59 protein-coding genes, 2 tRNA genes and 2 pseudogenes (2 of these 63 cut by a window edge) are annotated in these 57,671 nt (G+C 29.6%); 31 read left to right on the forward strand and 32 right to left on the reverse strand.

Annotation, left to right across the window (positions count from 1 at the left end; all coding sequences use genetic code 11):
- Both mutY and CLLT_RS00670 read left to right on the forward strand, forming a co-directional pair.
- A protein-coding gene (gene mutY / locus CLLT_RS00665) for an A/G-specific adenine glycosylase (protein WP_234944979.1) crosses the window boundary here: on the forward strand, window positions 1–700 show its 3' portion. The gene continues 344 nt to the left of window position 1, outside the view; 700 of the gene's 1,044 nt are visible here — the last part of the coding sequence; its start codon lies off the left edge, out of view; the stop codon is at window positions 698–700.
- A complete protein-coding gene (locus tag CLLT_RS00670) occupies window positions 690–1,547 on the forward strand; it encodes a radical SAM/SPASM domain-containing protein (RefSeq protein ID WP_074692157.1) in 858 nt (285 codons plus the stop codon). Before mutY ends, CLLT_RS00670 begins: the two co-directional genes overlap by 11 nt.
- On the opposite strand, the gene CLLT_RS00675 is transcribed toward CLLT_RS00670, so the two are convergent.
- Entirely contained in the window at window positions 1,531–2,400 is an 870-nt protein-coding gene (locus CLLT_RS00675; protein ID WP_074692154.1) for a hypothetical protein, read from the reverse strand. The two genes, CLLT_RS00670 and CLLT_RS00675, sit on opposite strands and share 17 nt — an antisense overlap.
- Window positions 2,401–2,564: 164 nt before the next feature.
- On the opposite strand from CLLT_RS00675, the gene CLLT_RS00680 reads away from it, so the two are divergent.
- Window positions 2,565–2,652: transfer RNA gene (locus CLLT_RS00680), tRNA-Ser, on the forward strand.
- Here CLLT_RS00680 and CLLT_RS00685 read toward each other — a convergent pair.
- Window positions 2,653–3,303, reverse strand: a complete 651-nt coding sequence (locus tag CLLT_RS00685; protein ID WP_070255608.1) for a putative metalloprotease CJM1_0395 family protein — start codon at window positions 3,301–3,303, stop codon at window positions 2,653–2,655.
- A gap of 116 nt (window positions 3,304–3,419) precedes the next feature.
- Here CLLT_RS00685 and CLLT_RS00690 point away from each other — a divergent pair.
- Window positions 3,420–3,496: transfer RNA gene (locus tag CLLT_RS00690), tRNA-Met, on the forward strand.
- Here CLLT_RS00690 and CLLT_RS00695 read toward each other — a convergent pair.
- The 11 genes and pseudogenes from CLLT_RS00695 to moaC all read right to left on the reverse strand — a co-directional run bounded on the left by CLLT_RS00695 (window position 3,497) and on the right by moaC (window position 14,760).
- Window positions 3,497–4,138: a potassium channel family protein gene (locus tag CLLT_RS00695; protein ID WP_012660886.1), complete on the reverse strand. Its 642-nt coding sequence runs from the start codon at window positions 4,136–4,138 to the stop codon at window positions 3,497–3,499.
- Window positions 4,135–5,478 carry a TrkH family potassium uptake protein gene (locus CLLT_RS00700; RefSeq protein ID WP_012660887.1) on the reverse strand — a complete coding sequence of 448 codons (1,344 nt, stop codon included), beginning with the start codon at window positions 5,476–5,478 and terminating at the stop codon, window positions 4,135–4,137. The genes CLLT_RS00695 and CLLT_RS00700 overlap by 4 nt, the downstream gene beginning before the upstream one ends.
- Window positions 5,479–5,566: 88 nt before the next feature.
- Window positions 5,567–6,901 (reverse strand): anaerobic C4-dicarboxylate transporter, encoded by a 1,335-nt coding sequence (locus CLLT_RS00705; RefSeq protein WP_012660888.1) that lies wholly within the window; start codon window positions 6,899–6,901, stop codon window positions 5,567–5,569.
- A 19-nt stretch (window positions 6,902–6,920) separates the two neighbouring features.
- On the reverse strand, window positions 6,921–8,333 hold the full coding sequence (locus CLLT_RS00710) for an aspartate ammonia-lyase (RefSeq protein ID WP_012660889.1): 1,413 nt from the start codon (window positions 8,331–8,333) through the stop codon (window positions 6,921–6,923).
- Window positions 8,334–8,723: 390 nt separating this feature from the next.
- Window positions 8,724–10,079 (reverse strand): methyl-accepting chemotaxis protein, encoded by a 1,356-nt coding sequence (locus CLLT_RS00715; RefSeq protein WP_393920786.1) that lies wholly within the window; start codon window positions 10,077–10,079, stop codon window positions 8,724–8,726.
- A gap of 108 nt (window positions 10,080–10,187) precedes the next feature.
- Window positions 10,188–10,700 (reverse strand): annotated as a pseudogene (locus CLLT_RS08025) (PDC sensor domain-containing protein); the annotation flags it as partial.
- Between the two features lie 174 nt (window positions 10,701–10,874).
- Entirely contained in the window at window positions 10,875–12,002 is a 1,128-nt protein-coding gene (locus CLLT_RS08030) for a methyl-accepting chemotaxis protein (RefSeq protein WP_153801302.1), read from the reverse strand.
- A gap of 30 nt (window positions 12,003–12,032) precedes the next feature.
- Window positions 12,033–12,848, reverse strand: a pseudogene (locus tag CLLT_RS08035) (cache domain-containing protein); the annotation flags it as partial.
- Between the two features lie 63 nt (window positions 12,849–12,911).
- The gene (locus tag CLLT_RS00725) at window positions 12,912–14,033 is read right to left on the reverse strand and encodes a hypothetical protein (RefSeq protein WP_012660891.1); all 1,122 of its coding nucleotides are present in this window, start codon (window positions 14,031–14,033) and stop codon (window positions 12,912–12,914) included.
- Window positions 14,034–14,045: 12 nt separating this feature from the next.
- Window positions 14,046–14,309 carry an HP0495 family protein gene (locus tag CLLT_RS00730; protein ID WP_012660892.1) on the reverse strand — a complete coding sequence of 88 codons (264 nt, stop codon included), beginning with the start codon at window positions 14,307–14,309 and terminating at the stop codon, window positions 14,046–14,048.
- Entirely contained in the window at window positions 14,287–14,760 is a 474-nt protein-coding gene (gene moaC / locus CLLT_RS00735; protein WP_012660893.1) for a cyclic pyranopterin monophosphate synthase MoaC, read from the reverse strand. The genes CLLT_RS00730 and moaC overlap by 23 nt, the downstream gene beginning before the upstream one ends.
- Before the next feature lie 87 nt (window positions 14,761–14,847).
- Between moaC and CLLT_RS00740 the strand changes: the two genes are divergently transcribed.
- Window positions 14,848–15,009, forward strand: a complete 162-nt coding sequence (locus tag CLLT_RS00740) for a highly acidic protein (RefSeq protein WP_012660894.1) — start codon at window positions 14,848–14,850, stop codon at window positions 15,007–15,009.
- A gap of 2 nt (window positions 15,010–15,011) precedes the next feature.
- Window positions 15,012–16,322 carry an MFS transporter gene (locus CLLT_RS00745; protein ID WP_074693045.1) on the forward strand — a complete coding sequence of 437 codons (1,311 nt, stop codon included), beginning with the start codon at window positions 15,012–15,014 and terminating at the stop codon, window positions 16,320–16,322.
- On the opposite strand, the gene cheQ is transcribed toward CLLT_RS00745, so the two are convergent.
- On the reverse strand, window positions 16,291–16,767 hold the full coding sequence (gene cheQ, locus CLLT_RS00750; RefSeq protein WP_074693047.1) for a cheVAW transcriptional regulator CheQ: 477 nt from the start codon (window positions 16,765–16,767) through the stop codon (window positions 16,291–16,293). The genes CLLT_RS00745 and cheQ overlap by 32 nt on opposite strands.
- A gap of 108 nt (window positions 16,768–16,875) precedes the next feature.
- Between cheQ and CLLT_RS00755 the strand changes: the two genes are divergently transcribed.
- Complete coding sequence (locus CLLT_RS00755) at window positions 16,876–17,259, forward strand: group III truncated hemoglobin (RefSeq protein WP_074693048.1); 384 nt, start codon at window positions 16,876–16,878, stop codon at window positions 17,257–17,259.
- A 14-nt stretch (window positions 17,260–17,273) separates the two neighbouring features.
- Here CLLT_RS00755 and CLLT_RS00760 read toward each other — a convergent pair whose 3' ends face one another.
- The 4 genes from CLLT_RS00760 to recA form a co-directional block, all read right to left on the reverse strand.
- Entirely contained in the window at window positions 17,274–17,957 is a 684-nt protein-coding gene (locus tag CLLT_RS00760; protein WP_012660898.1) for an AMIN domain-containing protein, read from the reverse strand.
- Window positions 17,947–18,108: a hypothetical protein gene (locus tag CLLT_RS00765; RefSeq protein WP_163197158.1), complete on the reverse strand. Its 162-nt coding sequence runs from the start codon at window positions 18,106–18,108 to the stop codon at window positions 17,947–17,949. Before CLLT_RS00765 ends, CLLT_RS00760 begins: the two co-directional genes overlap by 11 nt.
- A 116-nt stretch (window positions 18,109–18,224) precedes the next feature.
- Window positions 18,225–19,469, reverse strand: coding sequence for a phosphopyruvate hydratase (gene eno / locus CLLT_RS00770; protein WP_074693050.1), 1,245 nt, complete (start codon window positions 19,467–19,469; stop codon window positions 18,225–18,227).
- The gene (gene recA, locus CLLT_RS00775; protein ID WP_012660901.1) at window positions 19,469–20,503 is read right to left on the reverse strand and encodes a recombinase RecA; all 1,035 of its coding nucleotides are present in this window, start codon (window positions 20,501–20,503) and stop codon (window positions 19,469–19,471) included. The genes eno and recA overlap by 1 nt, the downstream gene beginning before the upstream one ends.
- A 110-nt stretch (window positions 20,504–20,613) precedes the next feature.
- On the opposite strand from recA, the gene CLLT_RS00780 reads away from it, so the two are divergent.
- Genes CLLT_RS00780 through CLLT_RS00790 form a run of 3 tightly spaced genes read left to right on the forward strand, consistent with a single transcriptional unit; the run spans window position 20,614 to window position 22,543 of the window.
- Window positions 20,614–21,477: a menaquinone biosynthesis family protein gene (locus CLLT_RS00780; protein WP_012660902.1), complete on the forward strand. Its 864-nt coding sequence runs from the start codon at window positions 20,614–20,616 to the stop codon at window positions 21,475–21,477.
- A 26-nt stretch (window positions 21,478–21,503) separates the two neighbouring features.
- Window positions 21,504–21,770, forward strand: coding sequence for a flagellar biosynthesis protein FliQ (fliQ, locus tag CLLT_RS00785; protein ID WP_012660903.1), 267 nt, complete (start codon window positions 21,504–21,506; stop codon window positions 21,768–21,770).
- Entirely contained in the window at window positions 21,767–22,543 is a 777-nt protein-coding gene (locus CLLT_RS00790) for a UDP-N-acetylmuramate dehydrogenase (protein WP_012660904.1), read from the forward strand. The genes fliQ and CLLT_RS00790 overlap by 4 nt, the downstream gene beginning before the upstream one ends.
- Here CLLT_RS00790 and CLLT_RS00795 read toward each other — a convergent pair.
- From CLLT_RS00795 to topA, 5 genes are read right to left on the reverse strand one after another with little or no spacing between them, the layout of a single operon-like run.
- Complete coding sequence (locus tag CLLT_RS00795; RefSeq protein ID WP_070255483.1) at window positions 22,536–23,186, reverse strand: hypothetical protein; 651 nt, start codon at window positions 23,184–23,186, stop codon at window positions 22,536–22,538. The genes CLLT_RS00790 and CLLT_RS00795 overlap by 8 nt on opposite strands.
- Complete coding sequence (locus tag CLLT_RS00800) at window positions 23,186–23,944, reverse strand: 3'(2'),5'-bisphosphate nucleotidase CysQ family protein (RefSeq protein WP_074693052.1); 759 nt, start codon at window positions 23,942–23,944, stop codon at window positions 23,186–23,188. Before CLLT_RS00800 ends, CLLT_RS00795 begins: the two co-directional genes overlap by 1 nt.
- A 39-nt stretch (window positions 23,945–23,983) precedes the next feature.
- A complete protein-coding gene (locus CLLT_RS00805) occupies window positions 23,984–25,162 on the reverse strand; it encodes a cation:proton antiporter (protein WP_074693053.1) in 1,179 nt (392 codons plus the stop codon).
- Window positions 25,143–25,979 (reverse strand): biotin synthase, encoded by an 837-nt coding sequence (locus CLLT_RS00810; RefSeq protein ID WP_012660908.1) that lies wholly within the window; start codon window positions 25,977–25,979, stop codon window positions 25,143–25,145. Before CLLT_RS00810 ends, CLLT_RS00805 begins: the two co-directional genes overlap by 20 nt.
- Entirely contained in the window at window positions 25,979–28,066 is a 2,088-nt protein-coding gene (topA, locus tag CLLT_RS00815; protein WP_074693055.1) for a type I DNA topoisomerase, read from the reverse strand. The genes CLLT_RS00810 and topA overlap by 1 nt, the downstream gene beginning before the upstream one ends.
- A 130-nt stretch (window positions 28,067–28,196) precedes the next feature.
- On the opposite strand from topA, the gene CLLT_RS00820 reads away from it, so the two are divergent.
- The 3 genes from CLLT_RS00820 to CLLT_RS00830 all read left to right on the forward strand — a co-directional run bounded on the left by CLLT_RS00820 (window position 28,197) and on the right by CLLT_RS00830 (window position 33,509).
- Window positions 28,197–29,906, forward strand: a complete 1,710-nt coding sequence (locus tag CLLT_RS00820; RefSeq protein ID WP_074693056.1) for a motility associated factor glycosyltransferase family protein — start codon at window positions 28,197–28,199, stop codon at window positions 29,904–29,906.
- A 75-nt stretch (window positions 29,907–29,981) separates the two neighbouring features.
- Entirely contained in the window at window positions 29,982–31,694 is a 1,713-nt protein-coding gene (locus CLLT_RS00825) for a flagellin A (protein WP_115613971.1), read from the forward strand.
- A 102-nt stretch (window positions 31,695–31,796) separates the two neighbouring features.
- Complete coding sequence (locus tag CLLT_RS00830; RefSeq protein WP_115613972.1) at window positions 31,797–33,509, forward strand: flagellin A; 1,713 nt, start codon at window positions 31,797–31,799, stop codon at window positions 33,507–33,509.
- 27 nt (window positions 33,510–33,536) lie between these two features.
- On the opposite strand, the gene CLLT_RS00835 is transcribed toward CLLT_RS00830, so the two are convergent.
- From CLLT_RS00835 to pseI, 4 genes are read right to left on the reverse strand one after another with little or no spacing between them, the layout of a single operon-like run.
- Window positions 33,537–35,411, reverse strand: coding sequence for a motility associated factor glycosyltransferase family protein (locus CLLT_RS00835; RefSeq protein WP_074692558.1), 1,875 nt, complete (start codon window positions 35,409–35,411; stop codon window positions 33,537–33,539).
- Window positions 35,408–37,159, reverse strand: a complete 1,752-nt coding sequence (locus CLLT_RS00840) for a motility associated factor glycosyltransferase family protein (RefSeq protein ID WP_074692556.1) — start codon at window positions 37,157–37,159, stop codon at window positions 35,408–35,410. Before CLLT_RS00840 ends, CLLT_RS00835 begins: the two co-directional genes overlap by 4 nt.
- A gap of 16 nt (window positions 37,160–37,175) precedes the next feature.
- Complete coding sequence (locus tag CLLT_RS00845; protein WP_074692555.1) at window positions 37,176–39,092, reverse strand: motility associated factor glycosyltransferase family protein; 1,917 nt, start codon at window positions 39,090–39,092, stop codon at window positions 37,176–37,178.
- Between the two features lie 3 nt (window positions 39,093–39,095).
- Window positions 39,096–40,130, reverse strand: coding sequence for a pseudaminic acid synthase (gene pseI / locus CLLT_RS00850; RefSeq protein ID WP_074692552.1), 1,035 nt, complete (start codon window positions 40,128–40,130; stop codon window positions 39,096–39,098).
- A gap of 110 nt (window positions 40,131–40,240) precedes the next feature.
- Between pseI and CLLT_RS00855 the strand changes: the two genes are divergently transcribed.
- Genes CLLT_RS00855 through CLLT_RS00865 form a run of 3 tightly spaced genes read left to right on the forward strand, consistent with a single transcriptional unit; the run spans window position 40,241 to window position 41,711 of the window.
- The gene (locus CLLT_RS00855; RefSeq protein WP_074692551.1) at window positions 40,241–40,663 is read left to right on the forward strand and encodes a chemotaxis protein CheX; all 423 of its coding nucleotides are present in this window, start codon (window positions 40,241–40,243) and stop codon (window positions 40,661–40,663) included.
- Window positions 40,660–40,956: a flagellar motor switch protein FliN gene (gene fliN, locus CLLT_RS00860; RefSeq protein ID WP_012660919.1), complete on the forward strand. Its 297-nt coding sequence runs from the start codon at window positions 40,660–40,662 to the stop codon at window positions 40,954–40,956. Before CLLT_RS00855 ends, fliN begins: the two co-directional genes overlap by 4 nt.
- Window positions 40,953–41,711: a hypothetical protein gene (locus tag CLLT_RS00865; RefSeq protein WP_074692549.1), complete on the forward strand. Its 759-nt coding sequence runs from the start codon at window positions 40,953–40,955 to the stop codon at window positions 41,709–41,711. The genes fliN and CLLT_RS00865 overlap by 4 nt, the downstream gene beginning before the upstream one ends.
- On the opposite strand, the gene CLLT_RS00870 is transcribed toward CLLT_RS00865, so the two are convergent.
- The 5 genes from CLLT_RS00870 to plsY form a co-directional block, all read right to left on the reverse strand.
- Complete coding sequence (locus CLLT_RS00870) at window positions 41,708–43,204, reverse strand: Ppx/GppA phosphatase family protein (RefSeq protein ID WP_012660921.1); 1,497 nt, start codon at window positions 43,202–43,204, stop codon at window positions 41,708–41,710. The genes CLLT_RS00865 and CLLT_RS00870 overlap by 4 nt on opposite strands.
- Entirely contained in the window at window positions 43,204–43,449 is a 246-nt protein-coding gene (locus tag CLLT_RS00875; protein ID WP_012660922.1) for a YfhL family 4Fe-4S dicluster ferredoxin, read from the reverse strand. Before CLLT_RS00875 ends, CLLT_RS00870 begins: the two co-directional genes overlap by 1 nt.
- Window positions 43,450–43,563: 114 nt before the next feature.
- Entirely contained in the window at window positions 43,564–44,238 is a 675-nt protein-coding gene (hsrA, locus tag CLLT_RS00880; protein WP_074692547.1) for a homeostatic response regulator transcription factor HsrA, read from the reverse strand.
- Between the two features lie 77 nt (window positions 44,239–44,315).
- Window positions 44,316–44,633 carry a dihydroneopterin aldolase gene (locus tag CLLT_RS00885; RefSeq protein WP_074692546.1) on the reverse strand — a complete coding sequence of 106 codons (318 nt, stop codon included), beginning with the start codon at window positions 44,631–44,633 and terminating at the stop codon, window positions 44,316–44,318.
- Window positions 44,618–45,229 carry a glycerol-3-phosphate 1-O-acyltransferase PlsY gene (gene plsY / locus CLLT_RS00890; protein ID WP_074692544.1) on the reverse strand — a complete coding sequence of 204 codons (612 nt, stop codon included), beginning with the start codon at window positions 45,227–45,229 and terminating at the stop codon, window positions 44,618–44,620. The genes CLLT_RS00885 and plsY overlap by 16 nt, the downstream gene beginning before the upstream one ends.
- A gap of 200 nt (window positions 45,230–45,429) precedes the next feature.
- Here plsY and CLLT_RS00895 point away from each other — a divergent pair, with 200 nt between their 5' ends.
- From CLLT_RS00895 to CLLT_RS00965, 15 genes are all read left to right on the forward strand, one after another.
- The gene (locus CLLT_RS00895) at window positions 45,430–46,464 is read left to right on the forward strand and encodes a cytochrome-c peroxidase (RefSeq protein WP_074692543.1); all 1,035 of its coding nucleotides are present in this window, start codon (window positions 45,430–45,432) and stop codon (window positions 46,462–46,464) included.
- Between the two features lie 92 nt (window positions 46,465–46,556).
- On the forward strand, window positions 46,557–47,903 hold the full coding sequence (locus tag CLLT_RS00900) for a COG3014 family protein (protein WP_074692542.1): 1,347 nt from the start codon (window positions 46,557–46,559) through the stop codon (window positions 47,901–47,903).
- A gap of 17 nt (window positions 47,904–47,920) precedes the next feature.
- Window positions 47,921–48,550, forward strand: a complete 630-nt coding sequence (gene lpoB / locus CLLT_RS00905) for a penicillin-binding protein activator LpoB (protein WP_012660928.1) — start codon at window positions 47,921–47,923, stop codon at window positions 48,548–48,550.
- A gap of 24 nt (window positions 48,551–48,574) precedes the next feature.
- Window positions 48,575–49,918, forward strand: a complete 1,344-nt coding sequence (locus CLLT_RS00910) for a DUF6844 domain-containing protein (protein WP_074692564.1) — start codon at window positions 48,575–48,577, stop codon at window positions 49,916–49,918.
- 9 nt (window positions 49,919–49,927) lie between these two features.
- Entirely contained in the window at window positions 49,928–51,085 is a 1,158-nt protein-coding gene (locus CLLT_RS00915; protein WP_074692540.1) for a hypothetical protein, read from the forward strand.
- A 125-nt stretch (window positions 51,086–51,210) separates the two neighbouring features.
- A complete protein-coding gene (rplU, locus tag CLLT_RS00920) occupies window positions 51,211–51,519 on the forward strand; it encodes a 50S ribosomal protein L21 (RefSeq protein ID WP_012660931.1) in 309 nt (102 codons plus the stop codon).
- 10 nt (window positions 51,520–51,529) lie between these two features.
- The gene (gene rpmA / locus CLLT_RS00925; RefSeq protein WP_039649045.1) at window positions 51,530–51,784 is read left to right on the forward strand and encodes a 50S ribosomal protein L27; all 255 of its coding nucleotides are present in this window, start codon (window positions 51,530–51,532) and stop codon (window positions 51,782–51,784) included.
- Between the two features lie 96 nt (window positions 51,785–51,880).
- Window positions 51,881–52,924 (forward strand): GTPase ObgE, encoded by a 1,044-nt coding sequence (gene obgE / locus CLLT_RS00930; RefSeq protein WP_074692539.1) that lies wholly within the window; start codon window positions 51,881–51,883, stop codon window positions 52,922–52,924.
- A 142-nt stretch (window positions 52,925–53,066) separates the two neighbouring features.
- Complete coding sequence (gene fmt / locus CLLT_RS00935) at window positions 53,067–53,978, forward strand: methionyl-tRNA formyltransferase (protein ID WP_074692537.1); 912 nt, start codon at window positions 53,067–53,069, stop codon at window positions 53,976–53,978.
- The gene (locus tag CLLT_RS00940; protein ID WP_012660934.1) at window positions 53,959–54,594 is read left to right on the forward strand and encodes a biotin--[acetyl-CoA-carboxylase] ligase; all 636 of its coding nucleotides are present in this window, start codon (window positions 53,959–53,961) and stop codon (window positions 54,592–54,594) included. Before fmt ends, CLLT_RS00940 begins: the two co-directional genes overlap by 20 nt.
- On the forward strand, window positions 54,591–55,373 hold the full coding sequence (locus tag CLLT_RS00945) for a ParA family protein (RefSeq protein WP_012660935.1): 783 nt from the start codon (window positions 54,591–54,593) through the stop codon (window positions 55,371–55,373). Before CLLT_RS00940 ends, CLLT_RS00945 begins: the two co-directional genes overlap by 4 nt.
- A 3-nt stretch (window positions 55,374–55,376) precedes the next feature.
- Window positions 55,377–56,228, forward strand: a complete 852-nt coding sequence (locus CLLT_RS00950) for a ParB/RepB/Spo0J family partition protein (RefSeq protein WP_074692536.1) — start codon at window positions 55,377–55,379, stop codon at window positions 56,226–56,228.
- A gap of 63 nt (window positions 56,229–56,291) precedes the next feature.
- Window positions 56,292–56,717, forward strand: a complete 426-nt coding sequence (locus tag CLLT_RS00955) for a FoF1 ATP synthase subunit B' (protein ID WP_012660937.1) — start codon at window positions 56,292–56,294, stop codon at window positions 56,715–56,717.
- Between the two features lie 9 nt (window positions 56,718–56,726).
- On the forward strand, window positions 56,727–57,239 hold the full coding sequence (locus tag CLLT_RS00960) for a F0F1 ATP synthase subunit B (protein WP_074692534.1): 513 nt from the start codon (window positions 56,727–56,729) through the stop codon (window positions 57,237–57,239).
- On the forward strand, window positions 57,239–57,671 hold the 5' portion of the coding sequence (locus CLLT_RS00965; RefSeq protein WP_074692533.1) for a F0F1 ATP synthase subunit delta. Its footprint extends 89 nt past the window's final position; 433 of the gene's 522 nt are visible here — the first part of the coding sequence; it begins with the start codon at window positions 57,239–57,241; its stop codon lies off the right edge, out of view. Before CLLT_RS00960 ends, CLLT_RS00965 begins: the two co-directional genes overlap by 1 nt.

Genomic DNA, 57,671 nt, shown 5'->3' on the forward strand with positions numbered 1-57,671 from the left:
TGCAAAAATTTGCGTGCAAGAATTTGATGCAAGATTACCACTTGAGATTAAAGAGCTTCAAAAACTTCCTGGCATTGGAGAATATACCGCTGGAGCTATAGCATGTTTTGGTTTTTTGCAAGCTAAGTCTTTTGTGGATGCAAATATTAAAAGAGTTTTGAGTAGATTTTATGGCTTGCAAAATCCAAACTCTAAAATTTTAGTGCAAAAAGCAAAAGAATTTTTAAACTATGATAATGCATTTGAGCATAATCAAGCTTTGCTAGATATAGGAGCTTTGGTTTGTTTGCCCAAAAATGCAAAATGTGAAATTTGTCCTTTAAAGTGTTTTTGTGCTGGAAAAGATGAATATGAAAAATTTCATGTATCTAAAAAAACTCAATATAAAAACATTGTTTTAAAAATACTTATAGTGCAAAAAAATGAGCAATTCTTACTTGTTAAAAGCAAGGAAAAATTGTATTTTAATATGTATAATTTTTTAGAATATAAAAATCAAAAAAAAGCAAAATTTATAGGAGAATTTAAACATTCTTATACCAAATACAAAATCAATGCTAAGGTGTATTTTTTAAAAGATGATGATTTTGATGATTTAAAAGCAAAAGCATTTTCTTATAAAGACTTAGAATATCTTGCTCTTTCAAAATTTGCCCTAAAAACACTTGAACTTTTTAAAAAGAGTGATTGTGCATTTTGAGAAAATTTATATAGAATTAAGTGATATTTGTGGATTAAAATGTGATTTTTGTCCTAGCCAAAAAGCCCAAAGAAAACAAATGAGCCTTGAAAACTTTGAAAAAATTTGCAAAAGCGTGCATAATCATGCCAAGCTTTTTACTTTTCATGTGCTTGGAGATCCTTTAAGAGTTTTAAATTTAAAAGAGTATCTAGAAATAGCTTTAAAATATGATATGCAAATAGAGCTTACTACAAGTGGATTTTATTTTGATAATGAGAAGATAAAACTCATTTTAGACTCTAAAAACATACGACAAATCAATATTTCCTTAGCTGCTTTTTTATCTCAAAACAAAATGAGTTTGAAAGAATATTTTGAACCTATTTTAAAGCTTATTATTTTACACTTAGAAAATAAAAATAATTCTTTTATTAATCTAAGACTTTGGAATTTGGATAAAAATTTCAACCCACCTTTAGAAAATGATAAAATTTATGATTTTTTAGAGCAAAATTTTAAAGTAAAAATTCAAAAGAAAAAAACAAAAAATCGCTTAGAAAGACATATTATCTTACACCAAGCTAGATTTTTTAAATGGCCTTCTTTAAAAGATGAGGTTGTTAGAGAGAATGGATATTGTCATGCTTTAAATGGGCAAATTGCTATTTTGAGCGATGGGACTTTAGTGCCTTGTTGTTTGGATACTAAAGGAGATATAAAACTTGGAAATTGTTTTGAAAGAGATTTTAATGAGCTTTTAAATTCGTCTTTATATGTAGAATTAAAAGAAGGCTTTAAGCAAGGAATTTTAAAAGCCAAGCTTTGTAAAAGGTGTGAGTTTTTAGAGGCTAAAAACCTAAACTAATTTCATCTTCATCGTTAATTTGATAATTTACATCTAAATCTTGCTTCACTTCTTTTTGATCGTCTTTGGAATGTTTAAAAATATCTTCTGCGATTTTTGTGGCAATACCTCTAAGAGCTTTTTGTCTACTTGAACTGCTTGTAGAGCTCATTTTAAACTCTAAAGTATTAGAAGATTTACTTTCGCTTGTAGCAAATTCTATTAAGCGATAATCAATGATAATATCATAAGATTGAGTGTTGTTTTCATTTTGTATTTGTTTTATTTTTGGGTTTAAAATGAGCAAAAAATCAGCTTCTAAAGTCTTATAAAGCTTTATAAGTTCTTCATCGCTTGAATTTTTGGAAAGTAATAATTTTTCCTGATTATAAAGATCAAGACTTGTTTTATCTAAGATTTTAAATTTTTTATTCTGAAGTAAAACGCTCAAAAATTCTTGTTCAAATTTAGCTGAAAGTCCGGTTTTGATTTTATTGACAATAATTAGAGAGTTTTTGTTTTCAAGACTTTTGTCACCATAGAGTTTTTTATAGATTAAAACTTTTGCGTGAAATTCACTTTGATTTGTTTGAGTTAGAGATTTTATGTCATAGCTATTAAAAACCCCATTGCTCACAAAATCAATTTCTTCATTATAACCTATATTAAAATTTCCATTAAAATTAAGTTCAAATTTTTTCAATTTGACTTGTTTTAAATCTTCTGTTTTTTCCAAAGCATCATTAATAGCATTTTTAATCGCTTCGCTTCTTGTATTTCCAAAGCCCTCCCCAAGGCTTTCTTTGTTTAAAGCAGCCTGTGCTTGATAAACACAAATAAGACTTAAAAAAAGTATAAGTAGTTTTTTTATCATAACTATTCTCTTTTTGTTTTTGAATAATAAAATAAATATTTTATTTTAACACTATAAGTTTAATCATATCTTGACTGTAAATTTTATACTTAAGGTTAAATACCCAGAAAGTCTATGAAATTTTTATTATAAATTTAAAAAAATAAGTTATAATTTTTAATTTTAGAGAGGTGTCCGAGTGGTCGAAGGAGCACGCCTGGAACGCGTGTGTGGGGCAACTCACCGAGGGTTCGAATCCCTTTCTCTCTGCCACTATGCGCTTTTGTTATACTGACTTCCAATATAGTCTTGTGATGCATTTTGTGTGTATGATTTTATAGCTTTGGAATTTGAATTTGTCTTTTTCTCATTCTCATTTTCGTTTTTTTCATTTTGTGCTTTTAGCTCTTCTGCCTTTATTTTAGCTTGTTCGGCGCGCGCGTCATTTTGCATTTGCATAGCATTAGCTGCTACTTTGTAATCTTGCGGACTAGGATCAGCTGGTGCCATAGCAGCGGCAATCACCTGCATAGCATTAGCTATAGTTTCTTCGGGAGTATTGCCTTTTTGCATTCTTATAGGCACTTCGCCCTCAACAGCATACATTCTATTATCAGGGCCTCTTGTATATCCAAAGCTCGCAGCACCGGCTAAAGCTCCACCAGCTGCTTGATGAGCTGCTTCGTGCGCTCTTACTTCTCTATCAATTTTTTCAAGTTCTCTTACTTGTCTAACTTCACTCTCACTTAGATCTTTACCATTTACTTTTTGAGTTTTTTCTTCTTTTTCTTGATCGTTTTTATCTTCTTTTGTTTGCTGTGGATTTTCTTTTTCAGTAATATTTTCTTTGGTTTCTTCTTTGTCTTTGTTTTGATAAGGATTTTGTGTATAAAAAGCATTGCTATAACTTGAGCTTATTTGCATAAAAATCCTTTCAAATATAATTTTATATTTTTATCACAAAAAAGTTGAAAAATTTATAAAATAAATGTTTTATAAAATGTTAAGCAAAATAAAGTATAATTTTAACTTCTTTTTATGTCAGGGTAGCTCAGCTGGCTAGAGCGCTGGTCTCATAAGCCGGAGGTCGGGAGTTCAAGTCTCCCCCTTGACACCATCAATACTCATACCGATTCAATTCCTCTTGAGTACCAAGTAACATTAGTATATCATTTAAGTAAGCAGTGGTTTCTAAATTTGGCATAATGCTCCAAGTATCATGCTGTTTATGTGCAATGACTTTTAAGTTTTGACTAATAGATTGCAAAGTTTTTCCTGCTAAATTTTCATCTATTAAAAGTTTTGCTACTTTGATGGTATTAGCTGAAAGATCTATGATTTCAAAATTTGGATTAGTGATAAGAATTTTAGCCAAACGCTTTGCGGATTCTTTTTCAGGGTAGATAACTTTATTAACCCCGAGTTTTGAAAGAATTTGCCCATGTGTAGAAGAATTTGCTTTGGCAATGATATTTTTTACGCCAATTTCTTTTAAAGCCATAAAAGTAAGTATGCTTGATTCTAAATTTTCACCTATACTAAGTATAACAACATCTGCATTTGCATAACCTGCTTCTTTTAAGGCTATGGTATGAGTAGAATCTAAAATATAAGCAAAGTCCGCATGATCTTGTAATTCCTTAACCGCTTCTTCATTAATGTCTGAAACAATAACTCTTTTACCTTGATCAATAAGCTCTTTTGCTAAAACCGAGCCAAATCTTCCAAGTCCTATAATACCATAAGTTTCTTTTTTCATAATATTATCTTTCCTTTTGGATAATTTAAATATTTTTCTTTTTCTTTAAAAAATATACTAAATAAAAATGCAAGCACTCCCACTCTACCGCTAAGCATTAACAATATAATAAGTAATTTGCTTTCGGAATTAAAAAGTGCGCTAAACGATAAAGTCCCACCATCTCCTACTGAAACCCCTACTGTAGCAAATGCTGAACTTGTTTCAAAAAGCAAGGGTAAAAAACTTTTATCATCTTCGATTAAGGATAAAATTAATACACAAGTGATGATATACACAATAGAACTTACTGCTATAATGAAAGCTTTGTTGATAGTTTCTGTAGGAATTTCAAAGTTGAAAATTCTTGCATTGCTATCTTTGATACTCCAATAAGCATAGATTAATAATACAGCAACCGTAGTGACTTTAATACCTCCCGCAGTTCCACCAGGTGCACCACCTACAATCATAAACAAAGATCCAAAAAACAAGCTTGCATCTTTAAAAGTGCTAAGATCAAGAGTGTTAAACCCTGCTGTTCGATAATTTACTGCTGTAAAATATGCACTCATAATTTTATCAAAGAGAGAAAATTCTCCTATGCTTTTTGGGTTATGATATTCAAATAAAAACACAATCAAACTCGCAAAAATGATTAGTATAATAGTAGAAATTAAAACAAGCTTTGTGTGCAGACTCAAACTAGCAAAGCGCTTTTTGGAAAAAAAATATAATTCTAACAATACAAAATATCCCAAACCTCCAACGATAATCAAAGAGGTGATGATAAAGTTAATCCAAAAATCATCTCTATAGGGCATCATTCCGCTTTCAAATATACTAAATCCTGCATTATTAAAAGCAGAAATAGAGTGAAAAACACTAGCCCATAGAGCTTCAGTTAAATTCATGTCTAGTTTAAATCTTAAAAATAATAAAATAGCTCCTGTAAATTCAATGGCAAATACAAAAAATAAAACCTTTTTTAAAAATCCTACAAGGCCATCAGATTCAGGATAAATTAAAGATTCTCTTAAAAGATTTTTTTCTCCAAAGCTCATTTTTTTACGCACTAAAATATATAAAGCCATAGCTATGCTCATGTATCCCAAGCCACCTATTTGAATAAGCAATAAAATAACAAGTTGACCATAAAAACTAAAATCTAGCGAGGTATTTAACACAATAAGACCTGTCATGCTTACAGCTGAGGCGCTAGTAAAAAATGCATCTAAAAAAGATATAGGCTTGGTATGCATAATAGGAAGCATTAGAATAAAGGTGCCAAAAAGTGCAACTAGAATGTAGCCTATGAATAAAATTCTTATATTTTTTCTATCTAAGGATAATTTTGCCATATTAATTCTTTGAAATAAAAAATTTTACTTAAAATTGGTTAATAAATAAAAAGAGAACTTTCCACCTTAAAAGTGGAAAGTAAAAGTATTAAAGCATTCCTACCGCTAAAAAGCCTAAAGCAACAGCTATAGCTATAGCTAACACACCAGGGATAAAGAATGCGTGGTTAAATATGAATTTTCCAATTCTTGTTGTGCCTGTATCATCCATTTGAACTGCACCTAATAAAGTAGGGTAGGTTGGAAGAACGAAAAGCGCTGAAACGGCAGCAAAACAAGCAACTAACATATAAGAATCGCTTGGGTTTGTAGCTGAAATTCCTAATGCAGCAATGATAACTGGAACAATAGCTTTTGCAGTAGCTGCTTGAGAGTATAAAAGCATACTGGCAAAGAAGAATGCAACTGCAAGCATAGCTGGAGTTTGTTTAACCCATTCACCTGCAACTTCTTTAATACCTGCTTCATGACCTGCAACGAAAGTATTTCCAAGCCAAGCAACACCAAATACGCACACACAAGCAGTCATGCCTGATTTAAATACACTTGTATTTAGAATTTTTGCAGGCTCAACTTTACATAAGAATGTAATTAAAGTTGCAGCAGTTAATAAGAAACTCATAATTGCAGCATCTCTTGGGATAACTACTGGATCAATCCATTTAATATTATTTGAAATCGCTGTAGCATAAAGAACAACACATAAAACCGTGATTAAAAAGATTGCAACTGAAAGTTTTGCACCTGGTTTGTCTTCACTTTGTAAAACATCAGAAGCACTTTTTACAAGTCCAGCTTTTAAGCGTTCTTGATATACAGGATCTTTGCTTAAATCCATAGGAGTGATTAAACTTACTATGAAAGCTGTAGCCATACAAGCAATAAAAGTAGTAACTATCCAAATTCCAATTAATGCAGGATAGCTCCAACCAAGTGGTTCTAATACACCTGTCATATAAACAACAGCAGCACTAACTGGAGAAGCTGTAATACCAATTTGTGAGGCAACAACCATTAATGAAAGTGGAGCCGATGGTTTGATGTTTTGAGACTTTGCAACATCAATAACAACAGGCATTAATGAAAATACCGCATTACCAGTACCTGCTAAAATGGTAAGCAGCCAACCGCATGCTGGAGCAAGATAATTGATAAATTTTGGATGTTTGCGTAAAACTCTTTCGGTAATTTTAACCATATAATCTAAACCACCAGCTTGCTGCATAGCAGAAATCGCTGCAATTGCCGCAGCAATGATTAAGATAACATCCCATGGAATATTACCTGGCTTCATTCCTAAAACAAGACCTAAAACAACAACGCCCAAACCTCCAGCATAGCCTATCGCTATGCCACCAAGGCGGATACCTATGAATATTGCCCCAAGAAAGACAATAAGTTGTAAAATAATCATTAAATCCATAAGAACCTCCTTTAGCTAATTAAGCTTTTCTTTCTTTGGTCATGTGAGGATTTAACATTCTCTCAGGTGATAAAATTTCATCAATTTCTGCTTTTGATAAATATCCTCTTTCTAGACAAATATCACCAACAGCTTTGCCGGTTTCTAAAGCTTCTTTAGCAATACTTGCTGATTTTTCATATCCCAAAATAGGATTAAATGCTGTAACAATGCCTATTGAATTTAATACAGATTGTTTGCAAGCTTCTGGATTTGCTGTTAGATGTTTGATAGCTTTTTGAGCTAAAGTTTTCATGGCATTTTCAAGCAATACTATAGAGTTAAACAAACCATAAGCAATGCCTGGCTCAAAAGCATTGAGTTCAAATTCTCCTCTTTCAGAACAAAGCATGATGGTTACATCATTTCCTATAACTTCATAGCAAGCTTCACCTACAACTTCGCAAATTACAGGATTTACTTTACCTGGCATTATAGAACTACCTGGTTGCATTTTTGGTAGATTGATTTCACCTAAACCGCATCTTGGGCCTGAGTTCATTAATCTTAAATCGTTTGCAATCTTAGAAAGTCTTACTGCAGCAGTTTTTAAAGCTCCACTTACATGAACAAAATCAGCTGTATCTTGAGTAGCAGCGATAAAGTCTTCAGCTGGTTTAAAATCAACACCCGTAATCTCTTTTAATTTTTTCTCAACCACAAATTTGTAATCAGGGTGGCAGTTAATTCCTGTACCAATAGCTGTTGCACCAAGATTTAAATAACTCATTGACTCACGAGCTGCTGTGATTTTAGCAATATCACTTTTAATATAGCTAGCAAAAGCGTTAAAAGTATTTCCTAAAGTAGTAGGAACTGCATCTTCAAGCTCTGTTCTACCCATTTTAATGATATCTTTGTATTCTTTAGCTTTTGCTTCTAACTCAGCTTTTAGCTCTTCCATTGCTTTTAAAAGATCACTAAGTTTTGCATAAGCAGCAACTTTAATGGAGCTTGGATAAGTGTCATTTGTAGATTGACCTAGGTTTGTGTGATCATTTGGATGAAGATATTGGTATTCACCTTTTTTGTGCCCCATGCTCTCAAGTGCAATATTAGTGATAACTTCATTTGTATTCATATTTGTACTAGTACCAGCACCACCTTGGATCATATCAACAACGAACTGATCTAAAAATTCACCAGCAATCAATCTATCGCAAGCTTTAGCAATTGCATCAGCTTTGTCAGCATCAAGAACTCCAACTTCTTTGTTGGCAAGAGCAGCTGCTTTTTTAACTTGGGCAAAGGCTTTTACAAAATAAGGATAATCTTGTAATCTTCTACCACTCATATGAAAATTATCTAGTGCTCTGTAAGTTTGCACTCCATAATAAACATTATCAGGGATTTCTAACTCACCAATAAAGTCGTGTTCTTTCCTTGTTCCCATGATGTACTCCTTGTGGGTTTTATTTAAGTTTTGTTTATAAACTTAATGAGTATTATATAACAATTTTTTATAAAAGTTTCATAAATTTTTCTGAATTTATTAAAAATCAATAAAAATATATAAAATAAATTAAAATATTGATATTCATTTTATAAATATAGTACTTTTTTGGTAGGTATTTAATATTTGTAGTATTTATTATTACTTCTACAGTTTATTTTTAAAAACTTTATATTTATTTTTTATATAATTTTAAAATCATAAAAAGATAAAAGATTATTATTTTATAAATTAAGTTTAGGGAAATTAAATTTGAATTTTTACTAAGTCAATCAACAAGCCTTAGTTCGTTAACTGATCAACTAAACCCGTTAAGGGTTTGGTTGATTGTTAAAACCTCTTCTTCTTAGCATCCTCTAAGATATCATTGGCTATTTTATTTACATTTTCAGATATTGCAGCACTATCATTAGCTATTTTAAGATTTTCTTGTGTTACATGATCAATTTGAGCTACAGCATCATTGATTTGAGTAATACCTGTAGTTTGTTCTTTAATACTTTCACCCATTTCATTAATAGATTGAACTAAGATATTAGTATTAGCTTCTATCTCACCTAAAGACTTTTGAGTTCTCTCAGCTAAATTTCTAACTTCATCAGCAACAACAGCAAATCCTCTACCATGCTCTCCAGCTCTTGCAGCTTCTATAGCAGCATTTAATGCAAGTAGATTAATTTGATCAGCTATATCTCCTATTATAGAAGTAACATTTTTAATCTCTTCACTTTGAGCTATTACTTCACTTGTTTTATGAGATACATTTTGCATAGAAGAAGTAATCTCTTCTAAAGCAGCAGCTGTTTCTTCCAAAGAAGAAGCTTGGCTTGATGAAGAATCTGTTAATTCTCTAACAGCACTTTGTAATTTACCACTTTGTGTTGCAAGTAAATTAGCAAATTCAGAAGATTGTCTTAGCATAGCTACTATTTCTTGACCTAATACATTAGTAGTTATTTCAACCCCACCTTTAGCATTAGCAACTTCTGTTGTAAAGTCTAATGCTTTATAGCTATCAAATACACGGTTAATTTCATTCATATTAGAACCAACTTTTTCTTCTAATACACTAAGCATATCATTTAATACATTTTTTAATTCTATTAATTGAGGATTAGCAGGAATAGCTGTTATTCTTGCTGTTAAATTACCAGCTTCTATTTCTTTAGCTGTTTCAACTGATTGTTCTACTGCTTTAGCATCTTGTTCTAAAGCATTTTTAGTTTTAGTGATGTTTTCATTAATGGCTTTAGCTATTACTCCAAATTCATCATTTGTATTAACATTAATCATAGCTGAGTCTTTGGTTTTATGGTTGATAAAATCAAAGAATGAGTTAAGGCCTGTTTGGATAATAAAAATTGGATTAAGCAGATAAGATGCAAAAAATTTAATTAACACCAATACAATTATTAATGCAATAAATCCAACAATGAGCTGAGTTTTAAGTGCTAAATCGCTAGCTTTTGTATAAGTATCGTTTTCAACCATAGCACAAATATTAATATTTGGATTTGGTGTCTTATCACATAATACTGCCTGTGTGACACCTTTATCATCTTTTGCGTAAAATAAGGTGTCAATATTTTCAGGATCTAAAAGACTAGGATCTTCCGTGATAGCTTTTGCTATATTTTGTCCTAATACTGTTTTAGTTAATATCAATTTTGGATCTTGATGAAACATAGTAGTTCCATCTTGAGAGTATACTGCAACAAAAGAATTTTCTGTCTTGCCTACTTCTAAAGCATCTGCTGAATATTGTTCTAAGCTATATACACCTGCAACAACTCCTTTAAATTTTCCATTTATAATTAATGGAGCAGAATATGCTATACCTTCTATACCTGAAGTAACTGACTTGTAAGGATCACTAGTGTATAAACCCATATTTTTCTTTGCGCCTATATACCATGATCTACTTCTACCATCAAAGCCATTATTTAAAGTTTTTTTAACTCCCGTGCTATCATATGTAATACCATCTTCTGTGGCTAAAAATACTATTTCAAAACCAACATATTCTTGTGTTAGTTTTAATGCGTTAAAAATTTCTTGTTCATTATCTAGAATATGATTTTCGACTGCGAAATTAGCTAAATTTTGTATAGCCGATTGATTATCTGCTTCATAAGTATTAAAAATATAACCAACATCAAATAATACTTTATTGTGGTTTTCTCTTAAATATTCAAAGCTACTTTGCTTTGTTTGAAAATAAGCTATACTTCCAATTATAACAATAGTAGCAGCAAAGAGAATACCAACTAGTATATTTACCTTTGAAACTATACTATTAATTTTCATGGACAAATCCTTTTGTTTTTATTAAATGCCGTAATTATGTGTCAATACTTTAAATATAAAAACTAGCATAAATAAATAAAGTTCAATAATAAATAAATAAAAAGAGATAAAAAAAGTATTATTTATAGAAAGCGTAAGAATAACTAGCAAGCCTAATACTTGCTAGTTACTCAATTAAAACCTCTTCTTCTTAGCATCCTCTAAGATATCATTGGCTATTTTATTTACATTTTCAGATATTGCAGCACTATCATTAGCTATTTTAAGATTTTCTTGTGTTACATGATCAATTTGAGCTACAGCATCATTGATTTGAGTAATACCTGTAGTTTGTTCTTTAATACTTTCACCCATTTCATTAATAGATTGAACTAAGATATTAGTATTAGCTTCTATCTCACCTAAAGACTTTTGAGTTCTCTCAGCTAAATTTCTAACTTCATCAGCAACAACAGCAAAGCCACGTCCGTGTTCTCCAGCTCTTGCAGCTTCTATAGCAGCATTTAATGCAAGTAGATTAATTTGATCAGCTATATCTCCTATTATAGAAGTAACATTTTTAATTTCTTCACTTTGAGCTATTACTTCACTTGTTTTATGAGATACATTTTGCATAGAAGAAGTAATCTCTTCTAAAGCAGCAGCTGTTTCTTCCAAAGAAGAAGCTTGGCTTGATGAAGAATCTGTTAATTCTCTAACAGCACTTTGTAATTTACCACTTTGTGTTGCAAGTAAATTAGCAAATTCAGAAGATTGTCTTAGCATAGCTACTATTTCTTGACCTAATACATTAGTAGTTATTTCAACCCCACCTTTAGCATTAGCAACTTCTGTTGTAAAGTCTAATGCTTTATAGCTATCAAATACACGGTTAATTTCATTCATATTAGAACCAACTTTTTCTTCTAATACACTAAGCATATCATTTAATACATTTTTTAATTCTATTAATTGAGGATTAGCAGGAATAGCTGTTATTCTTGCTGTTAAATTACCAGCTTCTATTTCTTTAGCTGTTTCAACTGATTGTTCTACTGCTTTAGCATCTTGTTCTAAAGCATTTTTAGTTTTAGTGATGTTTTCATTGATAGCTTTTGCCATAGCACCTAGTTCATCATTTGTATTAACATTAATCATAGCTGAGTCTTTGGTTTTATGATTGATAAAATCAAAGAATGAGTTAAGGCCTGTTTGGATTTTTTCTAGTGGAGAAAGATAGCGTGAAACTATGAAATATAATACCGCTATACTTAAAACAATCATTATAATCACAACGATAGCTTGCGTTAGTGCAATTTGCATGATAGGTTTGTTGATTATTTCAGCGCTTTCTGTGCTACAAACACGATAATCATAGATATTTGCACAAATTCCAAGTCTTTCTTGACCCTTTAAGCCATATTCAAAAAATTTATAATCTCCATTTTGTTTATGGGCGTTGATTACAGGAGAGTGATCTACGGATGGATCTAAGAGCTGTTTGTTTTTAGCTACAAAAACTTTTTCGTTTTGATTAAACAAAAAGCTATTTCCTGGTTTATTTTCAAAGTCTTTTTGAAGATCAGCTATAGGTATATCAACACCGATTACACCTATAAATTTACCATCTTTTGAGATTGATTTTGTATAAGTAATTACATATTGGTTGGTTGCTTTATCGATGTATGGAAATGTGATAAATACTTTGTTTGTTTTTCTTGCTTCTATATACCATTCTCTTGTTCTTGTGTCATAATTTATGGCTTTACCATATATTACTACATTAGTGTTTTTATTATCGCTACTGTTATCGCTAACTATATTTTCCCCATTGTCTAAACCTATAAATGTTGCCAAAACTCCAGAGGCTTTTCTGTAAGATTTTAGCATTTGGCCAAGATTTTCTATAAGATCTTCTTGAGAATTTAATTTTTCATAAGGAAGTTCTAAAACACTTTCCTCTAGGTGATTAATTAATTTAATATTATTTTCTCTGAAAGTTTCTAAAGAAATTCTTGATACTTGTAAAATATCATTTTGTCTTTTTAGTTCATTTTCATAAAGAAAATTTTTCGTAAAGATAAAACTTATAATTCCTAAAACAATAAGTGACAAAGCTGCAAAAATATTTGCTAGCAAAGATAATTTAATTTTCAAACTAGAAAACATAATACACTCCTACGATTTTTCTTAAATTATAGTGAGTGTATATAAATTATTTATCAATAGTTTTTAATTGTTTATTAAATTCTTTGCCTTTTCCCATAGTCTCAGGCCGAGTTTTTTAGCATAGCTTGTATCTATATTTTTATACTTTTTACTAGTTATTTTTTCTAATTCTCCAAGCTCTTTGGCTAAAGAGTTTAACTTAGTTTGAGCTAGTCTAGTAAAGTCGTCGATTTTTGGATTTTGTTTAATTTCATTTATTTTAATGAAAATTTGTTCTCTATTTTCTTGTATCAGACGTTTAAATTTAGCAAATAAAGTGTCAAATTTATTTTCTAATAAATCTTTGAGTATGTCTTTTGCGGGATTGTCAAGTTCTGATGATATTTTTTTAAGCATTTGAATAAATTCTTGTTCTATATCTATAAGCTCTTTTTCTTTATTTTTTAAATCATATTCTAAAGCACTATATGCAAAGCTTGCTTTAAATTTTTCAATCGCTAAAGAAATTCCTTCTTGCGCTCCATAAATACTTCCAATACATAAATCATAAGCAAAGGCTTGTGATTCATTAGCAAGTTCAAAAGCTGTATTTAAAACTACTTGGGAGATTTTTAAAATTCTTTCTTTTTCAAAACTTCCTTCGCAAATTGCATTAAAGACTAAATTTTTAGCAATCTCACAAGAAGTAAGTTCTATATTTTCTCCTTTTTCTAAGGTTGTGATAAAAGCACTTTCGGCGGTTTCTTTTAAAAGACCTAGTATTTCTACATCATAAAGCATAGCATCATTAATGCTTATATTAAATTCATTTAAATTCAAATCTTTTAAGGTTTTTTCTAAGTCAAAAAAATTATCACAAATTTTATGCTTAATGGTGTTTTTTTGATCTTCGATTTTTACTTTTAATTTGCCATATTCATTAATATAGGTAAAAAATACTTTTTTATCCTCTTCTACTCTAGCTTTGATGATGCCTTGGATTATTCTAGAAATATTTTCTTCATTTATAAGTTCAAGTTTTTCTAATACCTTAGAAAAAATGGCAAAAAGCTCTTCATTGCTAGTATTTTCAAAACTAATTTTTTTATAACTTAGGCTAAAAACAAGCTCACTAATTAAGTTTGGAATTTCATTTTTTTCACAAGCTAAGAGAGAATTTTCAAAAATAATGGCTAAATTTTTCATAGTTTTTCCTTTTTATAGTACAAATTTGGCTTTATTTTTTAATTGATTAAAAATATTTAAACGATCACTTTTGCTGTCTACATAAACACTTAAAAGATAGCTTTTATATGTACCTTGTTTGCTAGTATTTGAGATTTTGTATTTAAATTCTCTTTCATTGAGTATTTGAGTAAAAACTTCTAAAGCATCAACATCAGCTTCAAAAACAACTTTGTAATCCCAAAAAGTAGGGTAATTTATAATAGGCTCTTTTTTAAGATCGCAGATATTTACCACTTTTACCTCCTTCTTTACTTTCTAAAACTATATCAGTAATTTGCATACTTTTATCAATAGCTTTGATCATATCATAAATAGTTAAAAGCCCAATGCTAACAGCGGTTAAGCTTTCCATTTCAACTCCGGTTTTTCCTTCACATTTTACGGTCACAAAAAGTTTAAAAGAACATTCTTCTTTGTTTTCTTCTATATGGGTTTGTACTTTTGAAATCATCAAAGGATGACACATTGGGATAAGATTTGAAGTTTGCTTAGCTCCCATGATAGCTGCTGTAATAGCAGTTTGCAATACAGGTCCTTTTTTTGCAGTGTTTGTTATTATAGCTTCAAATGCTTCTTTGCTCATGTATATTTTACCGCTTGCACAAGCTTCTCTTTGGGTGATATTTTTTTGACTTACATCTACCATTTTGGGATGATTTTTTTCATCTAAATGTGTTAAATTCATATTTTTCCTTAAGTAAAGTTTGAAAAATTATACCAAAATGTATATTTTTATATTAAAATACTACTAAAAAATTTTAAAGGATTTGCAATGGCTTATGATGATGAAGAATTTGAAAATTACGATGATGAAATGTATGATGAAACAGATGATGATACTTATGCAAATAATCAAAGATCGTATAATTATGATGATGATGATTATGAATACGATGATGATTATAATGATGATGATACTTATGAGATGGATTAAGAGTGAGTAAAAATCTTAGTAAAAAAGATATAAAAGTTTTAGGTCTTTCATCTTTAGGAGGGACTTTAGAATTTTATGATTTTATCATTTTTGTATTTTTTGCAAGTTATATTTCTAAAAATTTCTTTCCTGAAAATTTAAGCCCATTTTGGCAAATGTTTAATACTTATGGAATTTTTGCTGCAGGATATTTAGCTAGACCACTTGGTGGTATAGTTATGGCTCATTTTGGCGATAAATTTGGCCGCAAGAAAATGTTTATGCTTAGTATTTTACTGATGGTTGTGCCAACTTTTATGCTTGCTTTTATACCTGCTTATGAAAGTATAGGGTATTTATGTATAGTATTTTTGGTGTTTGTAAGAGTTTGTCAAGGCATAGCTATAGGCGGGGAATTGCCTGGTGCTTGGGTTTTTGTATTTGAGCATGCTCCAAAGGGTCAAAAACGCACTTATCTTGGAATTTTAACAGCTTCTGTGGTAGGTGGAATTTTACTTGGTAGTTTTGTGTTTTTGATGATGAATAAACTTTATACACAAGAAGAGCTTTATGAGTGGGCTTGGAGAATTCCATTTTTCTTGGGTGGAATTTTTGGGATCATTTCTGCTTATTTGCGTAAATTTTTAAGAGAAACTCCTGTTTTTGAGCAAATGAAAAAAGACAAAGCCTTAGAAAAATTTCCTTTAAAAGAAGTGTTTAAAAAGGCTAAGCTAGGCATAGTACTTTCTATGTTAATAACTTGGGTTTTAACTGCTTGTATTGTTGTGATGATTTTAATCATACCTTCTTTTATGGCAAAAATGTTAAGTATTGATGCAAGCGTTCAAGCTTATATGCAAATGCTTGGTATAATTGTGCTTGTAATTGGTTGTATATTAAGTGGAATTTTGGCTGATAAAATAGGCATAGTAAAAGCTTGTGTGATTTTTTCATTAGGATTTTTCTTAACTTGCTTGTTTTATTTTAATGCTCTTTATATTAAAATACCTGATTTTAATACAGTGAGTGTGTATTATTTAAGCGCTTGTTTTTTTGCTGGAGTGATGAATTTTTGTCCTTTAATGATGAGTGAAGTATTTGATGCTAAGATTAAATTTTCAGGACTTAGTTTTTCATACAATATAGCTTATGCATTAGCTGGTGGTTTTACCCCGCAACTTGCTTTATTTTTGCACACCATTGCTTTGGCAAATTTAGAAAATATTGCTCGTTTTTCTTTGGGATTTTATATGCTAGCTATGGCTATAATCTCGCTTTTTTCTGCTTTGATGTTTAAATATCTTAGTAATACCCAACGCACATACTCTCAGTGATTTTAATACGCTTTTCCAAAGGAGTAGGGCTAAAAAAATGGCATTTTTCGATGTAAATATTATAATTATAATCTAGCTTTAAAAGATCGTAAAATGCCTTTAAATTTACAAATTTAATCCCACATACTTCTTTTATATCTAAGATTTTATAAATTTGAGAATTATTTTTTTCTACTAAATGTGATGGAGCAAGCGTTGTAAAAGAACAAAATGCACTAGCTAATACATAGCCACTTAAATTTTCACATTCTTTTATGAGGTCTTGATATTTTGTTAAAATACTTTTTTTATGTAAAAAAATTACTCTTGTGCCTTGATAGCGCGCTGCTTGAGCATTTTTCCAAAATTTATAAGCATTTTTAGAGATATTTGCTAATTGATGTAATTGCACATTTAAGACATAATCATCTAAGAATTGATTAGGTGGTAAAATAGTATAAGTCATAGTTTTTCTTTAATTTTGTTTTTAAAATTATACTAAAAATTGACTTTTGTTTATATTTTTAATTTCTAAATTTAATACAATAAGTAAAAATTATTTTTAAGGAAAAGCATGAAATTTGAAACTATTAATCATGAAGGTATAAAAAAACTTATGGATGTTTTTTATGCAAAGGTTAGAGTGGACAAAGATTTAGGACCTATTTTTAATGAAAAAATCGGTACAGACGATGAGAGTTGGAAAAAACATAAAGAAAAAATAGCAAGCTTTTGGGCTGGGATGTTTTTAGCTGATCCAAGTTATAGTGGTTCACCTTTGAGAGCTCATCATGAATTACCTCCATTTCCAAGAGAATTTTTTGATATTTGGCTTAATTTATTTGATGAGAGTTTGCAAGAAGTTTTTGAAGACGAGCCAAGAAATATCATTATAGAAAGAGCTAGAATGATAGCTCAAAGATTTCAAATGATTATTTATGATCATAGATTTGCTTAAGAGTTTAAAAACTCTTAGCGGTAGTTAAAGGTATGTAAATTTTCACCTTGAGAATACTTATAACTATATTTTCCATCAAGATATATTACCAAACGATAATACCCTTTATGCGAACCAAATACAACTTTTCTAACTTGTGCTGTATTAACTTGCAGTGTTTTGGTATTAAAATTTTGTTTTTTAGCAAAATCTATAATGATTTTAGTAGGATCTCCTATAGATAGATGTCTTAGTATTTTATCTTGGGTTTTGATATTGATTTTGTTATTGTAAAAACCAAGAGAAATAAAATTATAAATATTTCCACTAAAAAGTGGTGTTTCTATGTTTAAAGTAGTGTTATTTTCTTCTGTTTTTGAGTTTTTATTTCCTTGTTTTTGTGGTACGGTTACAGATACATCAAGTATAGGCGTGGCATTTGGACTTTTAGTTTTTATAAATGAATAGGTATCATGCCAGTTAATGCTTTTGTATATATCCAAAGTGGTTTGTTCTTCAGAGCCATCAAGGTTGACATAAGTAATGGTAATATTTTTTAAAATTCTCGCATCAGAATTAAAGTTAAAATCTTGCCTTTGGAAAGGGCTAAGTTTTGCAAATTCGGCATTTTTTTGTTCTATATTGTTATCAAAAGGATTGTCTTTTGCATTTAAAAATACACAAGTAAGTAAAAACAATATAAAAAATTTAATTCTCATGTGAATTTTCTCCCTTAAGTCTTAAAAGTTGCAAATATTCTTTTTGAGCTTGAGCATTTTTAGCTTTTAAAGTCATTATGTTTTTTTCTAAAATTTTTTGTTCTTCTTTAAGTGTTAGTAGCACATCTAGTGAAGATTTACCAAAAAACATATTACCAAAATACATAGCAACGATAATAGCTACAAATGATAATGCAATAGTTTTTATTAGATGATGACGAGCCTCCTTTTTTTTAGAATGCTCATCATACTCTTTTAATAAATCGCTCAGAGTTTATCTCCTAAGTACTCATCATTATCAAGTTCAATTTCTAATAAACGATTATATTTTGCAGTTCTTTCGCCTCTTGCTAGAGCTCCTGTTTTAATTTGCCCTGTATTTAATGCTACTGCAAAATCAGCTATAAATGCATCTTCGCTTTCGCCGCTTCTATGGCTCATAATGCATTTATAATTATTTCTATGAGCTAATCTTACTGTTCTCATAGTTTGAGTGATAGTTCCTATTTGATTAGGTTTAATTAATACAGCATTTGCCATATTTTTTAAAATTCCCTCTCTTAAAATATCTTCATTAGTTACAAATAAATCATCACCCACAAGTTGAATTTTATTACCAAGTTTTTGAGTAAGCTTAATCCATCCTTCATAATCATCTTCAGCTAAGCCATCTTCAATGCTAAAAATAGGGTACTTAGCACATAATTCTTCATAACGAGCGATTAAATCTTCATTTGAGAAAACTTTACCTTCTAAGTGGTATTTACCATCTTTATAAAGCTCGCTACTTGCTACATCTAGCGCTAGTTTGATTTTATTTTCATAGCCTGCTTTTTTAATACAAGTCATTAAAAGATCAAGAGGTTCTGTGTTATTTGCTAAATTTGGAGCAAAACCACCCTCATCTCCTAAAGCTGTAGAGTGGCCTAAAGCGGCTAATTCTTTTTTTAATATTGCATAAATTTCACAAACTGATCTTAAGCCCTCTTTAAAGCTTGAAAAACCAAAAGGCATAATCATAAATTCTTGAAAATCTACATTATTATTTGCATGAGCACCACCATTTATGATATTACACATTGGTACAGGCAATACACTTGCATTTGCCCCACCTAAATATCTATATAAAGGTATTCCTAGGGCATTAGCAGCTGCGCGTGCTGTAGCCATAGAAATTCCTAAAGTTGCATTGGCACCTAAATTTGAATAATTTTTAGTTCCATCAAGCTCTAAAAGAGTGTTATCTAGTTGAGTTTGATTAAACGCATCAAGCCCAATGATGTTTTCAGCTATTGTGCCATTGATATTTTCTATAGCTTTTAAAACGCCTTTGCCACCAAATCTTTCATTATTATCTCTAAGTTCTAAAGCTTCTTTTTTTCCTGTGCTTGCTCCGCTTGGAACTATAGCACTACCCATGCTTCCATCACTTAGCATAATTTCAGCTTTTATGGTAGGATTGCCTCTACTATCTAAAACTTCAAAAGCTCTTAAATCTTCAATAATTAGCATTATTCTTCTCCCTCATCATCTTCTTTTGCACCTAAAATCATGCTATCAATGCCAATGGAATTTTGTATAGCTTGAGTGATTTCATCTGCAATAGCTGGATTTTCTTTCAAAAAGGCTTTAGCATTTTCTCTACCTTGACCAAGTTTAGAAGCTTTATAAGAAAACCACGCACCACTTTTATCGATAATATCAAGTTTCACACCATAATCTATTAACTCGCCCTCACGGCTAACACCCTCTCCAAACATCACATCAAATTCAGCTTGTTTAAATGGAGGTGCGACTTTGTTTTTGGCTACTTTTACTTTAACGCGGTTTCCAATAGGCTCATCGTTTTGTTTTAAAGTAGCGGTTTTTCTAACATCTAAACGCACTGAAGAGTAAAATTTAAGTGCATTACCACCTGTTGTAGTTTCTGGAGTGCCATAACCCATCATACCTATTTTCATACGAATTTGATTGATAAAAATCACCGTTGTGTTCATTTTATGCACTATTCCGGTTAATTTTCTTAAAGCTTGGCTCATTAATCTTGCTTGAAGACCTACATGTTGATCTCCCATATCGCCTTCTATTTCAGCTTTTGGAGTAAGTGCGGCCACACTATCTACTACTATTAAATCAATAGCCCCACTTCTTGCTATAGTTTCAACAATCTCTAAAGCTTGCTCACCAAAATCAGGTTGAGAGATGTAAAGATTTTCTGTATCTACACCCAAATTTTTCGCATATTTTACATCAAGAGCATGCTCAGCATCTATAAACGCACAAACTCCGCCTTTTTTTTGACATTCTGCTATGATGTGTAAGGTAAGTGTGGTTTTACCTGAACTTTCAGGTCCATAAATTTCTATAATTCTTCCTTTTGGAACCCCGCCAATTCCTAAAGCTAAATCCAGTCCAACCGAACCTGTAGGAATAGAATCAATTTTTTCAACTTCTTTATCGCCAAGTCTTAAAATAGTACCTTTTCCAAAGGTTTTATCAAGACTTTTTAAGGCTGCATCAAGTGATTTTCTTTTATTATCATCCATGCTTGTTAATCCTTTTATAATATGTTTAAAATTGTATCAAAAAGAAATTTAATATAAGTTTTTATTTTGAATTTTGCTAAAATACTTTTTTAAATTTTTCAAGGAAAAAAATGAATAAAAAAATTAGTGTAGCGCACTCTCCTGATGCTGATGATATTTTTATGTATATGGCGATTAAATTTGGTTGGGTTGGAAATGCTTATAAGTATGAAAATACAGCTTTAGATATACAAACTTTAAACGAATTAGCCTTGCAAAATATATATGATGTTAGCGCGATATCTTTTGCGCTTTATCCTTTAATAGCTAGTGAATATGCTCTTTTAAAAACTGCTGTGAGCTTTGGCGAGGGCTATGGGCCAAAGCTTATTAAGAAAAAAGATAAAAAATTAAAGCCAAATTTTAAGGTTGCTTTAAGTGGAGTACACACTACTAATGCTTTAATCTTTCGCATAAAATACCCTCAAGCTAGGATAATTTATAAGAATTTTTTAGAGATTGAAAAGGCTGTTTTAGAAGATGAAGTTGATGCTGGTGTTTTAATACATGAGAGTATTTTAGAATTTAATGATGATTTATGTGTTGAGGCTGAACTTTGGGATATTTGGCAAGAATTAGCCAAAGATGACTTGCCTTTACCTTTGGGTGGTATGGCACTTAGAAGATCTTTACCGCTTAATGATGCTATAGCGGTTGAAAAAGATTTGATTAAAGCAGTAGAAGTAGCAGATAATAACAGAAAAATTCTAGCTTCCATGCTTTTAGAGCGTAATTTAATACGCGTTGATGCGCAAAAACTTGATGTGTATTTAAATTTATACGCAAATAAAAACTCTATAAATATGAATGATAAGCAATATGAAGCTATAGATAAGCTTTTTGAGCTTGGGTTTAATCATGGATTTTATGAGAAATTAATTAAAAGCAAAGATTATCTTATACCTAGTGAGTATGAAGAATTTAGAAATTCTTGATAGAATTTGAATTTTAAGGAGTAAATATGGAAAGTACTTTAGTGGCCTTGGGTGTACAAACTTTTAAAATCACACTTATGCTTTCTTTGCCTATGCTTTTAGCAGGGCTTATTGCAGGGCTTATAATAAGTATTTTTCAAGCTGTAACACAAATTAATGAAGCTACGCTTTCTTTTGTGCCAAAAATTTTACTTGTTGTTGTGGTGATAGTATTTTTAATGCCTTGGATGATAAGCTCTATGATTGATTTTACAACGAATATCTTAAATCAAATTCCAAGCTTTATTCGATGATTATCGATTTTTCTAAATATTCTTCTGTGCGTATAGGTGAGAGCTTTGAAGTACAAGTGCTTGAAGAGCCTTGCGAATTTGATGGTTTTTTAATAGGCGGGGCAAATAATCTTTTAATCTCTCCAGAACCCAAAAAATTAGGAATTTTAGGGAAAAAATTTGATTATATTAAAATTTTAGAGCAAAATGAAAAAGGCATGTTTTTAGAGATAGGCTCTAGTGTGAAATCTTTTAAAATGTATCATTTTGCCAAAGAAAACAATTTAAAAGGCTTTGAGTTTTTAAGAAATATCCCAGGAACTTTGGGTGGAATTTTAAAAATGAATGCAGGATTAAAAAATGAGGATATTAGTAAAAACTTAATTAGTATTTGTACTTTTAATCAAGAAATTTTAAAACAAGATATCGCATTTGCTTATAGGTTTAATCCTATTAAAGAAGTAATGTTTAGCGCAAAGTTTTTTTTAGAATATGGATTTGACCCAGTTAAAGATGAGCTTTTAAAAAATGCAAGAAAAAATCAACCCAAAGGTGCTAGTTTTGGATCTATTTTTAAAAATCCCAAAAACGATCATGCAGGAAGGTTGATAGAAGCAGTTGGTTTAAAGGGTTTTAATAAAAATGATGCGATGTTTAGTAATGAACATGCGAATTTTTTGATTAATAAAAAACATGCTAGTTTTGATGATGCTATGTTTTTAATAGAGCTTGCTAAAAAAAGAGTTTTTGAAGATTTTGGGATTTTTTTAGAAGAAGAAGTGGTGATTATATAGTATTTTTGATATCTTCATAAACAATTTTAGCTATTTCTTGGACTAATTCTTGATAAGATTTATTTTTATCATTTGTGCTAAATTGAGTATTGATAGTAAGAATTTTATGATCTTTTAATTTTTTTGTTTTAGCATTAAAAAGCTTATACTCTATGTCGGCTTTGACTTCAAAATTGGAAAAAAGCAAGAAATTTTGTTGGCTTGCTTGAATGCTTTTTAAATCTAGCAAAATAATAAAATCAGCCTTTTTAAAACGATTAAATTCTAAAAACTCACTTGCATTGATGAAATTTTTATTTGTTTGCAAGATATTTTGACTATTGATATAAGTTTGATTTTCTTTTTGACTAAGCAAGGCAAAATTATTTTGCTCATTTAAAATAGCACTTAATGCTTTTAGCGTATCTTTTGCCATGCTTTTAGCATCGATTTTTAAATTTGAAAAATAAAAATTATATTCTTTTTCATAGCTTGGTACTAAAGCTAAGATGCTAATATGTGAGAGTTTGTCATAATTTATATTTTGTTCAAGATTGATGATATTAAAATCATCGTTATTTTTTAATTTTATAATTTTTTTATTTGCAAAAGAGTTAGCATAAATAGCACTTAAAAAACAAAAAAATATTAAAAAAAATCTCACTAAAAACCTTTTAATTTAAATTCATCCTTAGCAAAGGCTATAAAACTTGGAAGTTTAAAATCAGGACTATTATAATTTAAAGCTTTTTTATCAAAATCTTGCATTATTCCACCATTTTGTTTGACCAAAAAATCTCCCGCAGCTATATCCCAAGCTTTTGGGCCACCAAAACGCGGGTAAATTCCAGCTTTTGCTTCAAGCAAATACACAAATTTCAAAGCAGATGAAACCTTAATGCCCTCTAGTTTATTTTGAATGAAAAAATCTTCATTATTATCATGATTTTTAGAGTAAAGGGCTATATTTTTAACCTTTTCATATTGCTCTAAACTAAGATTTAAAATTTCATTATTTTTATAGACTTTAGTATGAGCATGTGCATAATAGTATGCATTATTTTCCACATCGCCTATGAGTGAAAGCATAGGGGTATTTTTATGGATTAATGCGATTAAAACACAATATTCTTTATCTTTTTTAGCATAAGATTTAGTGCCATCAAGAGGATCTATAAGCCAAAAATACTCTAAATTTTTTCTTTCTTCATAAGAAAGTATGTTTTCTTCAGAGCATATAGCTATATCGCTTGAAGTCAAAATCTCACTAATAGCTTCATTAGACTTTATATCAGCCAAACCTACTGGAGAATCATCGTCTTTAAGCCACAAGGTATTTTTATCTTTATATTCAAGCAATACTTTTGAGGCTTCCTTGCCTGCTTTTAAAGCTAATTCTAAAAGTGCGTCTAAATTTTTCATAAAAAAAGTATAGCAATTTTATATAAATACTTAGTAGAATTATTTTCTACTAAGATTATTGATAAATTTTATCAAACTAATAGCTAAAATTGCTTCAAGCAAAGCAGTAAGCACTAATCCTGAGTATATATCTTGAGTGATGATATTAGTTTGGTAAGAAAGCGTAGCCACTGCGATGAGTAAGGTTAGTGGCATAGAATGGCTTAGGCCAAATAAAAAGGTATTTTTTAAACCAAGTATTTTTATAAAAGTCATAGCACAAAGTATTCTTAGTCCTATCATAAAGGCAGTTAGCGAAAAAGCTATGAGTAAAACTTGAGGGTTTAAAAGCATTTGGAGTTTAAAACTTGAGCCTATATAGATGAAAAATATAGGTATTAAAAAACCATAACCAAAACTAGAAAGTTTATGCTCTAAGTCTTTTTTATGATCAAAAAAAGTAGCTATGAATGAACCTGCTATAAAAGCCCCAAGTGCAACTTCAAGTTTAAAATAAATCATAATCGCAACTATGGCTATGAAAATGGCCATACAAAATCTTATGTCTTTTTCATTTTGATCTTGCCAAGGCATAAGTATGGTTTTAAGTTGCGGATACCACCAAAAAAGCACTTCTAAAAATTTAAATCCAAATATACAAAGTGCTAAAAATCCCACAAGATATAATAAATTTTGTGTTAAGGAAAAAATGTCTTTTCCTTGTCCTAAAAAAGCTGCTGTGATGGTTAATAAAACTATACTTACTACTTCTGCTAGTGTGGCAACTATCATAGAAATATTTAACCAATCACAATTTTTACCAAAATCTCTATACAAAGTAGAAAGCAAGCCAACGCTCATTATAGGTATAATAATGACAAAAATATAAGAAATGTCCACGCTTTCAACTGCTAAAACGCTAAAAGCATATAAAAGTATGATGTAGATAAAAGATTTATTAAGTAAGCTTCTTTCTGTATTTAAAAAGGTTTTAAGATTAATCTCCATACCCGCAATAAACATAAGATAATAAAACCCCGCATTAGCTAAAAGCTTAAAATTCTCACTTTCTCCTATAAAACCCAAAAATCCTATAAAAGAGCCAAGCATAATTTCAGTGGCTGAAAGCGGGAGTTTTAAAAATTTAGCAATATAAGGTGAAGTTAGCAAACACCCTGCTACGACTAATAAAATTTTTAAATCCGTAGCAGCTTGAGCATCAATGGCATGAGCTAGCAAAGCTAAATCCCATTTGTTTTAGTTTTTGTATGTCTTTGCTAGGTTCTTCGCCTTTAGTTGTAAGATAATCACCTACTACTATAGCACTAGCTCCTGCGTCAAAAATTTCATATTGTCTTTCTTTTAACACTACCTCTCTACCACCTGCTACCATGATATGTGCATTTGGTAAGTCTTTTTTAGTGTCTTTGATGATATTTAACGCCTCATCAGGATCAAGTAAAGCTTGTTTGAGTTTTAAATTTTCATTTGGTATGAAAAAATTAATAGGCGAGGAAAAAGGATCAAGTTCTTTTAAACTAGCTCTAAAACTTTTTCTATCAGCTTCGCTTTCTCCAAGACCATAAATTCCACCACAGCAAAGCATTAAACCTACTTCTTTAGCATAAAGATTAGTTTGAAATCTTTGTTCCCAAGTATGCGTAGAGCAAATGTTTGGGAAAAATTCTTTGGAAGTTTCTAGATTATGATTATAAGAAAAAATTCCTGCTTTTTTTAATTCTTTGAGTTGTTCTAAATTGGCTATACCATTGCAAGCTATAAGTAAAAGCCCTTCTACTTCTTTTTGCACTGCGTGAGCTACTTTACACACATACTCAAGTTTTTCATCATCAAGTCCAGCGCCTGCTGTGACTAAACAAAATCCCAAAGCCTCATTTTTTTTAGCCATTTTAGCTTCTAAAACAATTTGATCTATATCTTTTCTTTTATATTTGTTGATATTTGTTTTCACATGAGCGCTTTGGGTGCAATATTTGCAGTCCTCACCGCACCCTCCACTTGCTATATTAGATATAGCACAAAGCATAATTTGCATTAGATTTCCTTTTTGATTTTACATTTTAAGCATTCTAAAAATGTGCCTTTTTTTAATTCTTTAATTATTAAATTTTCACCACATTCTTCGCATTTTTCTTCACTCGGCTTGTATTTGCTTATAAAATTACATTTTGGATAAGCACTACATCCATAAAATTTACCACGCTTAGAAAAACGCTCTACTATCTCACCTTTTTTACACTCTGGGCAAGTTAATCCTATGGAATTTACTTGTTTGGCTTGAGTTTTTTCTTCGTTTTTATTTTCTTGTTTTAAATTTCTTGAATATTTACATTTTGGAAAATTTAAACATGCTATAAATTCTCCATATCTTCCTTTTCTTATAGCAAGCTCACCACCACAATCAGGACAAGTTTCATCTATTTTTGTAATAGTTTTTTGGCTTTTTATATTTTTTTTACCCTCATCAATTTTTCTCATAAAAGGAAAGTAAAATTCTCTTAAAAGCTCTTGCCAATCAAGCTTTCCTTCTGCTATCTCATCTAAAGATTCTTCCATTTTAAAGGTAAAATCACTATCTACTATATCGCTAAAATTTTGTTCTAAAACTTCTATCACATTAAATGCTATTTCATTTGGGATAAGTTGTTTTTTATCTATACGCACATAATCTCTTGCGCTAAGTAAAGAAATAGTTGGAGCATAAGTAGAAGGGCGTCCTATGCCTAAATTTTCAAGTTTTTTTACAAGTCCAGCTTCAGAATATCTAGAAGGTGGCTCTGTAAAATGGGAATTTAATTGTATATCTTGAATATTTAATTCATCATTTAAATTTAGTAAAGGTAAGATTTTGTCTTTATCCATATCTCCATAAGCTTTATAATGTCCATCAAATAAAATTTTTCTACCACTAATTTTAAAAATAGCATCATTAGAGCTTACAAAAACATTTTGACTTTGAGAAATTGCTGCTTGCATTTGACTAGCTATGAAGCGATTATAAATTAGCGTATAAAGCTTTGCCTCATCTTTGTCTAAAAATTCATTTGCAAGTTTAGGAGTAAAGCTTAAATTTGTAGGTCTTATAGCCTCATGTGCTTCTTGAGCGCCTTTGGCTTTTGTGGCATAAATGTTTGCTTTAGCTGGTAAATATTCTTTTCCAAATTCATCTTTTATAAGTTTTCTTACTTGCTCTAATGCTTCTTTGGCTATATTTAAACTATCAGTTCTCATATAAGTGATTACACCCATAATACCTTCATGAGTTTTTACACCTTCATAAAGCTTTTGAGCTATCATCATAGTTTTTTTAGGGTTAAATCCCAAGCGATTACTAGCGCTTTGTTGCAAAGTAGAAGTCATAAAAGGTGGTGGTGGGGTTATTTTTCTATCTTTGCTTTCTATGTTATTTATTTTAAATTTAGCATTTTTGCAAGCTTCAAAGATTAATTTTGCTCTATCTTCGTTAGTTATGGTAAGTTTTTCTATTTTTTGGCCTTGAAATTCTACCAATTCAGCTTCTAAATCTTTTTTAAAAATTACATCGATACTAAAATACTTTAAAGGAGTAAAAGCTTTAATTTCTCTTTCTCTATCTACTATGATTTTTAATGCTGCACTTTGAACACGGCCTGCACTTAGACCTTTTTGAATTTTTTGATTGAGTAAAGGGCTTAATTTATATCCTACAATGCGATCAAGCAAGCGTCTAGCTTGTTGGGCATTAACGCTATTTATATCAAGATGTCTTGGATTATTTAGTGCATTTTCTATAGCTGATTTTGTAATTTCATGAAAAACTATCCTAGGTAATGAATTTTCATCTTTATTTATAGCTTTTGCTATGTGATAAGCTATAGCTTCTCCTTCGCGATCCTCATCGGTTGCAAGATAGATTTGTTTTGCATTTTTTGCTTTTTCTTTTAATTCTTTTACTAAAGTAGAATGATCGCTTGAAATTCTATATTCTGGTTTGAAATTTTCATCTTCTATTTTTATACCAAAACTACTTTTTGGCAAATCTCTAATATGACCTTTAGAGGCTATTACTTCATAATCTTTTCCTAAAAAATTTCCTATAGTTTTTGCTTTAGCTGGTGATTCTACTATTATTAAGTTTTTCATTTATTACCTTAAAAATATAAAAATTGCTAGAAGTGTATAAAAAAAAGTTAAATTTTTTGCTTAGATGGGTTTTTAAATAAAATATAATTAATGTTATAATTTTCTATAATTTAATTTCATAGGATATATAATGTTTTTGCAAAAAAATTTACAAGCTTTAGAATTTACTAACAAACCCTTACAAGAAAAAATTCTATCTTTAAAACAAGATTTTATCGACATCTTTCCAAGCCAAACACCCTTTGTACCATCAAAAGATGATTTAATGATGCCAAATATATTTTTTTGTGGCATTGGAGATGGACTTTTTTTAAAAAAACTTATCAATAAACATATATTTATATTTGATAAGGTTGAGTTTTTTGCAAATGTTTTAAGTAAGATGGATTTAAGTCAAGAACTTTCAAGCGGAAAAATATATCTTTGTGATGTAGAAGAAAAAAGGCTAGAAGAATATCTTTGTTTGCTTTTTTCACAAAATGAATGTTTTGAGTATTTAGGGCTTTTTAAGCTTTTGCCTTATAGTGAGTTTTATGATCAAAGCCCAATGTTTGATTTTGCTTATAAAATGTGTATTGATGCTATTGCTAGAGTGGTTGGCAATGTTGATGTAAGCTTTAAAATGGATAGTAAAATCTATAAACAATTTTTATTAAATTTGCCAGCAGTATTTCAAAATTCACCCTTCGCTAGATTTATCTATGAAAATAAGACAAAAAACAAAAGTGTTATAGTAGTTTGTGCAGGGCCATCTTTAAATAAACAACTTGAACTTTTAAAAAAATATCAAGAAAATTTTGTAATTTTTGCTGTAGATGCAACCTATAAAACCTTGCTGAAAAATGATATTTATCCTGATTTTGTTTTTACTATGGATGTGCATGAAGAAAAATGGATTTGTTTTTATGAGAATTTACCTAAAAATGAATTTAAAAAGCCAGTTTTAGCTTTTAGTGCTTGTATTAATGAAAAATTAAGAGCTAAATTTGATCAAGAACAAAATAAATTTTTTATCTTACAAAATTTAGATTATCAAGAAAAATTTCATTTGAATGATTTTGGTTATTTAGATATAGGATTAAACGTAGCACATTTTGCTTATAATCTTGCTATAGCTTTAAAATTTAAAAATGTGATTATAATAGGGCAAGATTTAGCATATGGTGATGATGGAAAATCTCATGCAGACTATGATGTTTTTAATTTCACCCCTGTAGAATCAATCGAGCATTCTATAAATAAAAAGAAAGTTTTATCTTATGGTAAAAAAACTCTAGTTGAAACTAATATAGCTTGGGATGAATTTAGAAAAAGATTAGAAGTAATATTTCTTTCAAATTCTCAAATAAATTTTTATAATGCCACAGAGGGTGGAGCTTTTATTGATTATACTATTGAAATTTCTTTTAAAGAAATTTTAGAAAAATTAAAAGATTATAAAAAATCATATATTTTGCCAAATCCATTAAGTGTTAATAGACAAGAAAAATTATTGAAAAAAGTTTTAGAACAAATTCAAAAAGAACATAATGAGCTTTTGTTATTGCATGAAAAAGCACAAAATCTTATACAAATTCTAGAAGAAAAAAACCACATGCAAGTAGAAGAGGATGTTTTACATTTTAATGAGTCGATAAATAATTCTTATATCTTTCAAAGTACTATGTATAAGCCTTTATTTTATTATAAAGGATTATTTAATATGAAATATTATCAAGAACCACAAAATGCAAATTTACACTTTAAAGATTTTTTAGAAATCTTTTTAGAAATTTGTTCAATATCTTTAGAAAATTTGGATTTAGCCATTAAGCAATATAAAAATATCTTAAAAGTATAAATTATTTTTATTTTTTTTCGATATAGCTTTTAACAACTGCATGGAAGTGGTTGAATTTATTTAAAAGGATTTAAAATGGGATTTCGTATAAATACTAATGTGGCATCTTTAAATGCTCAAAACAACGCAAATTTAAACTCAAGAGCATTAGATAGTTCTTTATCTAGACTTAGTTCAGGTCTTAGAATCAACTCAGCTGCAGATGATGCTTCTGGTATGGCTATTGCAGATAGCTTAAGATCTCAAGCTAATACTTTAGGTCAAGCTATAAATAATGGTAATGATGCTTTAGGTATTTTACAAACAGCTGATAAAGCTATGGATGAGCAACTTAAAATCTTAGATACTATCAAAGTAAAAGCAACTCAAGCTGCTCAAGATGGACAAAGCACTAAGACAAGAAACATGCTTCAAGCTGACATTAACCGTTTGATGGAAGAACTTGATAATATCGCAAACACTACAGCATTTAATGGTAAACAACTTTTAAGTGGTGGTTTTACTAATCAAAGCTTCCAAATCGGTGCTCAATCAAATCAAACCATCCAAGCTAGCATAGGTGCGACCCAATCAAGTAAAATCGGTGTTACTAGATTTGAAACAGGTTCTATGTCTCATAGTAGTGGTGTAGCTCAACTAACTATTAAAAACTATAATGGTATAGATGATTTTAAATTCCAACCTGTAGTAATCTCATCATCAGTAGGTACTGGTATGGGTGCTTTAGCTGAAGAGATTAACAGAGTTTCTGATATCACAGGAGTTAGAGCTAATTTCTTGGTTCAAACTACTGGAGCTGGATCTATAAAAGCTGATAAAACTTCACAAGATTTTACTATCAATGGTGTAAGAATTGGTGAAGTTGAATATAAAGATGGTGATGAAAATGGAGCCTTAATTTCAGCTATTAACTCAGTAAAAGATACAACTGGAGTTGAAGCTTCTAAAGATGCTAATGGTAGATTAGTGCTTAACTCAAGAGATGGTAGAGGTATAGAAATCACTGGTAGCATGGGACCTGGTGCAGGTATTTTAAAAGATGATTATAAAAACTTTGGTCGCTTATCATTAGTAAAAAATGATGGTAAAGATATCTTAATATCAGGATCTAATCTTTCTGCTATAGGTATGGGCACAGCTGATATGATATCACAAGCTTCTATATCTTTAAGAGAATCAAAAGGAAATATCGACACCCATGTAGCCGATGCTATGGGCTTTAATGCTTACAAAGGTGGCGGTAAAATGGTGGTTACTTTCGCAACTATTTCTGCTTTTATGAGCTCTGCTGGTAGTGGTATGAGTGCGGGTTCAGGGTATTCTGTAGGTAGCGGTAAAGATATGTCTGCATTATATGAAGGAAATCTTGCTTTTGTAACAGCGTTTTCTGTCGCATTTGGTTTTAGTGCAAAAGGTGATGGAACCTCTCAATTTGCTGCATTTATTGCTACAGGAACTCAAGGTCAAATAGCTGCCAAAGATCAACAAGCTGGAGTTACCACACTAAAAGGTGCTATGGCCGTTATGGATATAGCTGAAACTGCTATTACTAATCTTGATCAAATCAGAGCAGATTTAGGTGCGGTTCAAAATCAAATCACAGCTACACTAAATAACATTAGTGTAACTCAAGTAAATATTAAATCAGCTGAATCAAACATTAGAGATGTTGATTTTGCGGCTGAGAGTGCAAACTTTGCTAAGTATAACATCCTAGCTCAAAGTGGATCTTATGCTATGAGTCAAGCAAATGCTGTGCAACAAAATGTAATGAGATTATTACAATAGTCTAATTTCCCAAACGCCTTGAAAACAAGGCGTTTTTTCTTTTTATTTTTGGAATACTTTTTGCTTTAAATCTTTTCAAGCAATTTATTGAAAGGATTTAAAATGGGTTTTAGAATAAACACCAATATAGGCGCAATGAATGCGCATGCAAATTCAACTATCACTGCAAGAGAGTTAGATAAATCTCTATCTAGACTTAGTTCAGGTCTTAGAATCAACTCAGCTGCAGATGATGCTTCTGGTATGGCTATTGCAGATAGCTTAAGATCTCAAGCAGCAACTCTAGGTCAAGCAATTAACAATGGTAATGATGCTATAGGTATTTTACAAACAGCTGATAAAGCTATGGATGAGCAACTTAAAATTTTAGATACTATCAAAGTAAAAGCAACTCAAGCTGCTCAAGATGGACAAAGCACTAAGACAAGAAACATGCTTCAAGCTGATATTAACCGTTTGATGGAAGAACTTGATAATATCGCAAACACTACAGCTTTTAATGGTAAGCAACTTTTAAGCGGTGGTTTTACAAATCAAGAATTTCAAATCGGCGCTCAATCAAATCAAACTATAAAAGCTAGCATAGGACCAACCCAATCAAGTAAAATCGGTGTTACTAGATTTGAAACAGGTTCTATGTCTCATAGTAGCGGTGTAGCTCAACTAACTATTAAAAACTACAATGGTGTGGATGATTTTAAATTCCAACCTGTAGTAATCTCATCATCAGTAGGTACTGGTATGGGTGCCTTAGCTGAAGAGATTAACAGAGTAGCTGATGTAACTGGAGTAAGAGCAAGTTTTTTAGTTGAAACCACTGGTGTTGGCCCTATAAAAGCCGGGGTTACAAGCGATGATTTTGCTATTAATGGGGTTAAAATAGGTAGAATAGAATATCAAGATAGTGATCAAAATGGAGCCTTGATAGCTGCTATAAACTCAGTTAAAGACAGCACTGGGATCGAAGCTTCAAGAGATGCTAATGGTAGATTAGTGCTTAATTCAAGAGATGGTAGAGGTATAGAAATAACTGGAGATATGGGACCTGGTTCTGGTGTTTTAAAAGATGATTATAAAAACTTTGGTCGCTTATCATTAGTAAAAAATGATGGTAAAGATATATTAATATCAGGATCTAATCTTTCTACTATAGGTATGGGCACAGCTGATATGATATCTCAAGCTTCTGTATCTTTAAGAGAATCAAAAGGCAGGATAGACACTCATGTAGCCGATGCTATGGGCTTTAATGCTTACAAAGGTGGCGGTAAAATGGTGGTTACTTTCGCAACTATTTCTGCTTTTATGAGCTCTACTGGTAGTGGTATGAGTGCGGGTTCAGGGTATTCTGTAGGTAGTGGTAAAGATATGTCTGCATTATATGAAGGAAATCTTGCTTTTGTAACAGCATTTTCTGTCGCATTTGGTTTTAGTGCAAAAGGTGATGGATCTTCTCAATTTGCTGCATTTATTGCTACAGGAACTCAAGGTCAAATAGCTGCTAGAGATCAAGCTCCAGGTGTTACTACGCTTAAAGGTGCTATGGCTATGATGGATATAGTTGAAACTGCTACAGCAAATCTTGATGCTATCAGAGCTGACATTGGTGCTGTGCAAAATCAAATCACAGCTACACTTAATAACATTAGTGTTACTCAAGTAAATATTAAATCAGCCGAATCTACTATCAGAGATGTAGACTTTGCAGCAGAAAGTGCGAATTTTTCTAAGTATAACATCCTAGCTCAAAGTGGATCTTATGCTATGAGCCAAGCAAATGCTGTGCAACAAAATGTTCTAAAACTTTTACAATAAATCCAAAGGTAAGGAATTTTCCTTACCTTATATTAATTTTCTTTTTTCTAAGATATCTTGCAAAGGCATGATGGCTATTTTTAACGCTTTTTCTTGAATATTTACAAGTTCGCTGATATCTTCTATCCAAGTTTTATGAGCTTCTATCCAAGCTACTAATTTATTTTGTTTGTCACTTTCATTATGCATAGCATGAACATAAATTTTAGAAAATGTGCTTTCAAGATGAAATAAAGAAGGAGTTATTGCTTCTTGCATAAATATAAATTTATTACTTTCTATTTGTCGTTTTAAATCATCAATTTGAGTATTTAGCTCATTAAGAGTATAGCGAATTTTACTTTTTTGATTTAATGCCTTATGTAATTTTTTACATTCTTTTAAAAATTTTTGACTATTTTTTATATGTTCTTTTATACGCTTATAAGCTTGTAGCATTAATTTTTCGCGTTGATCTTTTTTTAAAGGGTGTAATTTTGCAAAAGGTTTTTTTATATCTTGTGTGAGTAATTTTTCACAAAGTTCCTTAAAAGGCTTTTCTATAGCTCCTTCTATTCTAGCCCCACCTTCTGTTGCATTATAAAATTTAACATTTTTTTCTTTACTTATTAAATTTTCAAATATTTGCTTAAATAAAACCCAAATTTTAGAGCTTTGAACTACACCTTTGCCTCCATAAGCCAATATTTCATTTTTACCTTTATCTTTTTCATATTCATTAAACTTATCTCCATAGACAAAGCCTTCGCTATGAGATTTCCCATCATCACTATAGGCTAAATCTTGCCCTATTATGATAATATTTTCATGACCAAGTAAAATTGCTAATTCTGCATTCATATGTGCCACACTCATCCCACATTGCATATAACCAAACTCATGAAGCCCTAAAGAATAAGCAAAAGGATAAGCTCTTGAAACCAAGATATAATTTCTTTTGTTTTTTTCTAAAAATTTAATAGCATCTTTATAAACTAATGATACAAGGATAAAAGTAATATCTTTATCAAAATCTTTAAAATCGTTATCAAAACATTTCGTAACTGTTTTAGTTCTTTCAAGCATACAAACATAATCAGGTTTGATGCCTTCTTTGGCAAGTACAGCATAAGCACTATCTACGCAAAATATAGTTGCTTTATTAGCATATTTTTTTAGCAAAGGAAGTTGTTTTTTTAAAGATGGTCCAGTAGCAACCAAAATGGCGGTCTTGCTTTTGTTGGTTCTTTTTTTCTTTAATTCATTAAAACTTGGATGATTGATCATTTTTGGTAAATTTAATACAAATTGTTCAATCCCTTGTAAAGCATCTATAGGATCATTGCCTTTTCTTAAAGCCAAACTTCTAATGGCTTGGATGTTTAGTGTGTTTATATAGTTTATATCTTTTTTTTGTTCTTCATAAAATTTTGAATGAATATGTAAATTATATGTTTTTAAAAATAAATTTAAAAATGAACATAGAAAATCAGCTTTAGCATAATTCATTTCTTCATTATGGATTATGATAAATCTTCCGCTACCAAGCTCATCATAAAAATCTATCATATTTAAGGCCAAAAAGATAAGCTCAATATCTTTTTCATAAACTATGATTTTTTTATGTTCTTTATTTGCTAATAAGCTTTTGTATAAAATTCCATTTCCAAGTCCATAAAAAAATAAAACAGGATATCTTGCATAATCATTTTGAAAAAGCTTTAAATTCTCTTGTAATTCTAATAAAGGATTTTCATATATTTTTTTCGTGCTTTGAAAAATGACATTGCAATTTAGCGGATCTTTATCAATAATATAAGTAAAATCTTTTAATTGCTTTATTTTTTGAAGCTTTTTTCTTAAATTATCATACTGCTCGCCTTTTAAGGCTTTGAGATTTTTTTTGAAAATTTCAGTTTTCATATATTATCCTTGTTTTTATTTAAATTCTCACTAATAGTTTCATTGTATTTTTTTAAATATAAAATTATTTCTTGAAAAAATTCAATTTGGCTTTGCAAAAAAACATTTTCGTCTTTTTCTTTTTCAACTTTATATTTTAAAACATCACATTCATTTTGAAAGTGTCTTGCCTGTAATATATCGGAAAAAAAATCACTTTTTGGAATTTTTATCCTAAGCCTTTCTAATTTTGTTAAATTTTTTTCTTTAATAGCTTTTTTGATCTCATTAATAAATATCTCACTTTGCTTTGTTTGTTTGATAAGCTTTTCTTTGCATTGTTTGATTTTTTTTTGTGGATTTTTTGGTTTTGTTAAGGTGATGTTTTTGTCAATTTTTTCTTTTAACATTTCTTCGCAAAGCTCTTTAAATGGCTTTTCTATGGTTCCTTCTATCCTAGCTCCACCTTCTGTTGCATTATAAGTAGTGATTTTTAAAATATTTTTTGCCAAAGCTATATCTTTTTCAAAACTTTTTAAAAATAAATACCATGTAAGCTGAGTATTTACCACACCTTTTCCACCATATGCAGTAATTTGCTTATAAATTACTTCTTCATCGCCTTGATCTCCGTATATATGCTCTTTTGGATGTGATTTTCCATCATCACTATAGGCTAAATCTTGTCCTATTAAAATAATATTTTCAAATCTTAAAGCTCCAGCTAATTCATATGCCATATTAGCCACGCTCATGCCATTTCCCAAAAACCCATATTCTTTTAAGCCAAGCTTGCTTTCAAAAAACAATGGTCTTAAAACAAGCATGTATTTTCTATCATTTTTTTCTAAATACTCTATAGTTTTAGGATGAGTTAGTGAAGAGATTATAAATAAGATATTTTCATCAAATTTGCCAAAGTCATTATTAAAAAATTCACTAGTCATCTCTTCTCTTTCTAAGGAAAAAACATAATCAGGTTTAATCCCTTCTTTGGCTAATATAGGATAAGAGCTATCAGCGCTAAAAATCACTACATTTTCTTGATATTGTTTTAATAATGGAAGTTGTTTGATTAAAGAAGGGCCTGTGGAGACTATAATGGCATTTTTGTATTTTTGTTTTTTTTCTTTTAAAAAGGTTTGAAAAGGAGTGTGAGTGATGATTTTTTCTAGACTAATTACATTATGTTTTATACCAATTAAAGCATCTTTTGGATCATTTCCCCTACTTAAAACCATAGTTTTAATGATATTTACTAAATTTTGAACCAAAATATTTGCTTTTTCCATATAAAAATTTGCATAAAATTCATCATAAAAATGAAAATTAAATATTTTAGCACTGTATTTGATGTGTTGATAATTAAATAAAACTTTTAATTGGGCTGTGTTGATATTTGGAGTAAAAAATAAAATCAATTTTTCCTTTCTTAAAAATGCGGAAAAATCATTTAAATGAAAAGCTAGATATAAAATTTCTAATTCTTCTTCAAAGATTACGATATGCTTTAAGTGATGATTTTTAAAAAGTTTTATAAAAAATTTTCCATCGCCAAAGCCGTAAAAAAACAATACTGGATATAATTCAAATTTTTCAAAGTCAAAAGAGTGATTTTCGTCTAAGAATACTTGATTGTATGTATCAAAAATTTTGTTCTCTATAAGTTGAAATCTTTGAGTGTTAGTCAGTTTTCTTAATTCATAAGCTAAAATTTGATCTACTTCAAATAAGGCTTGAGTGTTTTTTAAAAATAATTCTTTATTCATATTTTTCCTATGGGATTTAGTCTTGATATAATTTTTTATTTTGAATTTTATGAATATATTTTTGTATATTATTTTCTATTAAAATATTTTCAAATCTTAAAAAGTTTTTTTCTATAACTTCTTTTAAAATTTGAATATGATTTTCTATAAGCACAAACCATTCTAAATGCTCTTTTATCCATAATAATTTTTTATTATAAGCATCTTCTTGAGTTTTTGGATGCAATACATAAATTTTTGCTAGATTTAGCTCAAATTGTGTTAATAAAGGATTAATAAATTCTCGTGTGATTGTAATTTTGTCTATTTGATTTTTAAAGATATCAATTTCTTGGATTATTTTAGAAAAATTATTTTCATCATTAATTAAAAAATGTATTTTATTAATTAACGATGATGATTTTAAAATTAAGCTTTCACAAATTTTACCAGCTTGGTGTAGTTTGTAAAAAGATTTCAATAATAATTCTATCTTTTTTTCTTTGTTTGTTTCATCAAGCTTGGCAAAATTCTTTAAAGCTTCTTTTGCTAATAATTCTTCACAAAGTTCTTTAAAAGGCTTTTCTACAGCTCCTTTTATCCTAGCTCCACCTTCTGTGGCATTATAAGTAGTGATATTAAAACTATCTTTTGCTAAAATAATTTCTTTTTCTAATTCTAATCTAAACATATCCCATACTTTATGGGTTTTCACTTGCTCTTTTCCACCATATGCTAAAGTATTTATATGAATCCTGCGATATGTATCACAAGTGCTAGAATAATGATAATCTTTAGGATGAGAACTACCATCTTTAGCATAAGCAAGATCTTGTCCTATAAAAATTATATTTTCATGTTTAAGAAGAATTGCTATAAAATAAGCCATATTTGCTACGCTTGGACAACCGCTTATATAGCCATTAGATTTTAAATTAAGAAATTTTACAAAAGATAATAATCTTTGAGTTATAATAAATTTTCTATTATTTTGTTTTAAATATTTTATTGTATTTGGATGTACTACATTCATCAATATAAATAAAATATTCTCATCAAAATCCCCAAAATCATTATTAAAAAACTCACTTGTTTTTTCTAATCTTTCTAAAGAAAAAACATAATCAGGCTTAATTCCTTCTTTAGCTAATATAGGATAAGAACCATCAGCACAAAATATACTAGCATGATTTGCATATTGTTTTAAAAGTGGAAGTTGTTTGGTTAAAGAAGGGCCAGTGGAGACTATAATAGCATTTTTGTATACTTTTTCTCTTTTTAAAATCAATTCATTAAAACTTAAATTTGAAATCAAATCAGGTAAATTGTAAAGATAATTTTCTATGCCTATTAAGGCATCTTTTGAATCGTTACCATGACCTAATATAATTTGTTTTATGTGTTTTTGCATGTTTTCATTAGTATTTAAAATTTCATCATGATATTTTTCATAATAATCACAATGAATATCTAAAAAATATACTCTTAAAAAATGAAAAAAAGGATCATTGCTACATAAAATTTGAAAATCAAGCTCATTTAGCTCTTTTATATCTAATATAATTAAAGCATCATCATTTAATTCTTTGCTAAAATCAACAAAATGAAAACTTAAATAAATAAATTCAAGCTCGCATTCAAAAACAACAATTTTTTGATGATTTTTATTTTGTAAAAGAGCTTTGTATAAAATTCCATTTCCAAAGCCAAAAAAATAAAATACAGGGTATAGAAAATATTTATCATTATATAAATTTAATTTTTCATTTAATTGCGCTAAAGAATTTTCATAAAGCTTGCTTTTTGTGATTTTATCATTACTTATAAAATTTATATCCAAAGGATCAGAGCCAATGCTAACTTTAAATTTATTTGCTTTTAGATTTTTTAATTTATTTTTTAAATTTTCATTTTTTAAAGAATTAAGATTTTTATTAAATAACTTTTTGTCCACAATTTACTCCATAAAATCTTCTTTTTTTAATGCTTGTCCAAATTTTATATCATGATTTGCTTTTTTACCAAGTATAAGAGATAAAAATTTAGGATGCAAGCCTAAATTTGGCCTTATGCTTTTTACATTTTCTAATGTAAAAATTTCTCCTTTTTTGATATCTTTGTTTGCATATAAACTTCTTGCAAAATGGCGATTTTTTAAGGTTTTTTTATCCATTGCTAAATTAGCCCCACCCAATGCTTGCTCGCTTAAGCGCACCATAGAACACATTTGTTTAAATTCTTCATAATCAAGACTAAATTTAGCATCAGCGCTATTTAAAGCTTTATCTAATATGAAATGTTTTTCTATTACTCTAGCGCCAAGTGCTATTGCTAAAGCAGGAGCTAAAAATCCCTCGCTATGATCACTTAAGCCAATTATAGTTTTAAATTTTTCTTGCAAAGTTTTAATAGCATTTAGATTTAAATCACAAATTTGTGAAGGATAGGCTGAAGTGCATTTTAGCAAAATTAAATTTGGGTTGTTTTCTTCTTTAAAAATCTTAACAACTTCTTCAATTTCTTCCATAAATGCAATGCCTGTAGAAACCAAAGTGGGTTTTTGCTCTTTTGCAACATAACGCACAAAATCATAATCATTTATTTCAAAAGAAGCGATTTTGTAAGCTGGTGGGTTAAATTGTCTTAAAAAATTCACATCTTCTTTAGAAAAAGGACTAGAAAAGCAAATCAAACCTTCGTTTTTAGCGCACTCAAATAAGCTCTCATGCCACTCGTATGGAGTTTTAGCTTCTTCATATAGCTCATATAATTTTCTACCATGCCACAATCCACCTTCAATGATAAAATCTTTTTTATCACAATTTAAAGTCAAACTATCTGGGGTGTAGGTTTGAATTTTTATAGCATCAGCCCCTGCTTTTTTGGCTGCTTGTATAGTTTTTAGAGCTGTTTGAAGATCATTTGCATGATTTGCTGAAAGTTCTGCGATGATAAAAACTTTTTTATTTAAATCAAAATTTTCTATAAACACTATATGCCTTAAAATTATAATATTTTATATATTTTATAATGAAATTATTAATTATGATTAAAGGTTTATTTAGTAAAATAAATTTATTATAAGTTTATTAAGGAAAAACTATGACTAAAACACTTGAGTATTCGATTTATCATTTTTTTGAACATATTCTAAAATTAAAAATTTCACCAAAAAGCGTGATTAGAGGTGAACTTTATGGGGCTTCTATACCTTTGTATTTTAAGGATGAGGAATATAGTTTTTATTTGTTTTTTCAAAAACAAGCATTAAATGAAATTGCACAATTTTTATTACATGAAGAATTAAAAGAAGATGGATTGGCAGATTTAGTTAAAGAAGTGGCTAATCAAATCATAGGCTATGCGAAAAAATTACTTAATGATACTAATGGAAAAGATGAATATCGTTTAGGAGTTCCTGAGTATTTAGGGCGTATTGAAGGATTTTCAAAAATTAAACTCAAAGAAAAATTTACTTATGAAGTAAAAAATGCTTCCTTTAGGATAGGTTATAAAAAAATATGATAGAAGATCATTTAGGATTATTGCAATCTTATGAAGATATTTTAGATATTAGCGTTGACTTTGTTAGTGAGCTTGGCACGACTAATATGAGTGTGAGAGAACTCTTAAAGCTAGAAGTTGGTTCTGTTATTGATCTTGAAAAGCCAGCTGGTGAAAGTGTGGAGCTTTATCTAAATAAAAGAATTTTTGGAAAAGGCGAGGTGATGGTGTATGAAAAAAACCTTGCCATAAGGATTAATGAGATTTTAGATTCTAAATCAGTATTGCAGTATTTTAAAAAAGAATTGCAATGAAATTTATTTTGATTTTACTACTTGCTTTGCCTCTTTTTGGGGCAAAAATTCTTGATTATAATATCTATCCTAGAGAAGATAGAGTGGATATTACTTTTTCATTTGATATTCCCTATAAAGAGGGTATTAGTCAGAAGAGAAAAGGTGATATTATTATCTTTACATTAAATGCTCAAAGCGTTAAAGAAGAAGATAAAACATTAAATTCTAGCATTATTAAAAAAATAAAAATTTTTTCAGAAGACAAAAAAACTTTTATAGCCTTAAGTGTTGGCGATAAGATACAAATTAATGCAGATACGATTGGTGAATACGGATTGAGATTGCGCGCTCAAAAAGAAGGTGTAAATTTAACAACTAAAAAAGCTTTGGAAGAAAAAAATGAGGAGATAAAAATGCAAGAGTATGATTTTACAAATTATATTTTAGTTGTAAGTGTTTTGATACTTTTGCTTGTTGGGCTTTGGTTTTTAAAAATGTATTTAAGGCAAAAACATCCTTTAGATAGAAATTTTACTTTGATTTTTCAAAGACCACTTGATAGACACAACCAACTTGTAGTCTTTGAGTATGGCTTAAAACGCTATACTATGATCGTAGGAAATTCTAATGTGGTATTAGAAACGAGTGAAGCTATGATGAAAAATGAGGAGCAAAATAAAACACCTCAAAAACCAAAAGAAAAAGACTTTGATTCTTATTTTGAAGAAAATAAACAAAGATTGCAAAATTTACTTTTAAAACAAAATACTTAATTAGATTGATTAAAAGCTAAAACAATAAGTTTTGGCTTTGAAATTTTTTTGATTTCTTCTTTTGAGAAATAAATTTGTTTTTTTGTTGAATAAATATACAAGGTATGATTTTTTAATGTAAAATCAAGATTTTCATCGCTATCTTTGGCAAGTTTTTTTGCTAGTGCTAGAATAAAATTAAGCCAAGCTAATATATGGTTATTTGGTAATAATTCTTTAATGTGTTCTATAGCAAGGGGATTTATTTTTTTACCATTGGCTTTTAAAAGAGTTGTGATAAGTAAAATTTCTTTGTGTGAAAAGCCAAAGTTTAAACCACTCATTGCCATATAGGCACTATGTTCATTAGCAAAATAAAAATTAATTTTTTCACCTATATGAGCTAGTTTAGCAGCGTTTAAAAGCTCTTTTTTAAAATTTGAATTTATTTTGTGAATAGGCAAAAGTACATCAAATAATTTATTTGCAAAATAAGCACTTTTATCTTTATAATCAACACCAAAGCGATCTTGTAAGGATTTTAAGCTTGGGTTGAAATTTGGTGGAAATTTGGCATTAAATTGCGAAAAGTCATTGGTGTCATTTTTTATTTTGGCGTATTTTTGAAAAAGATTAGATAAAAACACACCTTCTCTAACACCTACTGCAGAAGTGATGATATTTTTAGCTTTGAGTTTTTTAGCTAAGGCTAAAAATATGACACAACCTTCTTTTATGGTATCAAAACGATCTTTTTTGATATCAAAATCTATTAAATTTTTTGCATTTTGAATTTTTTCTATATAACTTTTCTCTTTTTCAAAATTGTAGCTGAAATTATGGATTATTTTTAAAGGATAGGAATTTTTTTTCATTATAGAATTTGACAATGCTCTTAAACTTCCACCTATGGCAATAATATTTTCGTTTTGAAAATGTTTTGGAACTTGCATTAAAGTTTCTTGTATGAATTGATCTAGGGCATTTAATCTTTTAGTGTCATAAAAAATTTCTTTTAATCTTACGGTTCCTAGATCAAGTGAAATACAATCTACAATTTTACCTTCTTTAATCAAGCAAAGCTCGGTTGATCCACCACCTATGTCTATGGTGGTGGCATTTTGAATATTTGATAGCAAATTTAATGCAGCAAGACCACCTAAAAATGACTCTGTTTTTCCATTAATGCATTTTATATTTAAACCCACATTTTTTGATATTCTAGCAATAAATTCTTTTGCATTAGGCGCATCTCTTAGTGCAGAAGTTCCAACAGCAATAATTTTCCTACATTTTTCTTTTACAGCTTTTTCTTTAAAATAAGCTAGCGCCTCTTCAGCCTTAAGCATGGCTTCTTCTTGGAGGATTTTGTTGTTATTATAAGCATTTTCTCCAAGCCTTACTTTCTTTTTGTGTTCACTGCAAATAAAAAAACCATATCTTGAAGTTCTTTCAAAAACAACCATACGAACGGAGTTAGAACCAAGATCAATTACCGCTGTTTTTTTAGCCATTAAATATCTTTATTTTTATGTTTTAAGCGAAGTTCGTCAATGCTTTCTACATTATCAGGATCAGGTATGATGCAATCTACCGGACAGGCCACTATACAGGCTGGTTCTGAAAATTCATTCACACATTCAGTGCAAAGATCAGGATCTATAACATAGATTGGATCATTATCATAAATTGCTTCATCTGGGCATTCTTCTCTGCATGCATCACAGGATATACATTCTCTAGTGATTAAAAGTGACATACTTTTCCTTTTATTGATAATAAAGCAAACTTATACTATATAAAAACTTATAGCTAATTTAAAAAGAGGTAAAAATATTTAATTTTTAGAATGATCAAGTCATTCTAAAAATTTTTAGTTAGTTTTTTTAGGAAAACAAAAGCGATATCCTCTGCGGCGTACGGTTTCTATAGTGGAAATATTTAAAGGTTTATCCATTTTTTGTCTTATTTGATTGATTGCAACTTCTATAACATTTGGAGTTACAAGTTCAGGCTCTTCCCAAATAGCATCTAAAAGTTGTTCTTTTGATACGATTTGATCAGAGTGTCTAGCAAGGTGAGTTAAAACTTCAAAAGGCTTTCCTTTTAATTCTATGTCTTTTCCTTGATAAGTGATTTTTTCTTCATCAGGATCAATCACTAAATCATCAATCTTAATCACATTTGTCCCACCAAATCTAAGTCTAGCCTCGATTCTTGCCATTAAAATTTCAAAATCCAAAGGTTTTTTTATATAATCATCTGCTCCAGCTTTTAAAGCTTTGATTTCATTTTCTTTGTCTGCTTTTGTGCACATTGTTATTATGGCAGTTCTTGGAGATCTTTGTTTGATAGCATTGATCAAATCACTTGCATCGTTATTACCTATAGTCCAATTTGATAATACTAAATCATAATGTCTAATACCTATAAAATACTCAGCGTCTTTAAAATTTTCCGAAGTGTCGCTTTGGTAGCCAAACTCATTTAAAGTGTTTGATAAAGTTTTATTAAGCGATGCTTCATCTTCTACAACTAAAATACGCATTTTATTCCTTTGAAGATAGTTTTAGTGCAAAAGTATAACACAAATTAAGCAAATGTTCAAAATTCTTTAAAAAAATTTTAATATTTTTTGCTTAAACTAGCTCCAACACGCGCATTTTTAATAATATCGGGCTTATAACAAGTAATATTTATAAATTGAAGTTTTTTATGGCGCTTTTTAATATCTTTACATATATATTTTAAAGATTTTTCTATAGTCTTAAATTTTTTCTTTTTATAGATCTTTTCTATTCTAGTACATAATTTTGCATAGTCTAAAAATTTCTTACTTTTAGCTTCTAATTCTATTAGGACTTTTTGCTCTTGAATTCTTTCAAAATCTAAAAGCCCTATAATGCATTTAAATTCTAAACTAACTTTTATATGACTTTGCATTCTTGTTTTCCAATAAGCCTTAAAATATTTGGTATGTGTTTATAAACTACTATAAAAGCGATGATAAATATCGGCGCATGGGTATTAATCACAGGTATATCATAATGGAATATAAAAGAAGTTGCAATTAAAACAATCATTGCTCCAAGCGAGGCTAAGCTTGAAATTTTAAATACTTTGCCTATAATAAACCAAACCAAAAGTGCACATATAATCTCAAAAGGTAAAAATACCGCTAAAACCCCAGCTCCAGTAGCTACTCCTTTACCACCTTCAAATTTCAAATAAGGAGAAAAACAATGACCAAATACCGCTAAAACCGCCATAGTCCATAAAATATTATCATCAAAACCATAAAATTTTGCCATCAATATAGGAAGTACTCCTTTTAAAGCATCTAAAATAACGGTTGCAACAGCAAGTGTTTTGGCAAGCTTAGGGTTGCTTTCTTTTACCACTCTTAAAACATTAGTAGCGCCTATGCTTTTGCTGCCTGCGTTTTTAATATTTGTTTTAGCAAAAATTTGAGCTAGTAAAAGACCAAAAGGTATAGCGCCTATAAGATAAGCTAAAAGATAAATTATTAAATTTTCCATTTACTTTCTATCCTAATTCTATAAAGATTTATAATAATAATAGCAAAAAACTCTAAAATAAATATTTAAGAGATATTTTATCTTATAATAATTTTTATTGTTAAATAGAAATTTTTTATTTTATTTAAAGAAAATTATAGATATATTTTCAATAAGTTTATTTTAAATAGGCTTTATTTTATCTTATTTAGGAGTGAATAATGAAAAAAATTTCATTATTAGTTGCATCATCATTATTAGTTGCATCAACTGCTTTTGCTAACGATAAAGCTTTGCTTGATGAAGCAAAAGCAGCGGGTTTGGCGCCTTTGCCAAAGGATCAAGCAGGTGTTGAAAAACTACTAAAGGAAATGGGCATTAAAGCTAGTAAGTTTTCTAAAGAAAAAGCTAATCTTGGTAAAAAGTTGTATTTTGAACCAAGACTTTCTAAAAGTGGCTTGATTTCTTGTAATACCTGTCACAACTTAGGTATGGGTGGTACTGATGGCATAGCAGCTGCTGTGGGGCATAAATGGACTACTAATCCTCATCATTTAAATTCGCCAACAGTTTATAACTCTGTTTTAAATTCAACCCAATTTTGGGATGGTAGAGCAGGTACTTTAGCAGATCAAGCAAAAGGGCCAATCGAAGCAGAGCCTGAAATGGCAACTCCTGCTAAATTAGCGGTAGAAAAAATAGCTTCTATGCCAGAATATGTTAAAGAATTTAAAAAAATATATGGTAATGATGGAGTAACTTTTGATAACATTGCTGATGCGATTGCAACTTTTGAAAGAACGCTTTTAACTCCATCTAAATTTGATAAATTCTTAGAAGGTGATACAAAAGCTTTAAGTAAAAAAGAAAAAGAAGGTTTGAAAACTTTCATTGATAAAGGCTGTACAGCTTGTCATACAGGAGTAAATTTAGGTGGTAGCATGCAAGCTTTCCAAGTGGCAGCTAAATATAAATTTGCAAATGTAGGTGATTTTAAAGGTGATGCAAATGGTTTAGTTAAAACTCCAACTTTAAGAAATATTGCCGAAACAGCTCCATACTTCCATAATGGCGCTATTTGGTCTTTACAAGATGCGATTAAAGAAATGGGTAGTGTGCAACTTGGCATAGAAATTTCTGACAAAGAAGCAGCTTCTATAGAAACTTTCTTGCATGCTTTAACAGGTAAAAAACCAAATATTACTTACCCTCAGCTTCCAAAAGCTACTGAAAAAACTCCAAAACCAGAACTTTAATAAAATTTCCCTAAAGATATTCTTTAGGGAATGTTATTTTTTTGTTTATTTTTATATATAATACATTTCTTAATTTTTAATAGGAATTAGTTATGAAAAATAAAATTTTATTTAGTGTGATTGCATTAACAGCTATTTTATTTAGTGCGTGTGCTAATCATGCAAAAGTAAACAATGAATTAGAACAAAAGTTAATCCAAAAGATATGTTTGAATGAATTTTTTGTTCAAGAAATGGCAAAAGTAGATAAAAAAGATGATCCAGTATATGTGGGATTAAATGCAGGATTAATCGCTAGAAATTGTAGTGATTTTAATCTTAGTAATGAATTTTTTGATAAGGTTGAGGAGTCATATCAAGTTGATGTGGATTTAAGAGATGGAGCATCAAAGCTTGCTAAAACTGCTACGACTACATTGATAAATGATTCTATATTAGATTATGATGGTTCTTTATATGAAAGAATAATGGTTAATGTTTATAAAGGCTTAAATTTTATGAGCGAGGGCGATTATAATAATGCAAGAGTAGAATTTAAAAGAGCATTGCTTCGCCAAGATAGAGCAAAAGATTATTTTAAAGCTCAAATTGCTAAAAATAAAGCAGATTTAGAAAAAGCAAAAAAAGAAGATCCAAATTTTGATAAAAATTTCAAAGAATCAAACAAACAAATCAATGCACAATATGAAGCTTTATTTGAAGAATTTTCTACAAGTAAAAATTTTACAAATCCTTATGCGACCTATCTTGCTTCGATATTTTATTTTATGAATAAAGATTATACTTTGGCTAAAGATTTATTTAAAGAAATACAAATTTTAAATCCAAAAAATAAAGAAATAGCTAAAGAATACAAAATCATCAATAAAGGCAAAAAAAATCCAAAATACATTTTTGTAGTTTATGAAAATGGACTCGGTGTGATAAAAGATGAATTTAAAATGACTTTGCCACTTATTTTAAATGAAAACATTGTTACAGCATCTATTGCGCTTCCAACTTTAAAAAAAAGAAATTCATCTTTTGAATATCTTAGTGTAAATGATACTAACACAACAACTTTAATAAATTTAGACAATGTAGTTGCAAGTGAGTTTAAATTTGAGCAAAGTGCTGTGGTTACAAAGGCTATAACTTCAGCTATTATAAAAACTGTTATAAATGCTGCAGTGGCTAATAATGATTCAACAGGTGGAATTTTAAGTCTTGCAAGTAGCATTGTTACAGCAACTTCAACTAAAGCTGATGTTAGATCTTGGAGAGGCTTGCCTCAAAGTGTAGGTGTGGTTATGGTTAAAAATACAGGTAAGGTGGTGATTAAAACTCCAAATGGTTCTAATTTACTTACACAAGATGTAAATCCAAAGAAAAATGTATTATTAATAGTGCGTTCATTTGCGCCAAATATTACACCAAGTATAAATATCATAGAAAAATAATTTAAAAAGGATAAAAAATGAAAAAAATTAAAATCTTAACAAGTATTGTGGCTATTGGCGTATTATTTAGTGCTTGTGTGCAACAACCAACTTATGTAGATGGCACAGCTGCGCAAGTTAAAAAAGGTGATTCTTTAAGTATGTCTTTAACTGGAGAAGATTTTGATAATACTGCTAAAGAAATGTTAAATAGTTTATTTTCTTCAGGTTATGTTGTAAATAAAATAGGAAATTCTGGTAGGGCTGTGGTTGCAGTTTATGATGTAGTAAATGATACAGCATTAAGAATAGATACTAGAAATTTAACAGATTTGATGGTGGAAGAGCTTATAAATTCAGGCAAATTTATAGCTTCAGCTACTCAAGGTAATGATAATGCTACTCAAGATAATATGGATGATCTTATGAGCGATAAGGATGATGATAGATATGATAAGGCCACAGTATCTAAAAATCATACGCAAATTAGTGCTTCTTTGACTTTGCAAGGAAGAATTGGACAACAAAATGTAAAATTAAGCAATGGAAAAACTCAAGTTGAATACTTTTTTGTTATGAAATTGGCTGAAAAATCAAGCGGTTTGGTGGTATGGCAAAAAACAAATAGAATTAATAAATTAGGTTCTAGTAAAACCGTAAGTTGGTAATATAAAACAATAAGGAAAGATATGATGAAAAAAATATTTATTATTGGGTCTTTGTTAGTAGCGAGTCTTCTTTATGCACAAGCTACTCCACAAGCTGAAATTACTCAAGAAGATATTAAAGCTCAAAATGAAATGTCAGATGCTAGCTCTAAAGATATTACTCCAAAATCTTTGGATGATTTTTTTGAAGAATTTGCAGATAATTTTGGCATAGAATATGGCATTACAAAAGATGGAAAAACCTTTTATACGGGTAGAAGTGTAGTTGCGCTAAGCGATAGCGATCCTCAACTTGCTCAAGCTTTGCAAAATGCATATCAAAAAGCTATGTTAAATTTGCAAGTTGAATTTATCAAAGATGCTTTTGGAAGAATAGCAGTGAGTAAAATTCAAAATTACGAAGCTGATAATTCTACTAATGCAAAAGAATTTGAAGAATTACCAAAAGGAAGTGTTGTAGGGCAAATTTTTGATAAACTGGTTCAATTAAGCGGAGCAAAACTAGATAAAGCTTTAAAAGATTTAGGTATTAATGTAGAAGGTTTAACAGAGGAAAGAAAAAAGACTCTATTAAAAGAAGAATTTCTTAACAAAATAATTACTAGTGCAGTTGGTTCAATGAGCGGTTTAATTCCTGTGCAAACTATAGTTACGCAAAGAAGAGGGCAATATGATATTGGTGTAATTGCAGTTGTTTCTAAAAAAACTCGTCAACTTGCTAAAGATATGTCTTTAGCACGCCAAAGTAACATCAAAGGTAAAGGAAAAAATATCAACGAGTATTTACCAAAAGACAATAAAGGTTTTCTTAATGAATATGGTATTCGCTTAGTTTATGATGAAAAAGGTTCACCTGTCATTTTAAGCTATGGAAATTGGGGCTATATTGCTGATGCAAATAATGCTAAAAAAACTAATATATTAGAAGATAGGGCAAAAGATACAGCTTCAACTATGGCTGATGCAGCTATAATTGAATTTATCAATACAAATTTAAGTTTAAAAGATGAAAAAACTACAGGTGAAAGTTATGAAGAGATCATCAAGCAAAGCTTAAATATCAATGATAATACTACTCAAGAAGAAATTAAAGATTTTACAAATATTGTAGAAAAAATCAATACAAAAGTAAAAGCAAGTGCTAGCGGAAAAATCAAAGGCATAGGAACACTTAAAAGATGGAATTATACAAGCGAAAATGGTATAGAACATGTAGGTGTTGTAAGATTTTATTCTTATGATAATGTGGCAAATATTAACGAAGCTTTAAAATCAAATTCAAACACTAGTGTCCCAAAAACTGAATCTAAAAAATCTTCTAACATACAAAGAAGTTCTAATGTTGTAAATGACATAGATGATTTTTAGGAATAATTTATGAAGATATTACAAATTTGTATTTTGATTTTATGTTTTCATTTGAGTTTATATGCCAAAATAATCACTACAAACACTACCAATTCAAGTACGGGTGAGGGTATAGGAGCCAGCAGAGAAGAGGCGATAAATAATGCCATAATAGAAGCTATTGGTAAATTAAATGGTGTTAATATCGATTCAACCAAGCAGTCTTTTGTCGGGGTAAATTCAAATAGCAACAAGACTAATATAGAAGATAGCTATAAAGAGCAAATCATAAAAGCTACAAAAGGCAGAGTTGATGCATATGAAATTGAAAGTGTGGTTCAAGAAAACGACAAATACATAGCAAATGTAACCATTTTTAAAACTACTACTCATAAAAAATATCAAATACCAGGTTATAAGCCAGATAGTAGAAGAAGTATCACGGTATTTAATACCTCTTCTAAATACCAAGACCTTGGAAATATTTTACAGCAAAAAATTATCACAGATTTGCTTCAAAGTAGGAAATTTAATGTTTTAGATAGAGATTCTAAAGGTTATTATGAAATGGAGAAAGCTTTGATAAATTCATCTAATACGCATAAAGATGAAATTTACAAACTTAAAAATGTTTTAGCTACTGATTATATTTTGCTATTTCATGTAGGCGGGGTAGATCTTAAAACCAAAGGAAATAAAAATAAAATAGATGTTGTGGTGGATTATCGCGTGCTTTTATTTGCCACCAGACAAATTAAATTTTCAAATACTTTAACCATGTCAGCCTCTGTTAAAGGTGATTCTTTGGTGGCTAATGAAAAGTTAAGTGAAAAAATAGCAAAGAAAATTTCAGATGATATTTTAAATGCTATTTATCCTTTGAAAATCGTACAGGTTAACAATAATGAAGTAGTATTTTCACAGATTTTGGATAATGATGAAATTTATGAGTGTTATTCTTTGGGTGAAGTAGTAAAAGATGCTTATACTAAAGAAAATACAGCAAGGGTTGAAACAAAAAGTGGAAAGGTTCAAATTACCCGCTCAACACCAAAACTTTCATATGCTAAAATTCTTGAAGGAAGTGTTAAAAAAGGTGATGTTTGCAGACCTTTAGATGATGCTAGTATGGGTGTGGAAAAACAACATAGTGTAAATCCAAATGGTACAGTAAATTTAGGTTGGTAATTAACCTAAATTTAAAATTATTTTGAGTATAATCTCAAGTTTTAACCACTAAAGCTTTTTAAATTTATGTTTTATGCATAATGCTTTATGGTGCTACCAAAATATTTTTAAGAAAGGATAGCTGTATGTATGCTATTATAAAACACAGTGGAAAACAATATAGAGTAAGCCAAGGTGATGAGCTTAAACTAGATCGTTTTGAAGCTGAAGTAAAATCAAGCGTAGAAGTAAGTGAAGTTCTTGCTGTATGCGATAAAGAATTAAAGGTAGGTGCGCCGTTTGTTGCGGGTGCAAAAGTTGTTTTAGAAGTGATTGCTCATGGAAAAGACAAAAAAGTTGTGATTTATAAAAAAAGACGCAGAAAAGACTCAAAATTAAAACGCGGTTTTAGAAGACAATTTACTCGCGTTAGAGTAGTAGATATTAAAGCTTAAGGAGTAAAGAATGGCACACAAGAAAGGTCAAGGTTCAACTCAAAATAATCGTGATTCTATAGGTCGTCGTCTAGGTGTTAAGAAATTTGGTGGAGAATTTGTTCGCGCTGGCAACATTATCATTCGCCAAAGAGGAACAGCAACTCATGCTGGAAATAATGTAGGTATAGGTAAAGATCATACTATATTTGCTTTAATTGATGGTTTTGTAAAATTTGAAAGAAAAGATAAAAATAGAAAAAAAGTTTCTGTTTATCCTGCATAAATTAAAGGCTACTTTGTAGCCTTTTTCTTCTTTTTAATCTTAATATATTAAAAAAAATATAATATCATTTTAAAAAATTTATACTTTGGTGATTGTATGTTTATAGATAATGTGAAATTAGTTTTAAGTTCAGGTAATGGTGGTAAAGGCGCTGTGAGTTTTCGCCGTGAAAAACATGTTCCACTTGGTGGGCCTGATGGTGGCGATGGTGGAAACGGTGGCGATGTATATTTTATATGTGATAACAATACCCATACCTTAGCACACTTTAAAGGCAAAAAAGAACTTAAAGCACAAAATGGTCAACCAGGTTTGGGTCGTAATAAAAATGGCAAAAGAGGGGAAAGTTTAGAATTAATCGTTCCTCAAGGCACTCAGGTAATTGATGCGCAAAGCGGGGAAGTTTTGCTTGATATGCTAGTAGAAGGTCAAAAAGAACTCTTTTTAAAAGGTGGTAAAGGCGGTCTTGGCAATACTCACTTTAAAAACTCTACTAATCAGCGCCCAGATTACGCCCAACCAGGCGTGGCAGGAAAAACCTTAAGTGTGCGTTTAGAGCTAAAACTCATAGCAGATGTTGGGCTTGTAGGATTTCCAAATGTAGGAAAATCCACTCTTATAAGTGTAGTGTCTAATGCAAGACCTGAAATAGCTAATTATGAATTTACTACTTTAACTCCAAAACTTGGTATGGTTGAAGTAGATGATTATAATTCTTTTGTAATGGCAGATATCCCAGGTATTATAGAAGGTGCAAGCGATGGTAGGGGTTTGGGACTTGAGTTTTTAAGGCACATAGAAAGAACTTCTTTTTTGCTTTTTGTACTTGATCCATTAAGAGATATGAGCTTAAAAGAGCAATTTTGCATTTTAAGAAAAGAATTAGAAAAATTTTCAAGCAAACTTTATACAAGAAATTTTGGCTTAATGCTTTCAAAAAGTGATAGCGTAAATTTAGGCGAAGAATTTGCTAAAAAAATAGAAGATGATTATAATGAATTAAAAGCTTATTTGCAAAGTCAAAATAATCCGCAAAGTTTTTTTATAAAAGTATCAAGTCTTGAAAAAACCGGACTTAAAGAACTTAAATTTATGCTTTTAGAAGAAGTTAAAAAAATTAGAAACCAAAATAATCTTTAATAAGTGAAAATTTAACTATAGATTTTATCCAAGAATATATCAAGTCTCATTTTAAAGGCTTGGTGTATCAATTTCTTTACTAAAGAACATGGTTTTTATATCAAAAAACTATAAAAACCCACCAAAAAAGGATAGTAGTATTATGAAAAATATCATTTTTATGGGAACACCTTCTTATGCAACTTGTATTTTAAAAGAGTTGATTAAAGAAGGTTTTAATATACAAGCTTTATTTACTCAAAGCGATAAACCTGTGGGAAGAAAACAAATTTTAACTCCAAGTGATACTAAAAAATTTGTTTTAGAAAATAATTTAAATATAAAAATTTTTACTCCAAAAAGCTTAAAAGATGAAAATATAATTAATGAAATAAAAATCCTAAAACCTGATTTTATAGTGGTTGCTGCTTATGGGAAGATTTTACCAAAAGAAATTTTAGACATCGCTCCTTGTATCAATTTGCACGCTTCCTTGCTTCCTAAATATCGTGGTGCTTCGCCTATACAAAGCGCTATTTTAAATGGGGATAAAATAAGTGGGGTTTGCACTATGCTTATGGAAGAAGGGCTTGATAGTGGTGCAATTTTAGAAAGCACAGAATGTGATATAGAAGGTAAAAATTCAGCCGAAGTTTTTATTATGCTTTCTAATTTAGCAGCCAAACTTACTATTTCTACACTTTTGAATTTTGAAAAAATTATCCCAAAAAAGCAAGATGAAAGCTTGGTTATACATTGTAAAAAAATCAAAAAAGAAGATGGCTTGATTACTTTAGATAATGCAAGTGAAATCTATCAAAAATTTCTAGCTTTTACACCTTGGCCTGGAATTTTTTTTGAAAATGGTATGAAATTTTTAGACATAGAACTAATTGATAGTGAAAAAACTCAAAAATCAGGTGTGATTTTACAAGTAGAAAAGGAAAGCTTTTTGCTTTCATGTAAAAAAGGTATTTTAAGGATTAAAACTTTACAAGAAAGTGGAAAAAAAGCTTTAGATGCTAAGACTTATCTAAATGGAAAAAGGTTAAAACTTGGAGATAGTTTATTTTGATGAACTTGAATCAACTCAAATTTATTTAAGTGATAAAATTCGCAGCGGAGAAATTACTAACAATACAGCCATTTGTGCTTTTGTTCAAAGTGCTGGTATAGGCAGCAGGGATAATACTTGGCAAAGTAAGCAAGGAAATTTACATGTATCTTTTTGCATAAAAACTCAAGAATTAGCACAAGATCTTCCTTTGGCTTCTGCTAGTATATACTTTGCATTTTTAATGAAAGAAGTATTGCAAAGACAAAATTCAAAAGTATGGATTAAATGGCCCAATGATTTTTACATAGAAGATAAAAAAATAGGCGGTCTGATGAGTTCTAAAATCAATGATTTTTTGGTTGTAGGAATAGGGATTAATCTTAAATATGCTCCATTTAATGCTGAAATTTTAGACATAGAAGTAGATATAGCAAAACTTTTAAATGAGTATTTTTCTTATGTAGATGAGAAAATTTTATGGAAGAATATTTTTAGCAAGTATATGCTAGAATTTGAAAAATCAAGAAATTTTTTTATACATAATGAAGGTAAGATTTTATCTTTAAAAGATGCTTTGTTGTATAAAGATGGTTCTATATTGTTAGATAATAAAAGGATATATAGTTTAAGATGAGTGAGATAATAACTATTGCAAATCAAAAAGGCGGAGTGGGTAAAACTACTACTGCTATTAATCTAGCGGCTTCTTTAGCAGTAGCTGAAAAAAAGGTTCTTTTGATAGATATTGATCCACAAGCTAATGCTACAACAGGACTTGGTTTTAATAGAAGTAATTATGAATATAATATTTATCATGTTTTTATAGGTAGGAAAAAACTTTCCGAGATTATTTTAAAAACTGAGCTTCCGCAATTATATTTAGCTCCATCAAATATTTCTTTGGTTGGGATTGAGCAAGAAGTAGTAAAAGAAAGTGGTGAATATAGAACGATTTTAAGGGAAAAAATCAAAGAAATTGCTAAAGATTATGATTTTATTATCATTGACTCACCTCCTGCGCTTGGAAGCATTACGGTAAATGCTTTTGCAGCAAGCGATAGTGTCATCATACCTATACAATGTGAGTTTTATGCACTTGAGGGTGTTGCGATGGTTTTAAACACTATTAAATTTGTGAAAAAAACTATCAATCCAAAACTAAAAATAAAAGGCTTTTTGCCAACTATGTATAGCTCTCAAAATAATCTTTCAAAAGATACTGTGGAGGATTTAAAGCAAAATTTCAAACAAAAGCTATTTAGAACAGGTGATAATGAAGATGATTTTATCATCATACCAAGAAATGTAAAACTTGCTGAAAGTCCAAGCTATGGAAAGCCTATTATACTTTATGATATAAAATCTCCAGGTTCAGTGGCGTACCAAAATTTAGCACATTCTATATTAGGATAAAAAATGGCAAAAAAAAGTGCATTAGGAAGAGGTTTAAGTAGTATTTTGGCTGATATTGATGAGGTTTATGAAAAAGAATTAGGCTCTAATGAAGGCAGAATAGAAGAAATTGATATAGATTTAATTAGCCCAAACCCTTATCAGCCAAGAAAAAATTTTGACACCCAAGCTTTAGAAGAACTTGCAGGATCTATTAAAGAATATGGTTTGATTCAGCCTGTTGTGGTTTTTAAAAAAGATGAATTTGATTATATTTTAATAGCAGGCGAAAGAAGATTTAGAGCGTGTAAGCTTTTAGGAAAAGAACAGATTAAAGCTGTAGTTTTAAATGTAGATGATATAAAATTACGCGAGCTTGCCTTAATAGAAAATATTCAAAGAGAGAATTTAAATCCTATAGAATTAGCACATTCTTATAAAGAATTACTAGAAATTCATGATATCACTCAAGAAAAATTAGCCGATCTTATTCATAAATCAAGATCTCAAATTGCTAATACTTTAAGACTTTTAAATTTAAACGAGCAAATACAAAATCTTATTATAGAAGGTAAAATTTCACAAGGACATGCAAAAGTTTTAGTGGGACTTGAAAAAGAGGAAGAAAAAATGATAGTTGATACTATCATCGGGCAAAAACTTAATGTAAGAGATACAGAAAAATTAATTAAAAATTTTAAAAATACAAATCAATTAGAAAAAAACACAAGTTCAAATAAAGAATATCAATCAATAATAAATTTAAAAGAAAAAATCGAGTCTTTGGGCTTAAAAGTAAATACTAAAGATTTAAAAATTACTATAAATTTTGAAAACGAAGATGAGGTTAAGGAATTTCTAAAGACAATAAATTAAATATGTTTTTAGGTATGTTTTGCTATAATTTCGCGTTTTATTTAGATTTATTTAGGAGTATTAATGTTTAATGATGTACATTTTTCCATCATGATAGCCACTGGTGTCATTTTTTTGCTTATGATAGTGATTTTAAATTCTATGCTTTATAAACCTTTGATTAAATTTATGGATTCTAGAGATTTAACCATAAAAAATGATGAAGAAAAAATGAAAAAAAATTCCGACGATGTTTCAAATGTGGAAAGTGAATTGGAAAAAATTCATATCCAAACAAGAGATGAAATCAATCAAATCAAAGCAAAGGCTATAGAAGAAGCTAAATTAAAACAAGAAAAAGAATTATCAACAAAAAAAAGAGAATTAGAAGATCAAATGCTTGTTTTTCTTAAAAGTCTAAAAGAAAAAGAAAAAGAGTTGAAAGAAGAAATGCGTTTAAAAATGCCAGAATTTAAACAAAGCTTTAAAAATAGCTTGAGTAAAATTTAAGGAAGATAAATGTTGAAAAAAATTACATTATTATCAATACTTCCTTTTTATGCTTTTGCAGCAGGTAATGGAAGTGGTGAGTATGATATTATCCCAAGAGCGGTTAATTTTATTTTATTTGCTGCTATTTTGTATTACTTCATAGCAACGCCTTTGAAAAATTTCTACAATGGTAGAATCACAAAGATTGCATCTAGAATGAATGAAATTCAAGAAAAACTTATTGCAAGTAAAAATCATAAATTAGAAATGATGAAAAAATTAGATTTAGCCAAACAAGAAGCTGCTAATGCAGTTGCTCTTGCAAAAAAAGAAGCAGAAATCATTACTGAAAAAATCGAGAATGAAACAAAAATGGAAATTAAAGTTCTAGAAAAAACTTATGAAGAGCATAAAGAATACGAAATAAGAAAAATGGAAAAAGAAGTTGTACAAGTAGTTTTAGAGGAAATTTTTCAAGATCAAAATTTACAGCTACAACAAAAAGAAATTTTAAATATCATGATGAAAAAGGTGTCTTGATGGAAAAAGTAATTGCTAAAACATATGCAAAGGCAATATTAGAAAGAAACGATTTTGAATATTTTTATTCTAATTTGTTGGAGTTAAGCTCAGCTTTTGCGTCTAATAAATTTATAGATATTTTAAATTCATACGAAATAAAACAAGATAAAAAACTAGAATTAATACTTTCATTATTAGATAATCCAAGTGATGCTTTTAAAAATTTTATAAATTTGATTGTGGATAATAAAAGAGAAATGTTAATTCCAGAAATAACTAAAGAATTAAGCGAACAAAAAGCATCAAAAGAAAATACATTTTTAGGACAAGTTTACTCAAAAGAAAAATTAAGCGAAGAAGAAATTAAAAATTTAGAGGAAAAACTTAGTCTTAAATTTAATGCAAAAATTAGATTAGATAGTAAAATAAGTGATAATGATAGTGTAAAAA

It is taken from the genome of Campylobacter lari subsp. lari (assembly GCF_013372185.1).
Lineage (GTDB): Bacteria > Campylobacterota > Campylobacteria > Campylobacterales > Campylobacteraceae > Campylobacter_D > Campylobacter_D lari.

Excerpts from the sequence above, each read along its gene's own strand:
- CLLT_RS00875 (WP_012660922.1), bottom strand. The coding sequence starts at position 43,449 with ATGTCACTTTTAATCACTAGAGAATGTATATCCTGTGATGCATGCAGA.
- CLLT_RS00705 (WP_012660888.1), bottom strand. The coding sequence starts at position 6,901 with ATGGATTTAATGATTATTTTACAACTTATTGTCTTTCTTGGGGCAATA.
- CLLT_RS00945 (WP_012660935.1), top strand. The coding sequence starts at position 54,591 with ATGAGTGAGATAATAACTATTGCAAATCAAAAAGGCGGAGTGGGTAAA.
- fliN (WP_012660919.1), top strand. The coding sequence starts at position 40,660 with ATGATAGAAGATCATTTAGGATTATTGCAATCTTATGAAGATATTTTA.
- CLLT_RS00685 (WP_070255608.1), bottom strand. The coding sequence starts at position 3,303 with ATGCAAATAAGCTCAAGTTATAGCAATGCTTTTTATACACAAAATCCT.
- CLLT_RS00840 (WP_074692556.1), bottom strand. The coding sequence starts at position 37,159 with ATGAATAAAGAATTATTTTTAAAAAACACTCAAGCCTTATTTGAAGTA.
- rplU (WP_012660931.1), top strand. The coding sequence starts at position 51,211 with ATGTATGCTATTATAAAACACAGTGGAAAACAATATAGAGTAAGCCAA.
- plsY (WP_074692544.1), bottom strand. The coding sequence starts at position 45,229 with ATGGAAAATTTAATAATTTATCTTTTAGCTTATCTTATAGGCGCTATA.
- eno (WP_074693050.1), bottom strand. The coding sequence starts at position 19,469 with ATGCTAATTATTGAAGATTTAAGAGCTTTTGAAGTTTTAGATAGTAGA.
- lpoB (WP_012660928.1), top strand. The coding sequence starts at position 47,921 with ATGAAAAAAATTAAAATCTTAACAAGTATTGTGGCTATTGGCGTATTA.
- CLLT_RS00780 (WP_012660902.1), top strand. The coding sequence starts at position 20,614 with ATGAATAAAAAAATTAGTGTAGCGCACTCTCCTGATGCTGATGATATT.
- CLLT_RS00760 (WP_012660898.1), bottom strand. The coding sequence starts at position 17,957 with ATGAGAATTAAATTTTTTATATTGTTTTTACTTACTTGTGTATTTTTA.
- CLLT_RS00830 (WP_115613972.1), top strand. The coding sequence starts at position 31,797 with ATGGGTTTTAGAATAAACACCAATATAGGCGCAATGAATGCGCATGCA.
- fliQ (WP_012660903.1), top strand. The coding sequence starts at position 21,504 with ATGGAAAGTACTTTAGTGGCCTTGGGTGTACAAACTTTTAAAATCACA.
- CLLT_RS00675 (WP_074692154.1), bottom strand. The coding sequence starts at position 2,400 with ATGATAAAAAAACTACTTATACTTTTTTTAAGTCTTATTTGTGTTTAT.
- CLLT_RS00790 (WP_012660904.1), top strand. The coding sequence starts at position 21,767 with ATGATTATCGATTTTTCTAAATATTCTTCTGTGCGTATAGGTGAGAGC.
- CLLT_RS00955 (WP_012660937.1), top strand. The coding sequence starts at position 56,292 with ATGTTTAATGATGTACATTTTTCCATCATGATAGCCACTGGTGTCATT.
- CLLT_RS00825 (WP_115613971.1), top strand. The coding sequence starts at position 29,982 with ATGGGATTTCGTATAAATACTAATGTGGCATCTTTAAATGCTCAAAAC.
- CLLT_RS00710 (WP_012660889.1), bottom strand. The coding sequence starts at position 8,333 with ATGGGAACAAGGAAAGAACACGACTTTATTGGTGAGTTAGAAATCCCT.
- obgE (WP_074692539.1), top strand. The coding sequence starts at position 51,881 with ATGTTTATAGATAATGTGAAATTAGTTTTAAGTTCAGGTAATGGTGGT.
- CLLT_RS00915 (WP_074692540.1), top strand. The coding sequence starts at position 49,928 with ATGAAGATATTACAAATTTGTATTTTGATTTTATGTTTTCATTTGAGT.
- CLLT_RS00810 (WP_012660908.1), bottom strand. The coding sequence starts at position 25,979 with ATGCAAATTATGCTTTGTGCTATATCTAATATAGCAAGTGGAGGGTGC.
- CLLT_RS00765 (WP_163197158.1), bottom strand. The coding sequence starts at position 18,108 with ATGTTTTTTGGTAAATCTTCACTAGATGTGCTACTAACACTTAAAGAA.
- CLLT_RS00700 (WP_012660887.1), bottom strand. The coding sequence starts at position 5,478 with ATGGCAAAATTATCCTTAGATAGAAAAAATATAAGAATTTTATTCATA.
- CLLT_RS00820 (WP_074693056.1), top strand. The coding sequence starts at position 28,197 with ATGTTTTTGCAAAAAAATTTACAAGCTTTAGAATTTACTAACAAACCC.
- CLLT_RS00715 (WP_393920786.1), bottom strand. The coding sequence starts at position 10,079 with ATGTTTCATCAAGATCCAAAATTGATATTAACTAAAACAGTATTAGGA.
- hsrA (WP_074692547.1), bottom strand. The coding sequence starts at position 44,238 with ATGCGTATTTTAGTTGTAGAAGATGAAGCATCGCTTAATAAAACTTTA.
- fmt (WP_074692537.1), top strand. The coding sequence starts at position 53,067 with ATGAAAAATATCATTTTTATGGGAACACCTTCTTATGCAACTTGTATT.
- CLLT_RS00725 (WP_012660891.1), bottom strand. The coding sequence starts at position 14,033 with ATGAAAAATTTAGCCATTATTTTTGAAAATTCTCTCTTAGCTTGTGAA.
- CLLT_RS00865 (WP_074692549.1), top strand. The coding sequence starts at position 40,953 with ATGAAATTTATTTTGATTTTACTACTTGCTTTGCCTCTTTTTGGGGCA.
- CLLT_RS00910 (WP_074692564.1), top strand. The coding sequence starts at position 48,575 with ATGAAAAAAATATTTATTATTGGGTCTTTGTTAGTAGCGAGTCTTCTT.
- CLLT_RS00755 (WP_074693048.1), top strand. The coding sequence starts at position 16,876 with ATGAAATTTGAAACTATTAATCATGAAGGTATAAAAAAACTTATGGAT.
- CLLT_RS00950 (WP_074692536.1), top strand. The coding sequence starts at position 55,377 with ATGGCAAAAAAAAGTGCATTAGGAAGAGGTTTAAGTAGTATTTTGGCT.
- CLLT_RS00855 (WP_074692551.1), top strand. The coding sequence starts at position 40,241 with ATGACTAAAACACTTGAGTATTCGATTTATCATTTTTTTGAACATATT.
- moaC (WP_012660893.1), bottom strand. The coding sequence starts at position 14,760 with ATGAATTTAACACATTTAGATGAAAAAAATCATCCCAAAATGGTAGAT.
- CLLT_RS00885 (WP_074692546.1), bottom strand. The coding sequence starts at position 44,633 with ATGCAAAGTCATATAAAAGTTAGTTTAGAATTTAAATGCATTATAGGG.
- cheQ (WP_074693047.1), bottom strand. The coding sequence starts at position 16,767 with ATGACTTATACTATTTTACCACCTAATCAATTCTTAGATGATTATGTC.
- CLLT_RS08030 (WP_153801302.1), bottom strand. The coding sequence starts at position 12,002 with ATGCAAATTGCACTAACGCAAGCTATCGTTGTGATTATAATGATTGTT.
- CLLT_RS00895 (WP_074692543.1), top strand. The coding sequence starts at position 45,430 with ATGAAAAAAATTTCATTATTAGTTGCATCATCATTATTAGTTGCATCA.
- CLLT_RS00900 (WP_074692542.1), top strand. The coding sequence starts at position 46,557 with ATGAAAAATAAAATTTTATTTAGTGTGATTGCATTAACAGCTATTTTA.
- topA (WP_074693055.1), bottom strand. The coding sequence starts at position 28,066 with ATGAAAAACTTAATAATAGTAGAATCACCAGCTAAAGCAAAAACTATA.
- CLLT_RS00695 (WP_012660886.1), bottom strand. The coding sequence starts at position 4,138 with ATGAAAAAAGAAACTTATGGTATTATAGGACTTGGAAGATTTGGCTCG.
- CLLT_RS00960 (WP_074692534.1), top strand. The coding sequence starts at position 56,727 with ATGTTGAAAAAAATTACATTATTATCAATACTTCCTTTTTATGCTTTT.
- CLLT_RS00800 (WP_074693052.1), bottom strand. The coding sequence starts at position 23,944 with ATGAAAAATTTAGACGCACTTTTAGAATTAGCTTTAAAAGCAGGCAAG.
- CLLT_RS00870 (WP_012660921.1), bottom strand. The coding sequence starts at position 43,204 with ATGGCTAAAAAAACAGCGGTAATTGATCTTGGTTCTAACTCCGTTCGT.
- rpmA (WP_039649045.1), top strand. The coding sequence starts at position 51,530 with ATGGCACACAAGAAAGGTCAAGGTTCAACTCAAAATAATCGTGATTCT.
- CLLT_RS00835 (WP_074692558.1), bottom strand. The coding sequence starts at position 35,411 with ATGAAAACTGAAATTTTCAAAAAAAATCTCAAAGCCTTAAAAGGCGAG.
- CLLT_RS00740 (WP_012660894.1), top strand. The coding sequence starts at position 14,848 with ATGGCTTATGATGATGAAGAATTTGAAAATTACGATGATGAAATGTAT.
- recA (WP_012660901.1), bottom strand. The coding sequence starts at position 20,503 with ATGGATGATAATAAAAGAAAATCACTTGATGCAGCCTTAAAAAGTCTT.